Origin of the sequence: Celeribacter baekdonensis, assembly GCF_900102315.1 — a bacterium.
GTDB lineage: Bacteria > Pseudomonadota > Alphaproteobacteria > Rhodobacterales > Rhodobacteraceae > Celeribacter > Celeribacter baekdonensis.
Genome location: NZ_FNBL01000003.1, coordinates 337,118 through 393,815 on the forward strand (window position 1 = coordinate 337,118; position 56,698 = coordinate 393,815).

The following is a 56,698-nucleotide window of genomic DNA, read 5'->3' on the forward strand; positions in this document are numbered from 1 at the left end:
AAGAGGGTTCCATTGGCGACAGGGAGGCTTATGTGGAGGAGGGGATCAAAGAGTATGAGCGCTCGTTCCGGCCAAAGCTGTTGCTGCTCGTCTATATCCTGCCGCTGATTGCCTTTTGCGTGATCTTCTATGTGACCAATTTTATGTAAGGACGGCCCCGATGCGTTACGCCAAATGGACCCTGATCGCTCTGATCGTTTTGCTGGTGGGGGGATTTCTTCATTACACCCTGCCACAACATGACATTGTGCGGATCGTGAACACCTATGAGGAGCGTCAGGATATTTCCGGTTGGACGTCGATGTTCTGGCAAGCGCCCGACAATGGATCGACAACAACGCAAAACCGCGATGTGCAATTCATTCAGGCGGTGCGTCCGAACGGCAAATCCATCGTGTATCGCAATGAGGACACCGGCTGGGGCTGGCCGCCCTATTTCAAATTCGACACGGCAAATCTTTACACCGAAGCCAATGACGCGATTTCCAACAAGGACACCCCGGAATGGGTCTCCGTCACCCATTATGGCTGGCGGTCTCAGGTCTTGTCGCTGTTCCCGAATGCCATGGGGATCAAACCGGTGCCCGGTCCCGACGCGACCATCATCCCATGGGTCAATATCGTGATCCTGACCTTTCTTGCCGTGGTGCTGTTGTTGATCTGGCGGATGCTGGCGCAATTCCGCGAGCGCACGATTACCCCGCTGGTCGAGGATGTCGAAGACGCTTGGGATGTGATGGATGAGAAAAAGGACAATGCCGTTGATAAAGTCAAAGGCTGGTTTAAGAAACGCTAAAGAGAAAGGGGCCGGAAGGCCCAGCCCCTAACGGTAGATGTTGAAATTTGAAGCAGCCGCGCAATTCGCCTGTTCTGTTTATTTTGGAATGGCCAATATACCAATCGAACACAATGTGAGAGCAACATGGCCAAGAATAAGAAGAACATGAACCACAATCCAATTCACCACCTCTCAATGCTTAACCGGCGTGGAAAGGTGTCGCTTTTTGTTGGAGCTGGAGTCTCGGTGGCGTGCGGCCTTCCCGACTGGGAGACCCTTTTGGAAAGAACCACCCAAATTGCGTTTAATGGAAATGTCCCTCGCGCTGTCCACGCAACAAACCAACACGCCCCGATCATTAGGGCGCGAGTATTGCGAAGCCATCTTGGCGATCGGTTCACTATTGCAGTAGCAAACGCCCTATATAGCGAACCATTTCAAATCTCACCAACAGTTCAAGAAATCACAAAGTCAGGCATCCGGCGGATTTGCTGCTTTAACTATGACGATTTGCTCGAAGAGGCTTACGGTGCCAACGGCTTTACCACACACTCTGTAGTGGAGGGAGAAAAGTTTAACAACAATTTCCGCGGGACATGCATCTACCACCCACATGGTTTGCTTCCATACAGCGCTGCCCCAGAGAATATCAAAGATGCGAAAATTATTCTGGGCGAGCAGGAGTATAACTCGCTCTACTCCAACCCATATTCATGGTCGAATTTGATTCAGCTATCGCTGCTAACCAACTACACTTGTTTGTTCGTTGGCATGTCTATGCAAGATCCAAACATCCGAAGGCTCCTCGATGCCTTTGCATACTTGAATTTCACCCACACTCACTACGCGATTTTCAAATCCCCCAGATCAGGAAAATCCGGAAATGAGCGAGAAGCTGCAAGATTTGTTATGAAGGCTCTCGAACAGGACTTGGCCAGCTTGAAGGTCGCTCCAATTTGGGTTGGAAGCTATGATGAGATCCCCAAGGTGATCCGATCCATTAGAAATCTGAAAGAGAAAGACTAATCACAGAAAATCCCTTGGGTAGATGCGCCCCAAGCAAGCCCGAAGTCCGGCGAAGATATTTTCGAGACAATGTTCGCTTAGAAATCCCCGCAGATTCTCTCAAAGGAGCCGTTCAGGGTAATTCCTAAGGGGAAATTGGCCACTTTGGGTCAATCGAAGTTTTCATTTCAACATTTACTGTTAGGGGCTGGGCCAGATGGCCCCTTTTTCGTGTCTCGTTTTGATGTCGCGTTATTCGCCGTAGGGCACCCAGATGGTTTTGACGTCCGTGGCCTGCGCCAACCAATCGCGCGCCGCATAGGTTCGCGTCTGACCAAAGTTGACCCAAGTGCGTTTGAGGTTCCCGGCACTTTCCAACTCGATCGTTTTGGAAATGTCAGCACAGGAAAACGACCACACCGCCTCAATATCCATGTGACCCGCCATCGGCTTTGCCAACTCGGCATGCGATCCGGTGAGGATATTGACCACGCCCGCAGGCACATCGGAGGTGTCGAGCACCTGATAAAAATCAGTCGCGGCCAAGGGATAGGCTTCAGACGCCACCGCGACCACCCGGTTGCCCATGGCAATGGCGGGGGCGATGACGTCGATCAACCCGCCCAAAGGCCGGTCATCACAAAACGCACCGATCACGCCCACGGCCTCATTCATCGCCAGAGCCACACCGCGCATCGGCACGGGTTTCACCGCTCCGTCCAGTTTGTCGGCCCATGCGGCGAAGGTGAACAGCGTGTCGATGGCGTCCGCGACCTCCTCTTTGGCTTTGGTCTCTGTAGTGCCGGTCAAATCGCGAATGCGCTGAGCGAATTCATCTGCGCGGGCCGAGAGGTTTTCACCAATGAAATAAAGCACTTGTGCTCGATTGTGCGCTGTGGCCTTGGTCCAGCCTTTGGCAGACTGCGCCGCTTCCACCGCGTTGCGGATGTCTTTGCGCGAGGCCAGAGAGGTATGGCCCAAAAGCGCGCCCTTGGGCGAATAGATCGCTTGCGAATAGCCACTGTCAGGCCGCGCCTGCTTGCCGCCGATGTAGAGTTTCGCGGTGCGATCAAGGTTCAGAACCTCCACCGTGTCGGGCTTTGAATGCGCCATCGCGGGCTTGACGGTGGTGGTTTTGCCCTTGGGCTTGGTGTAGGCCATCAGACCCTCCCAACCGCCCTCACGACCAAACCCGCTTTCGCGCATGCCACCAAATCCGGCGGCGGCGTCAAACATGTTCGACCCGTTGACCCAAACCACGCCTGCGACCAGTTTTGGCGCAATATCAAGCGCCAGATTGACGTTCTCAGACCACAGCGAGGCGGCCAGACCAAAGCGGGTGTTGTTGGCAACCTGAACCGCTTCTTCGGGCGTGCGGAAGGTGGTGGAGACCAGGACGGGACCAAAGATTTCCTCCTGCATCAGCATCGCAGAGGGGTGCAATCCGCTGATCAAAGTCGGCGGGTAAAAACAGCCCTCGGGCGCGGGGCAGGGTTGATGGACCGTGCCTTCCATACCGCCTTTGGCAATCAGCGCCTCGATCCGTTCCAACTGTTTCGGGTCCACAATGGCACCCACGTCGATGCATTTGTCCAACGGGTTGCCAATGCGCAGTTTCGACATGCGATCAATCAGCCGGGCGTGGAAATCCTCCGCGATGCCCTCTTGCACCAAAAGCCGCGATCCGGCGCAGCACACCTGCCCCTGATTGAAGAAAATCGCATCGACCAGCCCTTCGATAGCGCTGTCAATGTCGGCGTCTTCAAAGACGATATAGGGAGATTTTCCGCCCAGCTCCAAGGTCAGCGATTTGCCAGATCCAGCCGTGGCTTGGCGGATGCGACGACCGACGGCGGTCGATCCGGTAAAGGCGATTTTGTCGATGTCTGGATGGGTGACGATCATCTCGCCCACGGCTCCGTCGCCGGTCACGATATTGACCACACCTTTGGGCACACCCGCCTCTTGGCAAATCTGCGCAAACAAAAGGGCGGTGAGCGAGGTATATTCGGCGGGTTTCAACACCACAGTGTTGCCCATGGCAATCGCGGGCGCGACCTTCCACGCCAGCATCAACAGCGGGAAGTTCCACGGGATGATTTGCCCACACACGCCAAGCGCCGCGCGCCCCGGCAATTCCTCGTCCATCAACTGCGCCATGCCTGCGTGGTAATAGAAATGCCGCGCCACCAAAGCCACGTCGATGTCACGGCTTTCGCGGATCGGTTTGCCATTATCCAGCGTCTCCAACACGGCAAACAGGCGCGCGTGTTTTTGGACCAGACGGGCCAAAGCATAAAGCACCTTGGCGCGGGCTTTGCCGCCGCGTTTTTCCCATTTGGCTTGGGCTTTTCGGGCGGCCGCCACGGCCATGTCCACCTCGCCCAAAGAGGCTTGGGTCAGATGCGCAAGCACCTCGCCCGTCGCCGGGTTTTTGGCCAAAAACACCTCACCGGGCGCTGTTGCAGGCGCGGTCATTTTGCCATCAATGAAATGGCCAAACCGATCGCTCCCCTCCACCAACCAGGCCAAAGCCTCCGCCGCCGATTCCGGCGCTGTGCCATAATCCATGGTCTCGAAAATCTCTTTTACGGTCATCATTTTGATCCTTCTTGCGGGCGCTTAACCGATGGCATGGCGGTAGCCCGCCGAATAGTGACCTGTCACATGATGTTCCAACTGGCGCTCAATGTCGCCCAAAAGCGAGGAGGCGCCAAAGCGGAACAGATGCGGTGACAGCCAATGGTTGCCCAGCTCTTCTTTGATCAAGGACAGGTAGACCAAAGCGTCCTTGGCCTTGGAAATCCCGCCCGCCGGTTTGTAACCGACGCGGTAGCCGGTGCGCGCATGGTAATCACGGATCGCGCGGATCATCACGAGAGAGACGGGCAGGGTGGCATTGACGCTTTCCTTGCCGGTGGAGGTCTTGATGAAATCGGCCCCGGCCATCATGCAGACCTGCGACGCGCGCGCGACATTGCGCAAAGTGCCAAGCTCGCCGGTGGCCAAAATCGCTTTGACATGGGCCTCGCCACAGGTGGCGCGAAACTCGCGCATTTCGTCATACAAAGCCTGCCAGTTCCCGGTCAAAACATGGCGGCGCGAAATCACGATGTCGATCTCTTTCGCCCCCGCCTTGACGCTTTCCTCAATCTCTTTGACCCGCAGGTGATAGGGCGACAGACCCGCCGGAAAGCCGGTGGAGACGGCGGCGACCGGAATGCCGGTGCCGTCCAAAGCCGCCACAGCCGTTTCCACCATCTCGTGATAGACACAGACCGCGCCTGTGGTCAGCGCACCCATGCCAAGCGCATCCAGAATATCCGCACGCACCGGATGGGCCGCCTTGGCGCAAAGCCGTTTGACCCGGCCCGGCGTGTCATCGCCCGCCAAGGTGGTCAGGTCGATCATGGTGATGGCTTTCAAAAGCCACGCCGCTTGGTGATCCTTTTTGACACTGCGCCGCCCCGGCAGGGTGGCACAACGCCGTTCAATCGCCGAGGTGTTGGCCTGAACGCCCCGGATCACATCCAGATCCAGCGCCATGCCCGGATTGCGCGGTTCATGGATCTGCGGCAGATGCGTGCCTGAGGTGGCCACTTTGGTATCAGCTTTGGTCATTTCGGGTGTGCCCATGGAAAGCTCCGTCCTTGCTTGCCCGTACGCTGGCATGTGCAGAGAGATTTGGCAATCATTGACCAGTTGGTCAAATGGGCTGGGCCACGCCTTTTTGATGTTTCACCCGGTATTGCCGCGGCGTCATGCCGAAACGGGTGCGAAACAGTCGATGAAAATGGCTCATGTTTTGAATGCCGATCTCCTCAGAAATCTCAGAGAGCGAATCCGGCGTGCCGCGCAATTGCCGGGCGGCATAATCCATGCGCAGCCCGTTGACGAAATCCGAAGGCGTCATTCCCAAAGAGGCCTGCATCGTGCGCGCGACATGGGCATGGGCTTTGCCACATTGCGCCACAAGCCCGGAGGCGCCATCGCGAAACACCTCCGGTTTCTCCGCCGCGATCATGGCCTCATTGAGCCAAACCGGCATGGCGGCGCTTTGATCACGCGCTTCACTGGCCAGTTCTGCGATCAAGGGCAAAAGAAAGGCTTCGAGGTACAGCGCCGTGCGTGGGGCGGCATCCAGTGCCTTGGCCGCAGCCGAAAGACGCGACAAATGCCGCATGTCGCGGTGGATCACGATCGGGGCGGCACCGGGGCCGGGGAACACCTGTGCAACCTCTGGAAATCGCGCCAATAACTCTTTGATTCGGCGCTTTCGGATGATGACATTGACGATATGGCTTTCCTCGCCGACGCCTTGCAATCCATGCGGATGACCCGGCGACAAAAACACGATGTCACCTTCATTCAGCGCAAGTCTCGCCTCAGGCGTCACAAGGCGCGCCCGTCCATTGTGCAACCAGAACAGCTCGTAAAAATCTTGGTTGTGCAGCGCCTTTGGCCGCGCACGAGACAAAACTGAGCGTGAAAAATGAAATTCCTCGCCCTTGGCTAAAATGTCTTTGGCCCAAATATCTTTGGTCGCGGTCTCGATCAGGATCAGTTTCGCTGGCGTCATGTGAAAAACCTAACACAGGACCCTGTTTGGACCGCATGAAATTCCGCCACGTCATGAAAATTTCGCGATGCAATCGCGGTTTTGCTGCATTCGCGAGCATGGCGCTCTTCGGGTGACAGCGCGCCCTAAACCGGGTAAGGCCACGGGCAAGCATAGACCACCCTGAGGAATCGCCCAGATGACCGATATTCTTTTCGACCGTTCCGTGAAAATTGCCCCCTCCATTCTCGCGGCCGATTTCGCCAATTTTGGCCGTGAGATCGAAGCGGTCGAGGCCGAGGGTGCCGATTGGATTCATGTCGATGTGATGGACGGGCATTTTGTCCCGAACCTGACCTTTGGTCCGGCGATGTGCAAGGCGATCCGGCCGCATATCAAAACCGTGATGGACGTGCATTTGATGATCTCTCCGGTCGATCCCTATATCGACGCCTTTGCCGAAGCGGGTGCCGATATCATCACCGCCCATGTCGAAGCCGGCCCGCACATCCACCGCACGTTGCAAGCCATCCGTGGGGCCGGCGCAAAGGCAGGGCTGGCGCTCAATCCGGGCACCCCTGTTGAGGTGGTCGACTACCTGTTGGATATGGTCGATCTGGTCTGTGTGATGACGGTGAATCCGGGCTTCGGTGGCCAGAAATTCATTCACTCTCAGGTCGAAAAAGTGCGCAAACTGCGGGCGATGATTGGTGATCGCCCGATCCACATCGAGATCGACGGCGGTGTTGATCCGATCACAGCACCTTTGGTGGTGGCCGCAGGGGCGGATGCTCTTGTGGCGGGCTCTGCCGTGTTCAAAGGCGGCTCGGTGAACAATCCGGCGCCTTATGGCGACAACATCCGCGCCATCCGCGCCGCTGCGGCAAAAGTGCTTTAAAGCGTTGCGCCATAAACCTGAATCACGGGTTTATGGCGGAGCGCCCACACCATTGATATGTCTGGTAGCGTCACGCCTTTCCCCTGTCTCAGGTGAAAGGCGTGACGCTTTAAGCGCCAAGAGGGTTGTTAGCCCTCGATGGTCGCAGGCAAAAGGAATGTGATGTCATCGCGGGCGGACAGGTCCGCGATGTCTTCTTCGTAATGCTGCGTGACCGTGTCGATCACGCCCGCGTCCCAACCCGGCAAATCACAGGGTTCATCAAGCGCGTCTTCTTTGCCGTATTTGTCCAGAAATGCCAAAATCGTCCGCTCATATTGGGCGTCTGTTTCGGGCGGATGTCCGGCCAAAAACACCTGAAGCCGTTTCAGCCCCTCCGGTTGGATCAGATCGCGCAGGGCGGCGAAAGTGCCGCGCAATTTGGCGTCATTGGGCAGGCCTGCGATCTGACGCATCACCCGTGGCCAGATCAGCGGCGTGTCCTCTTCGCACCACAGCGTCAAGGGCACTTTGGGCAAGGCGCTGCGCAGGGCCTCTACCGTGTCGCGCCAGCGCAGGCTTTCCGGCTGGACGCTGCGCAAAAACGCACTCGTCGCCCCCCGCGCCTTGCCGGAATCCTGTAGGTTTTGGGCAAACACCGCCGGGTTGCGCAGGGCCATGCTGAGGCGCAGATCCGAGCTTTCAAACAGTTCGGCAATCGGGGCAATCTGTGTTCCAATGTCGGGGTACAGCCGATCCGCATGAAGGGCGCTGGCCAAGGGCGAGGCCCAGTTGGCGTCGGCCATGATCACCGCCTTGGCGGTGTTGCCCTGAAGAATTTCGTCCAAAAGCGCGATCTCTTCCGCTTCAATCGGTGGCAAGCCGTCCAGACGCTCCAAAAGCTCGGTTATCGCCCGTCGGTAGAGATGCGCTGGCGGCGTGCGAATGTCGCGTTCGGCAAAGCCTTGCGAATTTTGCCGCAGACCCTCGACGATCCGGGTGGTCCCGGCAAAATGAACGCCAATATGCAAATGAACCCGCCTGCGCACAGTGGTTTGATCGGTGGTTTGATCAGTGGTTTGATCGGTCTCGGTCAATGCACCGTCTCCCCTTTGTCCACGGTGAAAAAGAAATCCTCGTCGGGGTCTTTGGCGACGATTTCATCCGGGACGGTTTGGGGTCCGTTCAAAAAGACATTCGCGCCAAAATGCCGATGCATCCGCGCCAGTTTTTCCATCCGCCAACCGGTCAACTCCTGGTAAAACGCGGCGTAGTTTTCGGTGGCACGCAGCGCGTCGATTTTCTCGCGGTGCGCTTTGACACAGGCCTCGTGCTGGGCGCGAATGTCAGGGTCGGCCATCAGCCGGTCAAATTCCACCTGCAACCGCGGGATCATCCGCTGAATCGAAGTTTCTTGCTCGTAATTGTTGTTCATGCGGAACCAATAGGCCAACCCCTGATCGCGGTCCACATGGTTCACCCGGCCCCGGTCGCGTTTGACCAAAAAGCTTTCGGCCGAGCGCACGGCATAGTGGTTGAGCTGCACCACGTCATAGCCATAGGTCGCGGCATTCGAACGCCACGCGTTGCGAAACTCGTTTTTCGGCATTGGCTTGGCCGAGCCATTGTACCAACGGATTTTGTCCCAGATTTGCGGCTTGAGCCCTTTGGGCCGATGCACGCCAAGTTTTTTGAACAGGCCGACGTTTTTAAACAGGGTTTTAAAGCCCCAGGCCTGATGCGGTTTGTTGGCAAACTCCGGCGCACAGCGGTCAAATTGCGCCAAGAGAAATGCGTCTTCATAGTCATGCACATCGGCATTGCCAAACAGCCGCCATGTGCAAGAAATCAGATTGGCATCGGGCACCACGTCAAACAGCGCATTCATCGTGCCATCCCCGACTTTGATGTTGATGAACTCATCCACATCCATCGAAATCGCCCAATCCGCACCCGTCACAACCTCTTCGTTTTCGGCACTTTGCAAGGCGTGGTGTTGTGGCTTGAGGCCCGTGTCGTGGAACTTATTGTCACGGTGTTGGACATAACCCTTGGCCTGCAACAGCTCCAAAAACGTGTCGGTGCCATCCGTGCAATCATTGGTGTAGACCAAAAAACCCTCAACCCCGATGGCGCGGTGATAGGCGATCCATTCCAAAATGAACGGGCCTTCGTTTTTCATACAGGTGACAATGGTCACCGAATTGTCGCCGCGTGGCGGTTTGGCCACCTTTTCTTCGGGCATCAAAATCGGTTTGTGACCCCATTCCGAGGCGGCCATGTCAATGAGCGCCTGCGCATGAATGAGCGAGGCTTTCGGCACGATCCGCGACACGGTGGGCGCGACGTGGCGCAGCGCCATATAGCGGTAAAACCCGTAGCGCGTCGTCGGTTCGACGCCGCCCACCCGGATCAGCCGAAACACCGCCCCCTCGGGCAGTTTGGCCGGGGCCACACACCAGCGCCCCCGGCGCTTTTTCTCATCGAACTGGATACAGATGTGATCGGCAAACTGCACCGTGTCGCCATCGCGCACCCGCCACGGATAACATTGCTGGCCGATCAGTTGCACAACGCCATGTTCGGCCTCTTGCGCCAGATCGAACACCGAGCCCTCGGGCGCGGGCGGGATCAGGTCATAGACCTCGATATTGGCCACGGCGCGCGCCTCATGCAAATACAGGTGGCGCAAAATCTCATAGACCAAGACATCCGCCAAAGGCGCGCTCCACGGATCGGCCTCGGGCACCTCCATCCGATCCTTGCCGGGCGCGCCGGGGGTGACGTAAGGATGGGTCTCAGAGGGCAAATGGGCATGGCCCAGCGGCACATCACAATCCACCAAAATCACCACCATATCGGGGCTGATCTTGGCCAGCCCCTTGGCCAAAGCCTCGGCAAACGCAGTGTCTGAGCCGGGACGCGCCCGGTCCAATATCACCGCGCCATTCATGCCCTGATGCACCGCGTGATAGCGCAGCCATTCCAAAACCACCTCCGCGCTCTCGCCATTGCGCGTGGACAGCGCCACGTTGCGTCCGGCCATATGCGCGGGCTCGGGGGCCATCGGGATGATGTCGCAAAGCGCACCTTGGAAATAGGCGCGGATGCCTTCGCTTGGCACGGTCCCGGTGATCCAGGGCGCATCGCCGACGGATTTCAATTCGGCATCCAGCAACAGGTTTTGTGCCACCGCCTCGCTCATCTGAGTGCTGCGGCTGAAAAACAATTCGGCCTTGCCACTTTCAAGACCAATGGCCGCCAAAAGCGTGGCGGGGCCAAGTGTGCTGTGGGTCAGGGTGCGTGTGATGAGTTGGGTCATGGGGGAGGAGGGGCTCATGCCTTGGATCAGGCCTCTGGTGTCAGGGCTTTGAGCCGCGCCAGATGCGCGGCCAATTGCGTTGGGCCGGGCGGGGTTGAGCCGCCCATGAGGGTCAGTTGCCACATCAATTCCACCACATCGCGTTGCGACATCAAGGTTTTGAGCCGCGCGCGATGGGCGGCAACACAGGCCTGATGCAACGGTTCAAACGCGGCCATCTCAGATCGCAGCTTATGGGCCGCAGGCCGCATGGCTGTGATGCGTGTATCGGGAGTGATGTTAAAATTCCGTTCCGCCCAATAGCCCGCGCCGACCGGCTTTTGCATATGATTGGGCAGGCCGCGTGCGGATTTGAGCACGAATTCTTCGATCGACCGCACGGAGTAATGATTAAGCCAGGCGCGTTCTTTTTCATGCGGCACGCCGAACAGGTTGATCCGGGCTTGGGCCGCGGCAAAGGCAGTGGGCAGGGCGGCGCCGCTCGCGGACACCCAGTTTGGCAGATCTTGGTCCTTGGGGTTCTTCGGACGATGCACGCCCAAGTCACGAAAGGCTTTGGGCCGGTGCAGCGTTTTAAAAAAATGCGCCAGGGGCAAGGTGATGCCGTCAGGCGCAGCCATGGTAAAGCGCTCGGGCACCGGCACATCATCCCATGTGCCAAACCCGTTGTTGCCAAACAGATGCCAGCGCAGCGGCATCGCGTCTGCCGTCTCTGGCATCAATTTCGCGACAGACCCCGCGTCTTGTATCACCAGATACTCATCGACATCAAAAAACAGCGCCAGATCGGCGCTCCGGTAGCGTTTGTGTTTGGACAGGAGTTTCATTGCCTGCCATTGCACCGATTTCTCCCCCTTTGGGTCAAAGGGCACATGGGTGATGAGACCCGCCGCGTCCAAGGCATCAAGCATCTGAGCGCTGCCATCGGTGCAGTCATGTGAGGCAATGAGAAAATGGGTAAAACCGGCGGCTTTATGATGGGCGAGCCAATCCAGAAGCCAAGGCCCCTCGTCGCGCAGACATGTGATCGCGAGTGTGTTCACCCTTAACCTACCCGTAGCTGCGGCGCATGGTCCGCGCATAACTCTTGTGCGACTCTGTCATTCGACACGGTGACGGAGCCTGATGTCCAAACTGTGCCAGATGCCTGCCAAGTTCGACCGTTTCGGCCCTGTTTTTCTGGCCTTTGTGGTCTCATATGGTCCCGGCCAAGTCAAGCGCGCGGGAGCAAAGGTCTTGGGTCCGTGTCGGTCCAGAGCTGTGTTTCGCACTCAGAGTGCGCATTTGTGTCGCAATCGGTTGAAGTGGTGCGGCGGTGCCGCAGTTGTTTCCCCATTCGAAACAATGCGGTTTTCAACTGTATTTTAGGATGCTTCTGCGATATGCGTCACAGTCGATAGTCTTTTGCTCTGGAAGGGAAAAATGGCACAGTTACCAGTGATCGGTGCGTTGTGGATGGAAGGTCCGCTGAGTTACCTCGAACAGCTTTGTTTGAAATCCTTTGTCGATGCAGGGCATAAGGTCGTTCTTTATCATTACGGGCCGCTTGAAAACGTCCCAGAGGGGATCGAGCTTGGCGATGCCAATGATTTCCTGCCGCAGACGAATTTCCTGCAACATGAACGCACCGGCTCGCCTGCGCTGCATTCCGATCTCTTCCGCTATAAAATGTTGGAAAAAAGCGACAATGTGATCTGGGCTGACACAGACGCCTATTGCATGCGCCCGTTTGAGACCAAGACCGGGCATTATTTCGGCTGGGAAAGTGACAAGCACATCAACGGTGGTGTGCTGGGTCTGCCGAAAGACAGCGATGCGTTGAAGGCGCTGTTGGAATTCACCTCCGACGAGTTTTCGATCCCAAGTTATTACGGCGAGAAATACCAAGCCGAGTTGGAACAGAAAAAGGCCGAGGGCACTCCGGTTCACGCCTCCGAACAGCCTTGGGGCGTGTGGGGGCCACATGCGGTCAGCCATTTCTTGCACCAAACCGGCGAAGAAAAATATGCTTTCCCACAGGAGGTGCTCTATCCGTTCACCTTCAAAGACCGCCGGATCATGTTGAAGCGCGACGTTGATGTGTCGCCCTATGTGACCGACAAAACCACCTCTGTGCACCTCTATGGCCGCCGGATGCGGATGCGTTTGATCGAGAAAGAGGGCGGCGCGCCGCACCCGAAATCCTTCCTCGCCTCGCTGTTGCGCAAACATGACATTGATCCGGCCAAAGCGCCGATCATGACCCGTCACAAACCGCAGGTCGATGACGGTGCGGCCAAAGACACCGCCGCCAAAGACAACAAGGCGAAACCGTCCGACCCCGCGCAGGGTTTGGTCATTGGTGACCCGGCCTTTATGGCGCGGATCGGTCTTGAGGCCCTCAAAGGTGACAAATCCTTCGGCCAAGTCGCCAAAGAATTTAAGGTCGACAACAAACTGGTCCGCGCCTGCCGCGACCGCATTCGCGACCATGCCAGCGACCTGTTTGTTCCGGTCGACGTGGGCGGTGTTTCCGCCTCCGATCTGATGGCGAATTACATCCATCGCCGGCATTTCCTGCAAACCGCGAACCTGTCGGCCTTTACCCCGCCGGGATCGAAGTTTTTGTTTATGAAGACCTCAAAAGCGGCTTGTTCGACGGTGATGGCCACCTTGATCCGGCAAATGGCACGCGCTCGGGGCGACGAGGGAAACGGCGTGATGGAAACGCTGAATTCGGTCCATTCCCCGCCCGCCAATCTGGTGATGAGCGGTTTGAAAGCCCTGAATGAACAGATGATCATGGACGCTTTGGCGGACCCGGATGTGTTCAAATTCACCGTGATCCGCGACCCGATCAGCCGCACCGTGTCGGCCTGGGCCGATAAGATTGACGGCAATGAAAAAGAAAAAGGCCGCCTGATGCGCTATCTTGGCCGTGACGAGAACAGCAATATCACGCTCAAACAATTCATCGCGCTTTTGGCCGAGGATGAGGGCGCGCGTGATCTGGACCGGCATTGGCGGCTTCAGCGCAAAGAGACCAGCTATGATTTGATCGACTATGATTACATCGGGCTGGTGGAAGAGATGGATGCGGCGATGGAGAAAATCGTTGGCACCTGTTTTGGTACAGAAGCTGCGGGGGAGATCGTCGACACAAGGCGCACCCTTGGCCACAAAACCAAATCCTCTGAGCTGATCAAGACCCTGTCTGCGAAGGATTTGAAAAATCTCGAAAAGGCCTTTGGCCCCGATTTCGAAATGTATGAAGAGGTCAAAGCCCGGCTGAGCCAATCCGCCGCCGCGTGATCAAATTCGTCAGAAACTGTCAAAACGGATCGGGGATCAATACCCGATCCGTTTTGCGATTTTGGTCAACAGCGTTGGTGCCACGGCCACGATGATCACAATCCGCACGAGGTGATGGATCGAAATATAGGCGACCTCCGCATTCATCGCCAAAGCCACCAAGGACATTTCGGTCAAGCCCCCCGGCGCATAGGCCAAAAGCACCTGTTCCACGCTTTGCCCGAACACGCTGTGAAACAGCATGGCCACCGTCAGCGACAGTGCCATCATCAAAAGCGTGCCCCCCAAAGTGAGCAACAGCGTTTCGGCGACAAGCCGCCCGCCTGCGCCTTTGAACCGCGCGCCCATGGACGAGCCAAGGATCACCTGCGCCGCCACAATGATCAGGGCCGGGGGCGAGGAATGGGTCAGCCCGGAAATATGCGCGGCCGCTGACAGCACCAGCGGCCCCAAAAGTCCGGGCGCGGGCAGCCGCAATTTCTCGCCCATCCATGCGCCCAAAACCGCACAGCCGATCAGGATCAATGCGCTCAAAGCCGTCATCGACGTGGCCGGATCTGAGGCCAAGGACACGCCGCGCACCTCATAGCCCAGGATCACCCGAAACCACAGCGCGATGATCGAGATCGACACGACGATCCGCCCGGCATGGGCCAGAATGATCCGCTTTTCATCGCCCCCGAGCGCGCCGCCAATCACCGTCATCTCGTTGAGGCCGCCGGGCATGGCGGAGAAAAACGCGGTGATCGGGTCAAGCCGCCCGACCTTGATATAAAATGGGACAACAAGCGCCGCAGCCATCGCCAGATAGACCGCAAGCCCCGCCAGGGAGAGGCCCCAACGCGCCAGATGGTGAAAGGTCTCGGGGGTGAAGCTTGACCCAAGCATGACGCCGATCACCGGGATCACGATCGGACGCAAGGCATTTGGCGCCTCAAGTGGCGCGCCCGCCATCACACAGGTGAAAATCACCAACATCGGCCCAAGCATCCACGGCAAGGGCAAATGTGCCAGGTAAAACCCGGTGCCGCCCGCCGCACCGAGGCACAGGGTCAGCACGATCAGCGCAAGACGTTTGGGGTCGGGGCGTATGGGGGATGGGGGTATGGGAGATGGGCGTTGGGGCAAGGTAGCAACCTAGGCTCTATTCGGTTAGGGGCACCATACTGTGCTCAGGGCGTGGAGCAAGGCGGGCTACACGGTTTTTGCGCACATGGGTTCTGCGTGATCTGCGATTTTTGGCGCAGAGGCGCGAAAAAGAAAAAGAGGGGCAGGGGGCTGTTACAAATCTTTTGCCAGAGCGTCACAAAGCGGTTTCAGACTCTGTGCTTTATCCCCGCAACGAAATGAGGGGATCAGAATGCTCGAAGTCAAAGGCCTGACAAAGCGGTTTGGTGGCAACATCGCCGTGGACAACGTCAGCTTTACCGTGGACCGCCCGATGATGATCGGTATCATTGGCCGCTCCGGTGCGGGCAAATCGACCTTTTTGCGCATGATGAACCGGCTGACCGAGGCGTCTGAGGGTGTATTGGCCTTTGAGGGGCGCAATGTGTTGCCGCTTGTGGGGAAGGCCAAGCGCGAGTGGCAATCGACCTGCGCGATGATTTTCCAACAGTTCAACCTTGTGCCGCGCATGGATGTGGTTTCGAACGTGCTGCATGGCACGTTGGGCCGCCGCTCGACCTTGGCGACGATGTTCAACCTCTATCCCGAAAGCGACATCCACCAAGCCATCGACATTCTCGACCGTCTGGGCATCGCCCAACACGCCGAGAAACGCGCCGAGGCGCTGTCGGGTGGTCAACAACAACGGGTCGCGATTGCGCGCGCGTTGATGCAAGACCCGAAAGTGATCTTGGCCGATGAACCCATCGCCTCGCTCGATCCGATGAATGCGCAAACCGTGATGGAAGCGCTCAGGCGCATCCATGACGAAGACGGGCGCATGGTCATCGCCAACCTGCACACGCTCGATACTGCGCGGCGCTATTGCGACCGCATCATCGGGATGCGTGACGGGCGCGTCGTGTTTGACGGAACCCCCGCACAGCTCACAACCGGTGTGGCGCGCGACATTTATGGCGCGGGCGCGGATTTTTCCGAGGCTGCCACATCCACCGAAATTCGCGATCACCACGACATTGAAGCGGCCGAAATCCGCAATGCCGAAGTCGCGATCTAACCGCTTTCATCCCCGCCCGCCTTTCACCGAACCTTTGGCGGGCAATACAACCTGGAGAAACAGATGAAACACCTGCTTGCTGCTGTTCTTGCGACCACCGCCCTTGTTGGCGCGGCGCATGCTCAAGAGATCAAAGAATTCAACATCGGCCTTTTGGGTGGCGAAAACGCCCAAGACCGTTTGAATTCCAACGAATGCCTGCGCGCCTATGCCGAAGAGGCCCTTGGCGTTCCGGTCAAACTTTTTGCCCCCGCCGATTATAACGGCGTGATGCAGGGCCTTTTGGGCGGCACCATCGACATGGCTTGGCTCGGCGCGTCCTCCTACGCTGGCATCTACATCCAAGACCCTGAGGCTGTTGAGCCCGTGCTCATCAAAATCAACATGGATGGGTCCTACGGCTACCACTCCATCGGTTTCGCACGCAAAGACTCCGGCATCACCTCGCTTGACGATATGGCTGGCAAGAGCTTTGGTTTCGGTGATCCGAACTCCACCTCCGGCTACCTGATCCCCTCCATCGAGATCCCGCAGTACAAAGATGGTATCACCATGGAGTCCGGCGACTATTTCGGTGAGGTCAAATTCACCGGCGGTCACGAACAGACCATCGTTGCCGTCAACAATGGCGACATCGACGCTGGCGTGACCTGGGCCGATGGCCAAGGCGCATGGGAAGATGGGTACAACTCCGGTGCGTTCCGCAAGGCGGTTGACGCGGGTCTTGTGGACATGAACGATTTTGTGGAAATCTGGCGTTCCAAACCGATCCCTGAGGGTCCGGTTGTGCTGCGCAAATCTTTGCCGGCTGATGCCAAAGCCACCATGACCGCGCTGGTCGAAAATATGATCAACACCGACGCCGATTGCACCTACGGCATGGCCGCAGGCGAAACTCTGGGCTTCCAGCCGATCACCCATGCCGCCTACGAATCCATCGTGGCCGCACGTCTGTCGAAAGCCAACTGAGATCATTTGATCTGATCTAGACCCCGCGCTTTGGTGCGGGGTCTTTTTACAAGGACCTCCCACATGGCCGATCTCTCCGCTGCGCCCCTGGACGCGACGCGCGCTCATTATCTTGCGCTGACCCGTCAACGCCGTCTTTATGGCGGGATCATGCTTTTGGTCTTTGTCCTGCTGATGGCCTCCGGTTTTGGCATCGCCAATGACCGCAACGCCGGTGGATTTTTGCCCGGCTTGCCGCATATTTTCGACTTTCCTGCCGGGGTGATATCCGAAGCTTGGACCAAACGCGCCAACTTGCCGGATCATTTGAGAAACGCCCTCCCGGCGCTGGTGGAGACCATCAATATCGCCGCTGTCGCCACATTGTTTGGCGCGTTTTTTGCCATTCTCTTGTCGATGTTCGCCACGCGCGGTCTCGCGCCTTGGCCGCGTCTGATTCCGGTGTTTCGCCGGATAATGGACCTGATGCGCGCCGTGCCGGAGATTGTCATCGCGCTTGTGTTGATTTTCGTTTTGGGCGGCGGGCCGGTGCCTGCGGCCATCGCGATTGCCTTTCACACCGTCGGGGCGCTGGGCAAGCTGTTCTCCGAGGTCAATGAAAATGCCGATCAAAAGCCGCTTGAAGGTCTCGCCTCTGTCGGCGCGATCTGGCCGCAGCGGATGCTTTTGGGCCTTGTCCCACAGGTCGCGCCCAACTGGTTTTCCTACGCCCTTCTGCGTTTTGAGATCAACATTCGTGCCTCCGCGATCCTTGGCTTTGTCGGTGCGGGCGGCATTGGGTATGAGCTTAAAAACGCGATTTCCTGGGGGCAGGGCAAGTTCGACGAAGCGGCTGCGGTCTTTATCCTGTTGTTCCTGACCATCGTGTTTTTCGATCAACTTTCGTCTTATGTGCGCAACCGTCTGACCTATGGATCTGACAAAGGAGCCGGCAAATGAGCTTTGTGTCCCCCTCTGACGATCCGCGACATATGCACAACCGCGCCGCCGCGATGATCGCCCGCAAACGGCTTTTGACCTTTGTCGCGCCGCTTTTTGTCTTGGGCTATTTCGTCTATATTTTCTTCGCCTTCGACATCATGGGACTGGCTGAGCGCGCCCGGCTTGATAATGCGGTGACGCTGGTTTCGGACACTTATAGCTACAAAACCGTGGTCGAGCGCAACAACCGGACTGGCGAAATCGGGGTCGCGGTGGAGGGCGAGCGCAAGGGCACCTATGACGCCAGCAACTATCCCGGTTGGGTCACGGTCGGCGAGGACGCCGCCTTGATCACACTTGATGATGGTGGCACGATTGAGATCGTGGGTGACATTGTGCGCTATGACGTGCCGGGGTTTGGCGTTGTTGAGGCGACTCAAAACCGCACCGATGGCGTGAAGCTCAATCTTGATACCGCGGATTTGCCGGACTGGATTTCCTATTCCAAAACCCGCGTGACCATCACCACAGATGCGGCGCGCCTGTCCCTGACCAAAGCCCGCACCGAGGTCTTTGTCTATGACTTCGGCTGGGAGCTGTTCTGGGTCACGTTGGATAGCCCTTATTCGGGTCACTCGCTGATGGAGGTCCTCACCGGGCCGCAACTCGACCCGACCCGTCCGAACATCGCAGGCGCATGGCATGACTTTTGGAACAACGCCATTTGGCGTCATGGCGAGACCGCATGGGCGCTGTTCGAAACTATCTTGATGGCCTTTCTCGGCACCTTTGGCGCGGCTATCGTTGCGCTGCCCCTCGCTTTCATGGCGGCCAAAAACTTTGCGCCCTTTATGGCGGTGCGGATGCTGGCGCGGCGGCTGTTTGACTTTCTGCGTGGCGTCGATGGCTTGATCTGGACCATCCTTTTGTCCCGCGCCTTTGGCCCCGGTCCGATGACGGGCGCTTTGGCGATGCTGTTCACCGACACCGGCTCTTTCGGCAAACTGTTTTCCGAAGCTTTGGAAAACGTTGACAGCAAACAGATCGAAGGCATTGCCTCCACAGGTGCCAAACCCATGCAGCGCTACCGTTTCGGCGTGATCCCGCAAATCGTTCCCGTGCTCTTGTCACAAGTGCTCTATTTCCTCGAATCCAACACCCGTTCGGCCACCATCATTGGCGCGATCACCGGAGGGGGTATCGGGCTTTTGCTGACCCAAGCCATGATCACCCAAAAGGATTGGGAAGAGGTCACCTATTACATCATTCTCATCATCTTGATGGTGATGGGGATGGACACGATCTCAAGCTGGCTGCGGCGCAAATTGATCAAGGGCGACTGAGTATTTGATCTGCAATGAAGACAGCACTTGCAGTCTTTATCGCGATTAAAATACTCCCGCCGGAGGCATCCGCGATTTCAACGAGGTAAACCATGCCAAAACTCAGCGCCACCGCCCCCTTTGTCCATGACGGAGCCGAGGTGACCCGTTCGACCTTTGGTGCCTATTGCGAGGTTGGAAAAGGCGCGCGGGTGTCGAATTCGGAGTTCATGGATTACGCCTATTGCGATCAATATGCCGACATCGCCAACACCACTTTGGGCAAGTTTGCCAATATCGCCGCCTTCACCAGAATCGGCCCCACCGATCACCCCTATAAAAACGCCTCGCTGCATCATTTTCTCTACCGCTCGTCTTACTATTGGGAGGATGTCGAGGATGATCCGGCCTTCTTTGCCGCGCGCTCTGCCCGGCGCTCGACCATCGGTCACGACACATGGATCGGCCATGGCGCGATCATCAAACCCGAGGTGAGCATCGGCAACGGTGCCATCGTGGCCTCGGGTGCTGTGGTGACCAAAGATGTCGCGCCCTATATGATTGTCGCGGGTGTGCCCGCCACGCCGCTGCGCGCGCGCTACCCGGACGGGATCGCCGAGCGGATGGAGGCCTTGGCGTGGTGGGATTGGAGCCATGCGGCGCTGAAGCGCGCGCTTGCCGATTTCCGGGCGTTGCCTGCCGAGGCGTTTCTTGAGAAATACGAATAGACGGAGGGGTAGGCGGACAGGCGCGCGGATTTATTCCGCCGCCATCCGCATATCCCGACCAGAACGTGCCAGGCGTTCTCCGACCCGCCCCGACAGATAGGCGATGCGACCGTTTGAGATTGTGGCTTCGATCTCGCGGGTCTGTTCATCCATGATCACGAAATCGGCGCGTTTGCCAAATTCAAGATTGCCGCGATCAGACAGGTTCATGATCTCGGCGGGCTTGGTCGAAATCATCGCCCAGGCCGCGGGCAGGGGCAGCACCCCCTTGTCCACCAAGAGCCAAGCCGCTGCCGCCAAAGCCGGGTAGTGATAATCCGAGACCAGCGCGTCACACAGGCCGCGTTCGATCAGGCGTTGGGCCGAGATGTTGCCCGACTGCGACCCGCCACGCGCCACATTGGGCGCGCCCATCAGGACCGGGTCATTCATCGCCTTGGCTGCCGCCGCCGCCTTTTCCGAGATCGGAAATTCGGCGACATGCGCGCCCAAAAGGCGGAATTCTTCGCGGGTTTCCGCGTCCGGGTCATCGTGGCTGCCATAGGTGACGCCCAGCACATCAAAGGCCTCGGCCAGCGCGCAGAGGTGGCGCGGCACTTCGGATTTGCGATCCTTGGCCTCGCGCAAAACCTTGATGAATTCTTCCGAACTGCGCCCGCTGCGTTTGGCCCATGTGGCAAATTCCATCGGGTCTTTCTTGGCGACTTCAATCGCTTCGGGCAGGTGATTGTTGAAAATCACATAATCGACGCCGAACCGGCGGATCGCGGCCAAAAGCCTGTCCCGACTGTCGATCATATGGGTTTCACAGCGGATTTGCAGGCGAATATCAATCAGGGCCGTCGGGGCAAAGGCCTGCCATTCACTCAGCAAATCTTCGGCATAATCCGGTCCGCGCAATCCGCCTTCCCAGCTCCAACACTGGGCAAACCACGCCGTGGTGACCCCATGCGCCGCCGCATCGCGTGCGGCAGAGGACAGGCCCGAGCGGATCGGGAAGGGGGCGCGTGGACGCGGCGCGATGTGGCGTTCAAACGCATCGCCATGCAAATCAATGATCCCCGGAAGAATCAGATACCCCGACAGATCAACCTCGGGAAAGGCGCCGCGCGAAATCCGGCCCTGTTCCACACAGAGCGAACGGCGTTGCAATATGCCGTCACGAAGAAGGGTTGCGCCCGTAAAGCGCAGCGGGGGAAGGATCGCCATAACTCACACCTGCCACTTAAGACGTTTCTAATAATTCAGGAACAAATACAGAGGCTTTGTATCGACTGCGTGACGTTTGGATCAGTCCGGTGTGACAGTTAGCGTCACCCGATCTCCGGCAAACCATGTCAGGCCACGCTCGACGGGGATGCCGTCGAGCGTGGAGTTCAGGCTGACGGTGTGCAATAGCGGGTCCCCTTCGCGCAGGCCCAAATGCAGCGCCTGAGTGGTGGTGGTTCTTTCAGCACTGACGCGGGTTTCGGCCCGCACATAATCTTCGATCCCAACGGCTTTGAGCCCCTCGGTCACCGAGGCGGTTTGGGCCATTTGGCTGTCCAACCCAACAAGGCGGGTGATCGGGAAAATCGAAATGAAATGCGCGACGGGCGTGTCGCCTGACAGGGATAAGCCCTCATAAATCAAAACGTTTTCTCCGGGGGAAAGTGCCAAAACACTGGCCTCAGTGGCATCACAGGGGCGGGTTTCAAGGCGCAACACCCGGCGATTGGGCAGCCGCCCCGTGGCGCGGATATTCTGGTGAAACCGTACCCGTTTGCCCAAGGGATAGTCCACCGGCGCGCTTTGCACAAACACCCCCGCACCGCGCCTTGAGCGTACGATGCCGCGTTCGCCCAGATCGGACAGGGCATGACGCACCGTATGGCGATTGACGCCAAAACGAGCGGACAATTCCGCCTCGGTCGGCAGTTTATCCCCCGGCTTATAGTGGCCGCGCGCGATCTCTTCGCTCAGGGTTTCGGCGATGGATTTCCACACGGGTGTGCGGGGCATCGTGCGGGGCATGGCGTGTCTCCGTCATAATAATTTCACGAATTAGGGCTTGCCGAATGGGCGCGGATCGGGGATGATTTGTCTAGTTGTATAGGATAACAGACAAATCCGCAAGGTGTCTAGATGAACAAAATGAACCCCGCCTCCAGTCAAGATGAGGCACCAGGTCCCGCCGCACGAAAGGCCTGGATGAGTGTTTTGGCAAAGTCCAATCCCAAAGATTTGAACGCAGGTCTCGCGGCTTTTGGCGCGCTTCCGACGTTTGACTGGCTGCGTCGTCCCGAGATCGGCGGCGTGATGGTGCGCGGGCGTATGGGCGGTACGGGCACGGCGTTTAATCTGGGTGAAATGACAGCAACACGCTGTTCGCTGCGCCTTGAGAGCGGCGAGGTCGGCCATGCCTATGTGCAAGGCCGCGACACGCGACATGCCGAACAGGCGGCGATTGTGGATGCGATGATGCAGGGGCCGAATGCGGCGGCGGTGCAGGCAGCGGTGTTGACGCCGCTGAGTGAGGCGTTTGCCACACAGCGGCTCAAGCGGGCCGAAAAAGCAGCCGCCACAAAGGTTGATTTCTTTACGATGGTGCGGGGAGAAGATTGATGGATATGCAAAGCCTCTCTGGTGGTTTCGCCACCCCGCCACAGGACTCGTCACGCGCCTTTCGCGCCGCCCTTGAAACTCTGGCCCGTCCCGGAACGATCCATGACATTTCGGGGGCCAAGGCGCCTGCGCCGGTGTCAGAGGCGGCGGCAACCCTGATCCTTACGCTTTGTGACCCGGAAACGCCGCTCTATTTGGCCGGAGCGCATGACACGCCCGACATCCGCGATTGGGTCGCCTTTCACATCGGCGCGCCGCTGGTTGGTCCCGAACAGGCGATGTTCGCGCTTGGCGCATGGGAGGCGCTGTCCCCGATCACAGTCTTCCCCATCGGCACCCCGGAATATCCAGATCGCTCGACCACGCTGATCGTGGAAATGGATACACTGAACCAAGACGGGATGCGCCTGAGCGGGCCGGGGATCAAAGACAGCGCCATGCTGGCTTTGCCCGATCTTGCGCCGTTTCAAATGAACGCCGGGTTGTTCCCACTGGGCCTTGATTTCTATTTCACCGCTGGAACCCGGCTTGCGGGACTGCCGCGCACGACCAATGTGTCTGACCTGATGGAGGCGAACTGATGTATGTGGCTGTCAAAGGCGGCGAGCGGGCGATTGACAACGCCCATGCTTGGCTGGCCGAGGAGCGCCGGGGGGACACGTCGGTTGCGGAACTGTCGGTGCCGCAAATTCGCGAACAATTGGCGCTGGCGGTCAACCGGGTGATGACCGAAGGCTCGCTCTATGATCCCGATCTGGCCGCTCTGGCAATCAAACAATCGCGCGGCGATTTGATCGAGGCGATTTTCCTCATTCGTGCCTATCGCACCACCCTGCCGCGCATCGGCCATTCGCGCCCGGTTGAAACCGAAACCATGCTCTGTGATCGCCGGATTTCCGCGACGTTCAAAGACGTGCCGGGCGGGCAGGTGCTTGGGCCGACCTTCGATTACACCCACCGTTTGCTGGATTTCAAACTGGCGGCGGACGGCGAAGCGATGGCGGCACAGACCGCCGCGCCACGCATAGAACCGACACCGCATGTGACCGAGTTTCTCAACAAAGAGGGGCTGATCCAGACCGAGGCCCGTTCGGAGGACACGCCGCCGGATTTGACCCGCGAGCCGATGGAACTGCCCGCCAACCGCGCGCTGCGGCTTCAGGCACTGGCGCGGGGCGACGAAGGGTTCGTGCTCTCCATGGCCTATTCGACCCAGCGCGGCTATGGCAACAGCCACGCCTTTGTCGGCGAATTGCGCATCGGCAAGGTCGCGGTGGAACTGGATATTCCCGAACTTGGCTTTGCCATTGAGATCGGTGAGGTCGAGTTGACCGAATGCGAAACGGTGAACAAATTCGCCGGCTCAAAAGTCGAGCCGCCGCAGTTCACCCGCGGCTATGGCCTGACCTTTGGTCAAACCGAACGCAAAGCGATTTCCATGGCTTTGGTCGATCGGGCGTTGCGATCCAAAGAGCTTGGCGTCGAGATGTCGAACTCTCCGGCGCATGACGAAGAATTCGTGCTGTATCATTGTGACAACATTCAGGCGACCGGATTCTTGGAGCATATCAAATTACCACATTATGTGGATTTCCAATCCGAGATGGAACTGGTCCGCAAAATGCGCGCGGAAATCTTTGCAGCCCAGCACAAGGAGGCGGCAGAATGAAGTCAGTCAAAACCGCCGCCATCGTCAAACCCATCAAAGCCTGTGCTGCTGTGGCTACCGGAATCTCCGGGCATAGAGTTCTGGGACTTTGGCGTGTGGCTCGCGTTATGAAAGATCAGCCCGATGATGCCAAAGACCAAACCGGTCAACAGTACGAAAAGGTTCGGATGCGCGTAAATTTGCTCGCACATGAACGGGCTGAGAATTTTCGGGTCCTGACAGACAAGTTGGTCCTGAAGATCGCTCATAAAATATACCTTGAACAGAAATACATGCAGCACGCGGCATCGCGTTTGGGGGTCGATTATGTCTGACTATAACTTCGCCTATCTCGACGAGCAAACCAAACGGATGATCCGGCGCGCGATCCTCAAAGGCATTGCGATCCCCGGCTATCAGGTGCCGTTTGCCTCCCGCGAAATGCCGATGCCTTATGGCTGGGGCACAGGCGGGGTGCAGGTGACGGCGGCCTGTTTGACGCCGGAGGACACGTTGAAAGTGATCGACCAAGGCGCCGATGACACCACCAACGCCGTGTCGATCCGCAAGTTCTTTGAAAAGACCGCCGAGATTGCCGTGACCGAGAAAACCGGCGATGCGACGGTGATCCAAACCCGCCACCGCATCCCGGAGGAACCTTTGGGCGAGGGGCAGATTTTGGTCTATCAAGTGCCAATCCCCGAGCCTTTGCGGTTTTTGGAGCCGCGCGAGACCGAGACACGCAAAATGCACGCGCTTGAGGAATACGGTCTGATGCATGTGAAGCTCTACGAAGACATCGCGCGCCACGGCCATATCGCCACCTCCTATGCCTATCCGGTCAAGGTCGAAGGGCGCTATGTGATGGACCCGTCGCCGATCCCGAAATTCGACAATCCGAAAATGGAGATGGCGGCGATCCAACTGTTTGGCGCGGGCCGCGAACAACGCATCTACGCGGTGCCGCCCTACACCAAAGTCGTCTCGCTCGATTTCGAAGATCACCCGTTTGATCCCTCCAAGGCCGATCACCCCTGTGATCTCTGCGGCGCGGAACACACCTATTTGGATGAGGTGATCATTGATGACGCGGGCGGGCGGATGTTCGTGTGTTCCGACACTGATTATTGCGCCGGACGGCAGGCCAAGGGCCACCGTGGGCGTCTCAGCCCGACCGAGGAGGCCGCACAATGAGCGCGCAAATCACCCCGCCTTTGCCCATCCCGCTTTTGCCCGTCCCGCTTTTGTCTGTCAAAGACATCCACAAAACCTACGGCGGGCGGATCGGTTGTACCGATGTGTCATTTGATCTCTACCCCGGCGAAGTCATGGGAATCGTGGGCGAATCCGGCTCCGGCAAATCGACGCTGTTGAATTGTATGGCGGGGCATATCCCGACCGACAGCGGGCAGGTTCTGTTTGACACCCGTGATCGTGGCTTGATCGACACGCTGACGATGTCCGAACCCGAACGCCGGATGCTGGCGCGCACCGATTGGGCCTTTGTCCACCAACACGCCCGCGATGGGTTGCGCATGTCCGTATCCGCGGGCGGCAATGTTGGCGAGCGGTTGATGGCCGTCGGCGCGCGTCACTATGGCGATATTCGGGCGCAGGCCGTCGATTGGTTGGGTCGGGTCGAGATTGATGAGGATCGGATGGATGACCGCCCCTCGGCCTTTTCCGGCGGGATGCAACAGCGGCTGCAAATCGCCCGCAATCTGGTCACGGGTCCCCGCCTTGTGTTCATGGACGAACCCACGGGCGGCCTGGACGTTTCCGTTCAGGCGCGGCTTTTGGATTTGTTGCGCGGATTGGTGCGCGAAATGGGCCTGTCTGCGATTATCGTCACCCATGACCTTGCGGTGGTGCGGCTTTTGGCCGACCGTCTGATGGTGATGAAATCAGGACATGTGGTGGAAACCGGGCTGACGGATCAGGTTTTGGACGATCCGCAACACGCCTACACGCAACTGCTCGTGTCCTCCGTGCTTCAGGTCTGACACCATGCTTTATGCCTACCGCCTTGTGACCTCCGGCTTGGAACAGATGCCGATTCAAAGCGACCTCAAAGAGGCGCTTTGGATTGACCTTCTGAACCCGTTGGAGGCGCAGGTGCAGGCGCTGGCGGCCCTTGGTGTGACGGTGCCGACGCTCGCGGATATGGAAGAAATCGAAGTTTCCAATCGGCTGTACCGCGAAGGCGATACCGAAGTGTTGACCGTGGTTTTGCCGGGGCTCAACAAGATGAAGGAGCCGAGTTTCGGCCCGGTCGCCTTTTTGATCACGCCCGAGCGTTTGGTCACCGTGCGCTATCACACGCCGCGTCCGTTCGAAACCTTTGCCGCCCACGCGGGCCAATCGAGTGCGGGCTGTTCCGGGCGCAGACGGGTGTTTTTGGGACTGGTCGAAGAGATCGTGGCGCGTCTGGCGGATTTGCTCGAAGGTGTTGGCAAAGCCTTGGATCAGCAATCCCATATCGCCTTTCGCGACCCGCCGCCGCGTGGCGAGGAGCTTGCCTCGGCACTGCGTATTTTGGGGCGACAAAGCGAGCAGGTGGCAAAAGTCCGACATGCGCTTTTGACGGTCGAGCGGGCGCTGTCGAGTTTTGGACTTGGGCTTGATGAGCGCGGTGACAAGGCGGAGCGCGAGATTTTGAAAGCTCTGGTGCGCGACTGTCAGGCGCTTGCGGTGCATGGCGATTTCTTGTCGGCACGGGTGTCGCAACTGACCGATGTGAACTTTGGCCTGATCAATCTGGAGCAAAGCAACACCAGCCGCATTTTCTCTGTGGTGGCGGTGTTGTTCATGCCGCCCACCTTGGTCGCCTCCGTCTATGGCATGAACTTCCCGAACCTGCCGGGGATTGAAAATCCCTACGGCTATTACATCGCGACGGTGCTGATGATCGGTTCGGGGCTTGGCACTTATCTTTTATGTAAATGGAAAAAATGGCTGTAACCTTATGATCCATCTAGAAAATGTTTCCAAATCTTTCACGCTGCACAATCAAGGCGCGGCGGTGATCCCGGTGATGGCGGGGGCGACATTTGACGTGGCCCCCGGCGAATGCGTGGCGCTGATCGGCAATTCAGGCGCGGGGAAATCCACGCTGATGCGGATGATTTACGGCAATTATCTTAGCCAATCCGGGCGGATCATGGTGGGCGATGTCGATGTCGCAACCGCCGAGCCGCGCGAAATCATCGCGCTCAGACGCGCCACCTTGGGCTATGTGTCGCAGTTCCTGCGCGTCGTGCCGCGGGTGCCGACGGTTGAGGTCGTGGCCGAACCGTTGCTCTCGGTGGGCACGCCGAAAGAGGTGGCTTTTGAGCGCGCACGCGACCTTTTGGCCCGGCTCAACATTCCCGAAACGCTCTGGTCGCTGTCGCCCACGACGTTTTCGGGCGGCGAACAACAGCGCGTCAACATTGCGCGCGGCTTTGCCCATACCTATCCGGCGATGTTGCTGGATGAACCGACGGCCTCATTGGATGCGACCAACCGCGAAACCGTTTTGACCCTGATCGAAGAGGCCAAAGCCCGCGGTGCCGCCATTATCGGGATTTTCCACGACGCACCCGCGCGCGCACGGGTGGCGGATCGCGAGATTGATGTCTCCGATTTTACCCCCGCGAAGGTGGTGTGACATGGTCGGTCGCCTTCATGCCGTGGTCGGGCCCTCTGGGGCGGGCAAAGATACGTTGATTGACGCGGCACGCGCGGTGCGGCGTGATCTGGCGGTGGCGCGCCGGGTGATCACCCGTCCCACCTCTGCCGGGGGCGAGGATTTCGAAGGTGTCAGCGTCGAGGAATTTGACCGCCGTCTGGAGGCCGGAGAATTCGCGCTGCATTGGGAGGCGCATGGCCTGAAATATGGCGTGCCGATCGAGATTGAAATCGCGCTCAATGAGGGGCGCGATGTGGTGTTCAACGGCTCACGCGCGATCCTGCCCGAAGCCTATGCGCTTTATCCCAACATGGGTGTTTTGCTGATCACCGCCTCGCCCGAGGTGCTGGCCGAACGCCTGGCCGCGCGGGGGCGCGAAAGCCGGGCCGAGATCGAAAAACGGCTGGCCCGCGCCGAATATGACATTGCGCCGGGCCTGCCCGTGCGTCGGGTCAACAATGACGGCGCACTTGACGAGTCGGTCGCGGCCTTTCTTGCCGCCCTTCAGCCGGAAAGAGTGTAACGGTGGATCAGGTGAAACCGGCCATCTTCTGCCTCGCCAAACAGGCAAAGATCGCGGATCACAAAGGGTGTGGGCAGCAGCGGGGCGATCACCGGGGCGAGGGCGGCTTTGGTGGCGGCGGCCTCATCATCGGTCAGCTTGCCGGACAGGGTGAGGTGGAATTTGAACTCTTCCATCACATAGGGATAGCCCCACTCGGCCAACAATGCCTCTTGCCGGGGCGTCAGGCCCGCCGCGCGGCGGCGCGCCAATTCGGCCTCGCCAGCGGGCGCGCGGTGGGCATCCAAGGCGCTCACGACATCCCCGGCGAGACGTTCCAAAGGCGTGAGATCGCCCGTGGGCGTCAGGGCCAGAAACCGACCGATTTGGTTGAGGCGCAGCCCGTCCAAAACGACCGGCGCATGGGTGCGGCCAAAGGCCTCAAGATCGGTGATCAACGCCTCCAACGGGCCCGTGAGGCGAAACGGTGGCTTCAGCGTGCCGTGAAACCCGTATTTGCGCGGGGTCTCGGTGATTTGTGTCACGGGGCAGGGCAGGCCGGACAAATCGGGCGGCGCGACCTCTGCGCCCAAAACCGGGTCCCAGCCCAACCAGGCCGCAGCGAAATCGGCCAAGGCCCCCGGTTCGGGCGCGTAATAGACCGCGTATCTTTTAAAATCACCCACGCCAAAATCACCCACGCCAAAATCCCTCATGCCAAAATTCCCCATGCCAAAATCCCCCATGGCGCAGTCCTTAGATCCTTTGTGTCACACCTCTGTGACATTGATCGGGCAAACCCTGCGTCTCTCAATAGGACGACACGATGACTGATTTTACGCTGACCAATGCCCGAATTGTACTTGAAACCGAGGTTATCCAAGGCACCCTGCGCGTGGAAGGGGGCAAAATCGCCGATGTGAGCACGGGCGGAAGCTCTGTGCCCGGCGCCGTTGATGTGGCGGGGGATTTGATCATTCCGGGGTTGATCGAGTTGCACACCGACAACCTTGAACGCCATATCGAACCGCGTCCCAAAGTCGATTGGCCGCATAAGGCGGCGATCATCGCCCATGACGCCGAACTGGCCTCGGTTGGCATCACCACGGTGTTTGATGCAATGCGGGTGGGCTCTATCATTCGGGCCGGGGATGCGGGGGGCTATGCCAAATACGCCCGCTCCCTGTCACGCGAATTGATGATGCTGCGCAATCAAAACGCTTTGAAAATCAGCCACTTTTTGCATCTGCGCGCCGAGGTGTGTTCGGAGACGCTTGAGGCGGAAATGGCTGAATTTGGTCCCGAGGATCGCATCGGTCTTGTGTCTTTGATGGACCACACGCCGGGACAACGGCAGTTTCGCGATATTTCCAAGCTCAAAGACTATGTGCAGAAAAAGCGCGGCATGTCCGACGCGCAATTCGAAGAGCATGTCAGCCATCTTTTGGAGCTGCGCGACACCTATGGCGCGCGTCACGAAGAGGTCGCCGTGGCCGAGGCAAACCGATACGGTGCGGTTTTGGCGTCGCATGATGACACCACGGCGGATCATGTTGAGGTCTCGCGTCAGCATGGCGTGCGGGTGGCGGAATTCCCGACCACGGTGGAGGCCGCACAGGCCTGTAAATTGCACGGTATCGCGGTGATGATGGGCGCGCCGAACCTCATTCGCGGCGGATCGCATTCCGGCAATGTTGCCGCCCATGATTTGGCCGAACGCGGGCTGTTGGATGTGGTGTCCTCCGACTATGTGCCCTCGGCGCTGATGTCCTCGGCGATCCTTTTGGCGGACCTGTGGGACGACATCCCGCGCGCGATTGCCACGGTGACAACCAATCCGGCAAACGCCGTGGGTCTGATGGACCGTGGCCGCATCGCGGAGGGGCTTCACGCCGATCTGGTCCGCATCGCCCGCATCGAAGGCACCCCGGTCATTCGCGGCGTCTGGTCGCATGGGCGTCAGGTGGGATAACGTCGCGCCTATCTTTGGGAGTGCCAAATGCATGTGTCTAAAGTGACCTGTAGCCGGGCATTTGGGACTCCCTGCCGATGTCAGAGCGATACGTCGGCGTGGCTTCATCCCCGGCGGATGTGGTAAACGCCATAGATCAAACAGGACATGAAAATGAGTCCGGCGCTTGGAATGGCAACGTTGGCTTTTAAGTTTTCAACAATGAAGTCGGATGAAAACGCGCGCCCTGTCTCGAGATCGAAACGGGACAGGATGGCGAACATGACGGTTGAAAACACCACATGTCCGCTGGCGGCAACGACGCTTTCAAGCGGGTGAAACCAGAATCCGCCTAAAGCGTTTCGGGTTTAAGTCGTGTCTCAACTTAAATCCGAAACGCTTTAAGCAGACCAGACAGAGGCCCGACATAAAAACACCCAGTGAGACAGAGTGACTGAGGCTGCTCTTTAGCAGCAGTCCTGCGACAACGGCGCAAAGCAACACGACACTGTCGGTTTTAAGGGACAAAAGGAGAGGACGCCGGAACCGATCTGTGTGTTGGGACTGTCGCGGTCATGATCACCCATACGCTTTTTGATACCAAGGCTGGGCCGCATTTGACAAGCCGTATCGGCCGCGTGGATCGCAAAGACGGGCGATCTGCGCATGGGCCATGCGAAAATGGGCCATGCGAAAGCAGAGAGGACATGCCGCACCGCCTGAGGGCGGTCTTGTGTGCGTGATCGAGGTGGAAATGGCTGGGATGGTAGGATTCGAACCTACGGTACACTGTACCAAAAACAGTTGCCTTACCACTTGGCTACATCCCAACGTGGGGGGCTAATTAGTCGCTTGCTGGGAAGTGTGCAAGCCCTTTTCGTGAAATTCTTTGGCTTGGAATGAAAGAATTTGCCGGAGGCCCTAACTGCGGTTTCCGAAAGAGCCTCTCCCCGGATTTTATCGAGGCGGAGAGAGGATATGCGGGGCGTTAGGGGCGGGCGCGCAGTTTTGCTTTGCCCCTCATTGGTCAAAGTCCGCAAGCGTCACCACAGCGTCGCCTGAGCGGTCCATACGGGCAAACCATTGCGCGCCATTGCCGACAAATTCGTCGCGCGTGACCACGCCGTCGCCATTCATGTCATTGTAGCGCCGGGTCATGGCGTCTTGAACGGCGTCAATACCGACCGCCATTTGGCCTTTGCCCTGACCTTGGCCCATGCCCTTACCTTGGCCTTGGCCCTGACCCATAGCTTGGCCTTGTCCCGGAACACTCCCGTATGCCTCAAGATGCATTTCACGGTCTGCGGCGCGGGTTTCGTCAAACATGGCATATTCTTGGTCGTTCAATGTGCCATCTTCATCGGCGTCAAACATGTAAAACAAATCGCCACGGCGTTCTTGCACCTCGGCAAGCGTCACTTGGCCATTTTCATCCAAATCCCAGTTGGCCATGAACTCCGCGCCAAACCCCTGTGCCAATGTGAGGCTGGGCAGGGCGGCGAGGGGGAGGGCGGCAAGCAGGGCAAGCGACAGGGGGAAGCGTTTCATGATGTGATCCTTTCACATTCCGCGTGTTGAATGCTTTTAATACGCGGGGCCTGTGCCACTCCGTCGTGCCAAACTGTCGCAGGGGAGGCCAAATAAAAGGACCCGCACACCCCTTTCAGGGGGCGGGCCCATCATGATTTCAGGTTTAAAGCGTCACGCCTTTCACCTGAGATAGGGGAAAGGCGGAACGCTTTAGGCAGAGACCTGTTCGCGCAACACGGCAGCGGTCAAAGACGCCATCAGATAAATGCCCGAAAACAGCAGCATCGACAAAAGTGTGCTTTCGAATTTGCGCGGATAGGTGGGTTCGTCCGGGGCGATGGGACGTGAGGACAGGGACAGGTAGCGCACCTGACGGTTGGCCTCGATCCGCGCCATTTCGAGCGATTGAATGGCCTGTTGCGCCATCGCCTGACGGGTGGCAAGATCCACCTCCGCCATCCGCAATTCTGCCGACACACGCGCCAAGGAGCCGGATTCGCCGGTGGCCTGTGTCAACTGCGAGCGTAACTGGGCAATCAGCGTTTCAAGGCGGCCAATGTCGCCACGGGTGCCATCGACGCGGGCCTGGTTCGGACGCGGGTTGTCCAAAAGCTGTTGCAGTTGCAGTTTCTTTTCCTGAAGCTGGGTTTCAAAGCCAGACACCTGACCCATGATCGCCGCCGTTTCGGCATCGGGCGAGATAATGCCAAGCTGTTCTTGCAGAAGAACAACTTTTTCTTGCGCGGCCTGCATTTTGGCTTCGGCGTCATCAAGACTTTCACGCGCGCCTTTCATTTGGTCTTCGCGCATCCGCTGGGTCAGATGATCCACGCTTTCCTCGGCATATTCGACCAACATGTCACTGAACAATTGAGAAATCTCTGGTGTCGCCGCGACCACCTCCATTTTCAAAAGCCCTTCGGTCGGGTCATAGCCGATGCTGACGCGATCCTGATAGACTTTATAGGCTTGTTCATTGGTCGGATTTTGCGGCAGGCGTTGGATCGGGTCAATCGCGTCAGAGGAAAAATGCGCCTTAAACCCGGCGTCCGCATCCAGACGCAACATGGCGTCGCGGCTTTCAAGAAACTCCTGAACCGCGATCGAATCCTGAGCGCCACCCAGCCCAGACGCGCCCATAAGGCCGCCCAAACCGCCAGACCCCCCGGCAGAATCCGCCTGTTGGATCAAAAACGCCGATTGCGTGGCATACATGGGCGTTGCGATTGTATAGAAATAAATCCCGGCCAGGATCGTTGGAATGCCAACAAAAACGGCCAAACGCGCGATCAAAAGCACCATTTTGCGCCGACGTCGCCGCGCGATGTCGCGTTGAATGGTGGAAATCTCGTCTTCTCGGCTCAGCCGCTCCAAAATATCTTTGGACGGCGGCTTGGGGGTGTCGATGGTTTTCGGAAGTTTCGCCCCCTCCGTGGTGGTCAATTCCCGTGAGGGTGGTTTGCCCTCGGTCGTCACCAGATCCAACATCGCGGCACGTTGGAACGGATCAATCCCCTGTTTGCGCAACTGTCGCACGGCGTCGAAATCAGAGGTGGCCGCGATGCCGTGTTTTTGCGCCACGCGCCGCGCCATCCGCAATTGACGCCCGGTCAGGCCTTCGCGACGAATGGTGTCAATTTCGGCGTCAATGCTGGCCTCATCTGCGGGGGTGACATCGCCGGTCAGCGCAGTGTTGGTGTCGTTGTCTTGGCCAAGGGCGCGGGCTACGCCGCCTTTGATCCGTCCCCCACGCCCCGTGGCGGAGGGGGCCGCGTTTTGGCTTTCGGTTACGGGCGTTTTTTGCGGTGCTTTTTGTGCCGCAGCGGACCCGGCAAAAGGCGCATCGCCAAAGCCATCGGCACTGGCGTCATTGTCAAACAATTTGTCGTCATCAAAGGCCTTAACCGCCGCTTCTTTTGACGGGGCTTGGCCTGTGGCATCGGCGATAGGGGTTTCTCCCCCTTGCCCGGCGGGTGTTGCGGCGCGCGGCGCGCGGCGCACCCGGAATTTTTGAGCTTTAACCTTCGTAGTCATAGAGCGCCTTGGCCTCTTCCAATGTGTCGAACATGTAAAGCTTGCCGTTTCTCAAAACAGCCGCCGAACGACAGAATTTCTCAAGCGTGGCGGCCTGATGCGACACCACGATGATGGTGGCATGTTCAAGCCGCTCGCGTAAAATGCTCCCTGCTTTGCGGTTGAAATTCACATCCGCCGTCGACGGCATACCTTCGTCGATCAGGTAGATGTCAAAATCAAGCGCCAGCAAAAGCGCAAAAGACAGGCGGGATCGCATCCCCGCCGAATAAGTTGCCACCGGCATATCAAAATATTCTTTGAGCTCACAGAGCCAACGGCAGAAGGCCTCGACATAATCGGGATCGAGATCGTAAAGCTCGGCAATAAAGCGTACATTTTCGCGCGCGGTGTGTTTGCCGATCAGCCCGCCCATGAACCCAAGCGGAAAAGACACGCGACAGCCACGGCGAATTTCGCCCTCGTCGGGTTTTTCCAAACCACTCATCATATTGATGATCGTGGTCTTGCCGGTGCCGTTCGGGGCAAGGATGCCAAGGCTGTTGCCAAGTTCCACGCGAAAAGACGCGCGATCAAGGATCACCTTGCGCTGCGTCCCAGTCCAAAAGGACTTACTCACATTGTCGAACTCGAGCATAGATACGCGCCCTGATACTGCCTGCACACCACCCTTAACGGGTTTTTGTTAATGGAGCCGTCTTAATTGGCTATTTTGTTGAAATTATGCCGAGACGTCTGCGATAAATCCATCTCAGACTGCTCAAGTGTGTCAAAAATGAGGCCAAACCAGCATATAGCCTCTGTGGTTTGGCCTCATTTTAGAAACGATTTCGTAATTTTGGCGCGTTTTACGCCGATTGTTTCTGAACGCGGCACAGTTTGCCAGCGATAATGGAGATGATCGCAGCGGCGAATGAGAACAGCGCACCCATCTTGGCGGCGGCCTGAACCGGGGTCGATCCAAGCATCGTATCGGCATCAAAGGCGACCGAGGCGATAAACAGCGACACGGTAAAGCCAATGGCCGCGACACAGCCGATCACCAAAAGATCAATCGTGCGCATCCCGGCCGGAAGGCCCAGACGCAACACATGCGCCGCCAGCGCGCCCATGATCAGAATGCCCACAGGTTTGCCGATCAACAGCCCAGCCAAAACCAGCCATGTCGGATCGCCGATGGCATTGAATTCAACACCGGCATTGAGCAGGCCGAAGAAAAACAGAATGATTTCAACCGGGGTTTTCAGCTTGTGTTCGATATCGTTCAGCAGATCGGACAGGTGTTGTTCGGCATCGGCAAACAGGCCAAAGGCGCGGTCGGCATGAGGGATGGTCGGGACAATTGGCAAGAGACCCAAAGCCGGGTGAATGCCCGCACGCATGAAGCCGTACCACGAGATGCAGGCGGCAATCAGATAGGGCCAATAGGACAGGGACTGGCGCACCCAGGTCGAGGTTGGGCGGACTTCTTTGCCGGCGTCAAGTTTGCGCGGCAACCAGTTGGCCAGCACGAACACAAGCACAGCCGCAGCGACTGAGAGCAACAGCCATTGCACGGCCAGTTCGCCGGTCGGATAGAAGATCGCCAAGATCACAAGACCCGCCGCATCATCCGCGATGGCCAAAAGCAACAGAAAGCGCACGGCAGGGTGGCCCGCGCCAAAGACGATCCGGCCGACGAGATAGGAAAACGCGATATCGGTGGCGGTGGGCACGGCCCAGCCGTTTTTGACCGCATCATAAGTGTCCGAGCCCAAGACCATCGCCAGTCCAAGATAGACCGCAATCGGCCCCAACATGCCGCCCAGGGTGGCAATCAGGGGCGTGGCCGCCTTTTTGCCGCGCAAAGAGCCGTTTTTGAGGATCACGGCCTCCCAGACCTCTTTTGCGGCAATGGCAAAGAAGAAGGCCATGAGCACGTCGTTGAACAGGTAATGCAGGGTCAGGGTGCGGTGAACATGTCCGGCCTCGTCCATATGCGGATGGCCGATAAAGAAATTTTCCGCCAGAGGGTACTCGACGAAGGCGTGGTAGGACTGCGCATCCGTGTTTGCCCAGATCAATGCAAGAATTGCGCCGATGATCAGCAAAAGCGAATAGTTCGTGACGAAATTCCAGACCTTGTACATATGTGCCCTCCGATCCCTGTACCCAAGCGTGCTTGGGGAATAATCCAAGCAAGGGGGTAGGGCAAGCATGCAAACCCCTGTTGCCGTCGAACAGGGGTCAGTTTTCATGGCGATTTCCAAGAGTTGATCAGAAAATAGTCTCGAAACTGGTCCAGCTTATTCCGGCCAGGACCGCCCCGATGAGGGCAAAGCCAATATAGGCGGCAAAGACGCGAGGTTTGACCAGTGCCCAGACGGCCACCGCCGCCGGGATGCAGGAAATGCCCCCTGCCACCATGAAAGCCATCGCCGCGCCGGCGGACATGCCCTGAGACAAAAGCCCGGACATCAGGGGCACGGCGGCGTAGCCATTGAGATAGGCGGGTGCGCCGATGGCGGCTCCGATCAGGATCGGGCGCAGACCCGTGCCGCCCATCACCGAGGCGATCATCTCTGCGGGCAAGTACCGGATCATCACCGCCTCAAGCACATAGGCAACCAACATCCATTTGCCGAGAAACATCAGGTTTTCACGAAAATTGCCGCGGAAACTCTCGATGCGCTTGGACTCGGTCCAGACCTTCCAATTTGGCGCGCCTCGCAACGCGGCCGACGCACACCGAGACGGCGCGGCGCGCGGTTTCAAAGGGTCCGCGAACAGCGCGGTGCCGCCCATGAGTTTGACCCCAAAGCCACCCATGAGGCCAATACAGACCGCGGCGAGGGTTTTGGCGATGGCAAAATCGACGCCCAACCCGTTGGCCGTGACAATGAACATGGCCGGGTCCATCAATGGCGAGGCCAACCAAAAGGCCATGACGGCAGAGAGCGGCACGCCAACGGCCAAGGCCCCGGCAATAAAGGGAATGACCTGACAGGAGCAGAACGGCGACACACCACCGACAATCGCGGCCACCACGATCATGCGCAACTCGCGGCCTTCGAAAGCCTTGGACAGCAATGTCTCTGCACCTGAGGCTTTGACATAGGCGGTGGCGAGAATGGCAAACAGCAAAAACGGTGCCGCCGCCCAAAGCGCCTCTGCTGTAAAGCGGATCGTGTCCCACAGCGCCGGCGTGTCGAACAGGGCCACGGCCACAAGGACCAAGCCCGCGAGCAACAGGGCCTTGTCGGTCTTTTTCCACAGCATCGGGAGTTTCGGCGGGGTTTGCGTGAGATCAGTCATGACACTGGTCCTTCATGGCAATGGGCCTCTGGGGTACAGGTGTCTGCGTCGCAATCGGCACAGCATTCGGACAGAAGGGCGGACAAAAGCCCCTCCAACTCATCGTAATCGGCGGCGATGCACACAATAGAGCGCCCGTGGCGCTCTTGTGTCACAAGCTTTGTGGCCGCGAGGATTTTCATGTGATGGGTCAGGGTCGCGCCGGTGATCCCGGTGCGCTCCCCCAGCGTGCCGATGGTCAATCCCTTTGGACCCGCCCGCACCAAAGCGCGCAACACCGTGAGGCGTTGTTCGGAGCCAAGGGCAGCAAAGGTGCTTGCCGCTTCGGCTATGGAAATGTCGTCAGAATGGGGGGCGCTCATGGCGGGGTTTCCTATGCGTATCTGCGATTCATTTTTATAATTCTAGAAATATAAAAATGAGTCAAGTGGTCAAACCCAAACCGATGCGCTAAAATAACCGCATGAGCCTGACCCAAGAGATACGCGCCTGTCGCCTCTGTGCCGATCGGTTTACCGCCACGGCAACTGCCCACACACCGCGCCCTGTGGTGTGGTTTCGCCCCTCTGCGCGCATTTTGATCGCTGGACAGGCACCGGGCGCGCGGGTCCATGACAGCGGGCGGCCCTTTACCGACCCGTCGGGGGACCGGTTGCGCGCATGGCTTGGGCTGGATGAGGAAACGTTTTATGACCGCGACCGCATCGCCATCGTGCCGATGGGGTTTTGTTTCCCCGGTTATGACGCCAAAGGCGCGGATATTCCGCCGCCCAAACTGTGCCGCGAGACATGGCACGATCAGGTGATGACGGCACTGGGCGAAGTGGATCTGATCTTGCCCGTGGGGCTTCATGCGATCCGCTATCATCTTGGGGTGAAAACTGCGTTGACAGAGACAGTGCGCAATTGGCGCGACTGGCGCGATCATGCGCCGCGCGTCTTTCCCTTGCCTCATCCGTCCTGGCGCAATACGGGTTGGCTAAAGAAAAACCCGTGGTTTGAGGCCGAACTTTTGCCCGAGCTGCGCGTCTGCCTTCGGGCCAGCCTCAAGGACCTGCCATGACCGAACACACTGCCTCCGCACAGACCCCCATTGACCGTGCCCATGCCGCGATGCAAGCCGCCCCCGACGACGACACCGCCCGTTTGCGGTTTTTTGAACGGGTCGCGGATGGCGAATGGTTTTTGCTTTTGGACGAAGAACATGACGGCGAAGGTCCGATCACGCCCAAAGTGTTTCCGGTCGAAGAGGACCAATTTGTTCTGGCTTTTGACCGCGAACAGCGCCTTGCGGAGTTCGCTGGCGGCGCACCCTATGCGGCGATGTCCGGGCGGGTGTTGACCGAAATGTTGGCGGGATCTGGCTTTGGCTTGGGGTTGAACCTGTCTGTGGCCCCCTCCGAAATGCTCTTGCCGGGGGCGGCGGTCGATTGGCTGCAGGCCACTCTGGGCAATGCCCCCGCCGAGACCCATGGCAAAGCCGAAGAGATTTTTCCGCCGCATGGCTTGCCAGAGGTTTTGGTCACGGCGCTGGACGCCAAACTGGCGATTGCGGGTGGATTGGCGCGGTTGGTCTACCTGTCAGGCGTGACATACGAGGACGGCGTGCGCTCGCATCTCTTGGCCTTCGTTGATCAAATTCCTGGTTCAGAAGATGTCTTGGCGCGACTTGTGTCCGAGGCGTTGATTTTTTCGGGCGTTGAGGCCGGGGCGCTGGATGTGGCGTTTTTCAAATCTTCCGATCCGCTCTGCGCCGCCTTTGCCCGCTTTGGTCTGCGCTTTGATTTGCTAGAACCCGAACCCTTGCAATCCGGCCCCGCCGCGCCCGGCATGGACCCGAGTGCCCCGCCGAAACTGCGGTGATGTGAGTATTTAAAACGCCACGCCTTTAACCTGAGACAGGGGAAAGGCGTGGCGATGCTGAACATATCAATGGTGTGGGCGTTCCGCCATAAACCCGTGATTCAGGTTTATGGCGGAACGCTTTAGGTCACGGTAAAGGGGGGGCTGGGTGGCTCAGTACCCGGCCGCGCGATCGACCAGATGCACAAACGGTTCACCCGCCTCGCCACGGCGGATGTTTTCGGCGATCACCTCTGAGGCAGTTTGCGCGCGGGTTTCAGCGGCGATATGCGGCGTGACGGTGACGTTGGGGTGGGCCCAATAGGGGTGGTCTTGCGGCAGGGGTTCGGTGCGGAACACGTCCAAAGTGGCGTGACCGATCTGGCCTGCGTCCAAGGCGGTCAGCAGGGCATCATCGTCGATCAAACTGCCACGTCCGGGATTCACGATGCGCGCGCCCTTGGGCAAAAGCGCCAGTGTTTCTGCGTTCAGAGTGTTCTCCGTCTGTGCCGTGTTGGGCAGCAACAGCACGACGATTTCGCCCGTCTTCAACGCCATTTTGAGACCGTCGGGGCCGCTGACACAGGTCAGTCCCGCGATCTGTTTCGGACGCCGCGACCATCCGGTGACGTGAAAGCCAAGGGCGGCCAGCGCTCGCGCGCAGCTCTGTCCAAGTTCGCCCAAGCCCAGCACCGTGACAGGACGATCGCGCGCCAAAGGTGGGGTGATGTGATCCCACGCGCCATTGAGGCCGTGAATGTGGCGGTCCATCCCAAGATGATAGCGCATCACATGCCCGACCACGTAGTCGCGCATCCCCTGCGCGAGGCCAGGGTCGACCATCCGGCAGAGCGGTTGGGTGAGCGTGGAGTTGGGGGCGATTTTTTCGACGCCAGCCCAGAGGCTTAGAACCGCTTTGGTGCGGGTGTAGGGGGTGAAATCACGGAGCGTGTCGTTCGGAGCATAGATGATGTAATCGACCGCATCCGGGCGGGCGCTGCGCGTCAGATCGGCGTCAATCCCCGCCTCTTTGAGCACCTGCTGCAGCACCGTTTCATAGGCGGGCCACGTCCGGTCCGGGGCGGAAAACAACAGGGTGAGCGTCATCTTTTGCCCCTTGGGCGATGGATATGCGCCGATTGGACGATGCCGAACGCGGCCAAAAGCACCAACATCGCCGAGCCGCCATAGGACACGAGTGGCAAGGGCACGCCGACCACGGGGGCAAGCCCCATCACCATCGACATATTGACCGCGAAAAACAGGAAAAACGTCGCTGAGACGCCGATGGTCACCAGCGCACCAAACCGATCTTTGTTGTTCATCGCCGAGACAAGGCAAAACAGGACAATCCCGGCATAGAGTGCCAAAAGGGAGATGCCGCCGATAAAGCCGAACTCTTCGGCCAAGGTGGTAAAGATAAAGTCGGTGTGTTTTTCAGGCAGGAAATTCAACCGGCTCTGCGTGCCCTGCATAAACCCGCGCCCGGTCCAACCACCTGATCCCAAAGCAATTTTCGATTGAGTGATGTGATAGCCCGCCCCCAAAGGATCGGTGGAGGGATCGAGAAACGTATCGATGCGGGCAAATTGGTAATCTTTCAAAAGCTGCCAAGAGGTGCCGCGCGAGGCGAACACAGCGCTGACAAGCCCAACCGCAATGCCCGCGACCGCTGCGAAATACCACCAACTGACGCCGGCGGCGAACATCACGATGGCCCCACCCGCGATCAACAGGATCGAAGTGCCAAGATCGGGCTGATTGAGCACCAAAGCCGTGGGCACAAGGATCAACACGACAGGGATCAAAACCCACAAAGGTTTGGAGACCTTGTCAATGTCGAGCCAATCGTAATAGGCGGCCAACAGCATCACCAGCGAGATTTTCATCAATTCGGAGGGTTGAAGCTTGATCGGGCCAAGATCAATCCATCGCTGTGCGCCCATGCCAACATGGCCGAAAAATTCGACGAAAATCAACAGCATAAAGGAGGCGATATAGGCCAGACCGGCGATGTTGCGCCAAAACCAGATCGGCACCATGCCGATCATCAACATCGCCACCATGCCAAGGGCAAAGCGTTTCATCTGTGGCTCGGCCCAGGGTTGAAACGACCCTCCCGCATTGGAATAGAGCATCAAAAACCCGACCGAGGCGGCGGCGGACAGCAACAGGACCAGCGCCCAGTTGACATAAAGGACTTTTGACAGACCGGTTGGGATGGTTTTGAGGGTGCTTTCAAGATAGCTCATGCACGGCCTCTTGTGGACTCGTCGCCATCGAGGTCGCGCAGGGGCATGGCCTTGAACCGTTCGCGGATGGTGCCACGTTGCGAGCTTGGATAGGCGGCCAAAGGTGGCACCGCACCATGGAGGGCATAGAGCATCAAATCGCGGGCAATCGGGGCCGCGACAGAGGAGCCCCCGCCGCCATGTTCGACCACCACCGAGACAGCATAGCGCGGCGCATTATAGGGTGCGAAGGCGACAAACAGCGCGTGATCGCGTTCGATCCATGGCACGTTATTGTTGTTCACCACGGCGGAGCGGACCTGTGCCGTGCCGGTTTTCCCCGCCATTTTGGTGGTGTCGTCTTCGATGCGCGCAGAAAAGGCGGTGCCACGATTTGAGTTGATCACCTCAAACATGCCCTGACGCACCGAGCGCAACATGTTCTCATTGAGCCCCAAAGGCGCGCCGCCGAGGATGTTTTGCTCGACCCCGTCGATGGATTTGATCATCCGGGGCAAGATCTCGCGGTTGGTCGCCAAACGCGCGGTCATTACGGCAAGCTGCATGGGCGTCGCCAGTACAAATCCCTGGCCAATGGCGGCGTTCAAACTGTCCCCCACCACCCATTCGGCACCACGGTTTTCAAGTTTCCATTGCTTATCGGGCATGAGACCGGAATTGATCCCCGGCAGCGGCAGATCATAGCGCAGGCCAAGTCCAAGTTTGCGGCCCATCTCGGCGATGTTTTCAATGCCTGCACGCTGGGCCATCTCGTAATAATAGACGTCACATGAATGGCGCAGGGAGCCGACCATATTCACATTGCCGTGCCCTGCGCGTTTCCAACAGTGAAAGCGCCGCCCGCCAATCTCAGTGTAACCCATGCAGCGGACCGTGTCTTCGGGCGTGACAACGCCCGCCTCAAGCGCAGCTAGGGCGGTGACCATTTTAAAGGTTGATCCCGGCGGGTAGGCCCCCTGAACCGATTTGGACGGCAAGGGGCGGTGATCGTTTTCCAACAGTTCATTATAGGCGACCGAAGAAATCCCGCGCACGAACAGGTTTGGATCAAAGGCCGGGGTCGATCCGGCGGCCAAAATATCGCCGGTTTCCACATCCATGATCACGGCAGAGGCGCTTTCCCCCGCAAGCCGGGCTTGGGTGAAATTCTGCATATTGTTATCCAGGGTGAGTTGCAGGTTCACCCCCGGCTCACCTTCGTGGCGGTCCAATTCGCGAATGATCCGGCCATAGGCGTTTTGTTCCACCCGCAGCGATCCGGCCTTGCCACGCAAAACATCCTCAAGACGGCTTTCCGCGCCGGATTTGCCAATCTGGAATTTTGGGATGCGGTAAAGCGGGTCGATATTGTCCATTTTCGACAGGTCATAATCGGACACGGGACCGACATAGCCGACCAAATGGGCGAAATCATCGTGCAGCGGATAATGGCGTGACAGGCCGACCTCTGGCGTCACCCCCGGAAGGGCCGGGCCATTGGCGGAGACGGATGAAAACGCTTCCCAACTCAAACGGTCGGCGATGGTCACGGGGGCAGAGGGGCCGGCTTTTTTCAACTCGGCGCGCACCCGCTCTTGTTCCTCAAGCGGCAGGCCGATCAAGCGCTCCAATTCCACCAAGACCTGATCCAATTCGCTGGCGTCCTCTTTGCGGATCACAATGCGAAAGGTCTGTTCGTTTTCGGCAATCACTGCGCCGTTCCGATCATAGATCAATCCGCGTGCAGGGGGCAAAAGCCGGAATTTGACGCGGTTTTCTTCGGCCAAAAGCCGGAATTCATCGGCCTGATCGACCTGCATATAGCGCATTCTGAGGCCAAGAATGCCCATGAAGGCCAATTGGCTGCCGCCCAAAAACAACGCCCGACGCGAGATTTTGCGGGCAGACTGCGCGGTGTCTGCGGGGGAACGTCTCATCGCACATACCTCATCTCATCGGCCTCAGACGGGGTGATCTTGGTCACATTCATCATCGTGACGGACACCAAAACCACAATCGGATAGGCGATCAGCGTTGAAATTTGGCCCAAAATTGTCAGCATGAGAGGCGCTTGATCGACCATGAAGACCGCCAGGACGAGACGGTACAAAAGCGCCATGGCCAGCATCACCCCGGCCACCATCGCCCATTCGACGGCAAAGGGCATGTCGCGCGATGTCGGTTCACGCCGACGCAGAAATTCAAGGCCGATCACAGACAGCGCGGTCCATAGTCCGGGTGGGCGCATAAAGATGAAATCCGCCATAAGCAGGATCGCGGCGAACAAAAAGACCGGAACATAATCCGGACGTCTGAGCACCCATGCGAAGGCAAACGCCAACAAAAGATCCGGTCCCGGCCAATGGCCGTATCCGACTTTAAGAGGCAGAAGATAAAAGAAAAACGCAAGCATGGAGAGGGCGAGAAACCCGGCTCTGTAGCTCCACCGTCGTGTGGTGCGCGGGTCAACCATCGGGATTGGCCTCCGCGTCCTGTGGCAGGGTCGTCAATGGCGCGTCCGGCAGGATCAACCCACCCGGATCGCTGATCTGTTCGCTCTCGTGGGTTCTGAGCACCCGCAGGTAATCCAGACGTTCGTAATCCGCCGCCAAAATCACCCGCAGACGCCGATCCGGGCCCATCGCAACCTGTCCGATCAGCAGATCGGTGGGAAACACGCCGCCATCGCCCGAAGACACGACGCGGTCGCCGGGACGGACAAGTTCGGGGCTTTCGATGAAATCCAAAGGTGGGCGGCTGCTGTTGTCGCCAGACAGGATGGCGCGTTGGCCCGAGGGTTGGATCGTGGCGGGCAGGCGCGAATTGCTGTCGGTCAGCAGGATCACCCTTGAGGTGTTGGTGCCAACGCCCGAAATCCGTCCAACCAGCCCGATCCCGTCCATCGTGGCCCAACCATCGCGGATGCCATCGCGCGACCCGACGTTCAAAAGCACGGATTGCCGAAAGGGCGAACCCGAATCCGCCATCACCACGCCGGTGACATAGGTGTATTTCGGGTCGATCCGCACTTTGTTGAGGTCCAAAAGCTTGGCGTTCTTCTGTTCCAACTGGAGCGCCGCCTCTTTCCACGCCTGCATTTGACGCAGCTCCCGGCGGAGTTCCTGGTTCTGGTCATAGATGCGTTGATAGCTTTGGAAATTCTCGATCATCCCAACGGTTTTGGTCACGGGAACCAAAGCCCATTCGAAAGAAGGCACAAATTTATCAATGAGTTGCGCGCGCATACGCTCAACGCGCGGACTGTCAATCCGCCAGAGGATGAACAGCCCGGCAAGGCACAGCAACAGAATCCCGATCAGCAAACGCCGGATCGGGCGGACATAGTCCTCTGAATTGCCTCTGTCTTTGGCCACGGTTCGCTCCCCACGTCTTCGTCACGGGTCAGCCGGGAAAAAGGATCTGCACGCGGCAGGGCTTAGCTGTCGTAATCAATAACGTGCCGGAGTTGTTTCTCAAATTCCAGCGCTTTACCAGTCCCCAGTGCGACACAATTTAGGGGTTCGTCTGCGACCGAGATCGCCAAACCGGTCTGTTCGCGCAGCGCCAGATCCAAATCGCCCAACAAGGCACCACCGCCGGTCAGCATCACGCCACGGTCGACAATATCGGCGGCAAGATCGGGCGGGGTGGTTTCGAGCGCGGCCATCACGGCCTCGCAAATCTGTTGCACCGGTTCGGCCAAAGCCTCGGCGACCATCGCTTGGTTGATTTCGATCTCTTTCGGCACACCGTTGAGCAAATCCCGCCCCCGGATGACCAAAACCGAGCCACGCCCATCGTCGGGCATCCGCGCGGTGCCGATCGAGGTTTTGATCCGCTCGGCGGTGCCTTCGCCGATCAAAAGGTTCTGTTGGCGGCGCAGATAGGCGATGATGGCGTCATCCATCCGGTCACCGCCGACGCGCACAGAACGCGCATAAACGATGTCACCAAGGGACAGGACGGCCACTTCGGTGGTGCCGCCGCCAATGTCGACCACCATGTTGCCGGTCGGGTCGGTGATTGGCATCCCCGCGCCAATGGCGGCGGCAATCGGTTCGGCAATCAAACCGGCGCGGCGCGCGCCTGCGGACAAAACAGATTGACGGATCGCACGTTTTTCAACGGGGGTGGCGCCATGGGGCACGCAGACGATGATCTTGGGCTTGGAGAAAGTGGTGCGTTTGTGGACTTTGCGGATGAAATGTTTGATCATTTCTTCGGCGGTGTCAAAATCCGCGATCACCCCGTCACGCATGGGGCGAATGGCCTCAATGGAACCGGGTGTCTTGCCAAGCATGTGCTTGGCGTCTTCGCCCACGGCCAAAACCTGTTTGCGGCCATCTTTGACGTGATAGGCGACCACGGAGGGTTCATTCAAAATGATCCCCTTGCCTTTCACATAGACCAGCGTGTTCGCTGTCCCCAAATCGATTGCCATGTCTGAGGAGAAAATCCCGCCAAATCCCGCCATAGTGTCCCTGATGCCCCGTCGTCGTTCAAAAGGAGAGAATCCCCCATGTCGGAGGACTTATAGAACCGTCATAGGCTTTGTAAAAGGGCGTGGTTGCCAGGTGGTGGCGAAGACTCGCCACAGCCGACATAGAGAGGCCCGCCACGCCTCACAGGCGACAGACAGAAATGTTGGTTTTGTCTCAGTTCAATTATTTTTGAAGCATAATTCGGGGTATATGTGCCCGATATGTGCATGTTGACGTCGCGCCGTATTTTTGCGGACGCCGCGCCAGTCTTCGTTACGGGCGGAGCAAAACCTTGCCTTTACGGCCCGGAATCAGGGCGGCTTTGACCGCGTCTTGGATTTCGCTCAGCGGGAAAACCGCCTCTGTGTCGAGGGTCAATTTGCCCTGAGCGGCCAATGACACCAGCTCAACAACGAGAGTGCGACGCTTTTCCGGGTCCATCATTTCGATGACTTTCGCGCCCCAAAAGCCCCTCCCATCCGAGCAAGTCGGTGAGATCTTCGGCCAGATCGCCGCCGACGGAGTCGATGGCCGCGCGTGCCGATAAGCGCCATGGCTTTGGCTTTCCAGTCTGCGTCATTGGAGGAGCAGGGAAGGTTTGGTGCGGGAGTGATCAGAGACCATGGCGCAAACGCGTGCCGGGTATGAAAAGGGGCGCGCCGAAGCACGCCCCAAAGGATCAAGCCATGTGTAGGTGCATTACCCGGCGTCGGTGTATTTCACCGTTTTGACATCCGCATCGGGTGCGGATTTTTCGCGGCGGACCAACAGGCGGTTGAGCGCGTTGACATAGGCTTTGGCCGAGGCCACCACCGTGTCGGTGTCCGCCGATTGCCCGGTGACGATTTTGCCATCTTCCTCCAAACGCACGGACACGGTCGCCTGCGCGTCCGTTCCCTCGGTCACGGCATGCACCTGATAGAGTTGCAGCCGCGCGGTGGTCGGAAACAGCTCTTTGATCGCCTTGAACGTGGCATCGACCGGGCCGTCACCTTCGCAGGTTTTCTGATGCTCGACGCCGTCGATTTCCAAAATCAGATCGGCGGATTGCGGTGCTTGCGTGCCACAGATCACGCGCAGGAATTTCACCTTGATCCGTTCGTTTTGCTCGGCCGCACCAGAGTCGCGCAAGAGCGCGATCAGGTCGTCATCAAACACTTCTTTCTTACGATCGGCGAGGTCTTTGAACCGCACGAACACGTCTTTGAGTTGGTTGTCGGCCAGCGTAAACCCCATCTCATCGAGCTTGGCGCGCAGTGCCGCGCGGCCCGAATGTTTGCCCAAAGGCAGCGACGTGCCCGCCAGACCCACGTCCTGCGGGCGCATGATTTCAAAGGTTTCTTTGTTTTTCAGCATCCCGTCCTGATGGATGCCGCTCTCATGGGCAAAGGCGTTTTTGCCGACGATGGCCTTGTTATATTGCACAGGAAAACCAGACACCTGCGACACGCGGCGCGAGATGTTCATGATCTTGGTGGTGTCGATCCTGGTGCTGTAGGGCATGACGTCGTTGCGCACTTTCAATGCCATGACGACCTCTTCGAGCGCGGTGTTGCCCGCACGTTCGCCCAGACCGTTGATGGTACATTCGATCTGACGCGCCCCGGCCTCCACGGCGGCCAAAGCGTTGGCGGTCGCCATGCCCAGATCGTTGTGGCAATGGGTGGCAAAGATGATTTCATCCGCGCCCGGCACACGCTCCAACAGCATTTTGATGATGTCCGAGCTTTCGCGCGGAATGGTATAGCCGACGGTGTCGGGAATGTTGATCGTGGTCGCCCCCGCTTTGATTGCGATTTCTACGACGCGGCAGAGGTACTCATGCTCGGTGCGGATCGCATCCATTGGGGACCATTGCACATCGTCGGTCAGATTGCGGGCATGGGTCACGGTGTCGTGGATTTTATTGGCCATCTCGTCCATGGACAGCGCGGTGATGTCGCGGTGCAACGGCGAGGTGCCGATAAAGGTATGAATGCGACCGCGTGGCGCGTGTTTCACCGCCTCCCAGCAGCGATCAATGTCATTCGTGCTGGCGCGCGCCAAGCCACAGATCACCGAATTTTTCGCGTTCAGTGCAATGTCGCGCACCGCCTCAAAGTCGCCCTCAGAGGCAATCGGGAACCCGGCTTCGATGATGTCGACGCCCATTTCATCAAGCAGGCCAGCAATCTCGATCTTCTCATTGTGGCTCATGGTGGCGCCCGGGCTTTGTTCGCCGTCGCGCAGGGTGGTGTCAAAAATCAGGACGTGATCCTGTTTGGAAGTCTGGGTCATTTTGAAATCTTTCTTATAGTCCTCAACGCGTTTTGCGAAAAACCTGGCTCACAGATTTTTGGAAAACGCAGTTCAACATTGCAATGTTGCAGGCCTTTTACACTTAATCCGTGTCTCAAATGAATGGCAAAAGGCTTTAGCTGCGTGATCCGGCGCATTTGGTCACCTCTGAGCCTCGCGCCGAAGGCACGCTCAGAGGCAGCTAAGAAGAAGGAGGTCACGACGAAGGCCCGCGCAAAGGCGCAGGGGCTGGGCAGCGATCGCTGAAAGGATATGTGCCTGGTTCGTCATGGGGGCGACTATACGCGCGGTTGCGGCGTTGAAAACCCCCAAAATTGGCTTTTTGCCAAAGGCCGCCAGAACAGGCGAGGGCAACGCATGACAGTGCTTGGCGGATTTGGCTTTTTATTGTATTCAAATTTTTGAATACTAATGCATACAAATCCAGATTGCGCAAAGACTCAGATCAAGTCGGTTCTGTTTAATCGGTGGTACACTGAGTCAAAGACCGGACCCGCGCCCGGATCAAAGTGTTGCGGGAAAACACAAAGGGGAGAATATTATGGCGCATATCGTTGTGCTCGGAGCAGGCCTTGGGGGGACCATTCAGGCCTATGAATTGAAAGAAACTGTGGGGCCAAATGATAGCATCACGGTGATTTCCAACAAAAGCTATTTCCAATTTACGCCCTCAAACCCTTGGGCGGGTGTGGGCTGGCGCAAAAAGAAAGACCTGATCATCGAGCTTGAGCCGGTGATGAGAAAGCGCGGCATCGCGTTTATCTGTGATGGCGCTAAAAAGCTGATCCCGCAAGAAAATAAGATCATTTTGGACAGCGGCAAAGAGGTCACTTACGACTACCTTGTCTTGGCCACCGGTCCTGATCTGGCCTTTGACGAGATCGAGGGCTTTGGCCCCGAAGGCTTCACCCATTCCGTCTGTCATGTCGAACATGCCGAAGTGTCGGGCGACGGTTGGGATGCGTTTTGTGCCAATCCCGGTCCGATTGTCGTCGGCGCGGTTCAGGGGGCGTCCTGCTTTGGGCCAGCCTATGAATATGCCATGACCATCGACACCGATCTGCGCCGCCGCAAGGTCCGCGATCAGGTGCCGATGACCTTTGTCACGCCCGAACCCTACATTGGTCACCTTGGCCTTGGCGGGGTGGGCGACACCAAAGGCATGCTCGAATCCATCATGCGCGAACGCTCAATCCGTTGGATCACCAATGCCAAGGTGAACCGGTTTGAAGAGGGCAAAGTGTTCGTCACCGAACATGACGAGGACGGCAAACCGAAGAAAGAGCATGAATTGTCCTTCAGCTATTCGATGCTTTTACCCGCCTTCCGCGGCATCCCGGCGCTGATGGGGATCGACGGGTTGGTCAACCCGCGCGGCTTTGTTATCGTTGATGAATTTCAGCGCAACCCGACCTTTCCGAACATCTTCGGCATCGGCGTGTGCATCGCGATTGCACCGAAAGAACCGACCGCCGTGCCGACTGGCGTACCAAAAACCGGGTTCATGATCGAATCCATGGTCACCGCCACCGCGCATAACATCCCGCTGGTGATGGCAGGCAAAGAGCCGCAAAAACTCGCGACATGGAACGCGTTGTGCTTGGCCGATTTTGGCGATGGCGGCGCGGCGTTTTTGGCGATGCCGCAAAACCCACCGCGCAACGTCAACTGGGCGGCGTCTGGCAAATGGGTGCATTGGGCCAAGCTGGGCTTTGAATGGTATTTCATGCGCAAAGTCCGCAAAGGCGTCTCAGAGCCGTTCTATGAGCGGATGGTGATGAAAATGCTGAAAGTGAACAAGCTCAAGAACTGATGTTTGCCTTCTCTTAAGGCTGGCCCCTTCCGATCCGCATCGGGAGGGGTTTTCTTTTGGCCAAATCGCGCCATCTTTAACGCATGTTTAAAAATGCACTCATCCTGGGGGCCGCGGGCGGGATTGGCGGCGCGTTGGTCGCAACACTCACCGCACAGGGCACTCCGGTCACCGCCCTCGCGCGCAGCCGCGATGGGTTTGATGTCACTGATCCGGCCTCTGTTGCGGATCATCTTGGGGCTCTCAAAGGCCCGTTTGACCTGATCATACTCGCAACCGGAAAACTCGATGGGGCAGGGCAACCGCCCGAGAAATCTCTGAAAGCGCTCAGTGCCGAGGCCATGGTGGATCAATTCGCCACCAATGCCATCGGTCCGGCATTGGTGCTGCGCGAGCTGCCGCGGCTTTTGCCAAAGGACGCGCCCTCGACAGTGGCCGTCTTGACCGCACGGGTCGGCTCGATTTCCGACAATCATCTGGGCGGTTGGTACAGTTACCGTGCGGCGAAAGCGGCGGCGAACCAAGTGATCCGCACTGCCGCGATCGAGATTGCGCGCAGCCATAAACAGGCCTGTTTGATCGCCTATCACCCCGGCACCGTGGCCTCCGATTTCACCAAAGACTATGCACGTGATAAGCTCCCGCCCGAGGCGGCAGCGGCACATTGCCTTTGCCTAATGTCCCGCCTGAGTGCGGCTCAAACGGGACGGTTTTATGACTGGAAGGGCGACGAAGTGCCTTGGTGAGTTACTCAGACGCAGGCGTTTCAGCCGGGGTGTCCTCGGTGTCAGGCGTCGTGGCAGGCGTGTCCTCAGACACCAAAGCGCCATCGACCCAATCGCCCGAAACGGTGCGACCATCGGCATAGGTGATCGTGCCGCGCCCGTTGGATTTTCCGGCCACAAACAGCCCCTCATAGACATCGCCATTGGCATAGGTCGCCACACCGCGCCCCTGAATTTCACCGCCCGCCCATTCGCCGGTATAGGTAAACCCTGAGGGCATGGTGATCGTGCCCATGCCTTCGCGTTTGCCCGCAACGTAATCGCCCTCATAGATCGTGCCATCGGCATAGGTGGCGCGGCCTTTGCCCTGGCGCTGACCCTCGACCCAATCACCCTCATACACAAAGCCATCGACATAGGTCATTTTGCCCGTGCCGTGGTTTTGCGCGTTCTTGAATGTGCCCTCATAGACAAGCCCATTGGCATAGCGCGCCACACCGTCGCCGTCGATCACGCCATATTGCCACTGACCTTCATAGGTCGTGCCATTGGGATAGGTGATTTTGCCGGTGCCATGCGACAGGTCATCGAGGAAATCGCCAACGTAAACAGAGCCATCCGGGTAGGTCACCTGACCCTTGCCCTCAATGCGCCCGTCGATCCATTGGCCGGTGTAAAGATAACCGTCCGAGCCGGTGAACACGCCCTGGCCGTGGCGTTTGTCATCGTCGAAATCACCCTCATAGACATCGCCATTGGCATAGGTCACGCGGCCTTTGCCCTGACGTTTGCCACCAACCAGATCGCCAACGTAAACATCGCCGTTGGGCTGGGTGATCGTGCCGGTGCCATTGCATTGGTTTTCAACCCAGTCGCAATCCAGGATCAGCCCGTCTTGGGTGGTCAAAACGCCTTTGCCATGGCGGGTGTCGCGCGACATTTCGCCCTCATAGGTGGCGCCTTCGGGATAGGCGATTTTGCCCCGGCCTTCTTTGGCTCCATTGACCCAACCGCCCTCGTAGACATAGCCGGAGGGGCTTTCCATCCGGCCCTGACCATGCAGCTTTGCGACCAAAAATCCGCCCTCGTATTTCACGCCATTGGCATAGACCGCAACGCCCGATCCCGTGGCCTCGCCATTGACCCAATCGCCCTCATAGGTGCCGCCATCGGCATAGGTGATTTTGCCAAACCCGTGTGGTTTGCCTTTCTCGAACGCGCCCTCATAGACCGATCCGTCGGTGAACCGCGCGATGCCTTGGCCTTTGATTTCGCCCTTCACCCATTCGCCGGTGTACTCATAGCCATTGGGCAGGCGATAGGTGCCAACGCCATCTTGTTGGCCATCGGTAAAGGTGCCCTCATAGACACCGCCCTCGTCAAATTGGTGGGTGACCACTTTGCCATTGTCCTGGGCGAGAGCCGTCATGGGACTCCATAGGGGCATCCATGCCACCAAAGCCATCAGACTTGTCAGGCCCATCCGGGGGCGCGCGAAACGCTTGCGTGTCACTATGTTGTCCTCATCCCAGTCATGCTGGTCCGTCATATGGGTGGTGGTCCATGGGCCGATCGCCGCACAGCCCTGCGCGCCAAGCCGTTTACTTCAACTCTCGCCGCGCGGTCACGCGCAGCCTAAGGATAAGCGCTGGCCTCTTCAAATGTTTTTGCCCCAATCGGCTTTCCCTTGCCGGTCTTTCTGCTAAACCCAAGGTCAAGGCCAGCGGGTCCGGCCCAAAGGCATGGCCCAACGGCACGCAGAGACAGGATCCGTGAGTATGACCGAGACATTCCGCCTGAGCATGGCGCAACTCAACCCCACCGTGGGCGCGATCGCCGCCAATGCCGACAAAGTGCGCACAGCTTATGCCGAGGCGAAAGCCGCCAAGGCGGATATGATCGCCTTTCCCGAGTTGTTCCTGATCGGCTATCAGCCGCAGGATTTGGTGATGAAACCGATCCTTGTGAACACTGCCATGGCGATGATGGAAGAGCTCGCCGCGCTCACGCTCGATGGTCCGGCCATCGGTCTTGGCGCGCCTTATGCCTATGGTGATGCGCTTTATAATGGCTATTGGATTTTGGCCGAGGGTCGCGTCAAACAGGTTTTGCGCAAACATCACCTGCCGAATTTCAATGTGTTTGACGAAAAACGCCTGTTTGCCGAGGGTCCGATTGAGGGGCCTTACGCGATCAACCTGTTGCGCATCGGCTCGCCGATTTGCGAAGACGCGTGGCATGAAGATGTGGCGGAGGCGCAGGTCGAAAGTGGGGCGCAAATCCTGTTGGTGCCCAATGGTTCGCCCTATTTTCGCAACAAATTCGATATTCGCCTGACCCATATGGTGTCTCGTGTCACCGAAAACGATGTGCCGCTGGTCTATCTCAATATGGTCGGCGGGCAGGACGATCAGGTGTTCGATGGGGGCTCTTTCGTGCTCAATCGCCACGGCCGCCCGGCGCATATCCTGCCGGTGTTTGACGAATGTCTCCGCCATGTCGATTTCACCCTGACCGACGGAAAATGGGTCGCCGAAGAGGGCGAGATTGCCCATCATCCCGACGCGTGGGACCAAGATTACCGGGTCATGGTTGAGGCGCTGCGCGATTACCTTGGCAAGACCGGGTTTAAAAAGGTGATTTTGGGCCTGTCTGGCGGGATTGACAGCGCGATTGTTGCCACCATCGCCACGGATGCCATCGGCGCCGAAAACGTCCATTGCGTGATGCTGCCGTCCGAATACACCTCGCAAGGCTCGCTTGAGGATGCCAAAGACATCGCCACGCGGCTGGGCTGTCGCTATGATTTAGTGCCAATCAAAGCCGGGCGGGACGCGATCACCGACACGCTTGCGCCGATCTTTGGCGATCTGCCGTTTGACACCACCGAAGAGAACATTCAATCGCGTCTGCGTGGGCTTTTGCTCATGGCGATGTCCAACAAGTTTGGATCTATGTTGTTGACCACAGGCAATAAATCCGAAGTCGCCGTGGGCTATTGCACGATTTATGGCGACATGAATGGCGGCTATAATCCAATCAAAGACCTGTATAAAACCCGGGTGTTTGAGCAATGCCGTTGGCGCAATGCCAATCACCGGCCTTGGATGAAAGGCCCCGAAGGCGAGGTCATCCCGGTGGCGATCATCGACAAACCGCCCTCAGCCGAGTTGCGCCCCGATCAGCGCGATGACGACAGCCTGCCGCCCTATGAGATCCTGGACGCCATCCTTGAAGGGCTGGTGGATCACGAGGAATCGGTGGCCGATCTGGTGGCCAAGGGCTTTGCGCGCGAGACGGTGAAACGGGTCGAGCACCTGCTCTATATTTCCGAGTATAAACGCTTTCAATCCGCCCCCGGTCCGCGCCTGACGCTCAAGGCGTTTTGGCTTGATCGGCGCTATCCGATTGCCAATGGCTGGCGTGATCCGAGTTAAACCGTTTCGACGAAAACCTGAGACAGGTTTGAATGGAAACGTCGTGCCACATATCAAGGGTGCGCGCGGCGGGGCCAAAACCCGTGAAGAAGGATTTTTGCCCCGCCGCTTTAAGGTGGATTAAGCCTTTACGCCCACCGCCTCAACGCCTATGACCGCGACTTTCTGATTGAGGAGCGCGTCATGGATCTCACCGTTGGTCTCGATTTTGGCACGTCCAACTCCGCCGTGGGCGTGGCGGTGAATGGGCAGCCGTGGCTGGTCGAACTTGAGCCCGGTGAAAAGACTCTGCCGACGGCGGTGTTTTTTGATCCGAAAGGCGGGATGCGGCTTGGCTCTGCCGCCAACCGTGCGCTGATTGACGGCGAAGAGGGGCGTTATATGCGGGCGCTCAAATCCGTGCTGGGCACGCCTTTGCTGCGCGAAACCCGGCCCATTGGCGGCAAACGACAGAGCCTTTTGGATGTGATCGCGCTGTTCCTGCGTGACTTGCGGTTGCGCACCGAAGATCAACTCCGGAACCCGGTCACGGGCGTCGTTTCGGGCCGTCCGGTGCATTTTCATTCCCGCGATGCCGCGATGGACGCACAGGCCGAACGCGACCTGCGCGAGGCCTATACCATGGCCGGATTTTCCGACATTCGCTTTCTGCCCGAACCCGAAGCGGCGGCGCTTTCTGCGCGCGATCTGGCGGCGGGAGAGATCGGTTTGGTGGTGGACATCGGCGGCGGCACGTCCGATTTCACCCTGTTTCGCAAAGCGAATGGCCGCGCCGAGGTTCTTGCGTCTCACGGTATCCGACTGGGCGGCACGCATTTTGACCGTGCGCTCAGCCTGCGCCACGCCATGCCTTTGCTCGGCGCCGGCACCGAAGTGCGTCGCGCCTTGGCGGAGGGGCGTTTGCCCGTGCCCGCGAGCCTGTTCAACGATCTGGCGAGTTGGCAGAAAATCCCGTTTCTCTACACCCGCGACACCCTGTCTCTGGCCCGCGATCTGGCGCGTCACGCGGTTGAGCCGCAAAAACTGGCGCGCCTGATTGAGGTGCTTGAGGCGGAGCTCGGCCATGACATCGCCTTTGCCGTGGAAGCGGCCAAGATCGTGGCCAATGGCGGTAAGGAGGCGGCGGTGAACCTGTCGCTGGTGGAAAAGGGCCTGTCCGCGCCCTTGACGCCTGCCGATTTGGCGGCTTGTTTGGCGGGCAATCGCGCCGAATTGTCAGAGGCGATCCGTGACACGCTGGCGCTGGCGGGGCTTTCGCCGGAGGCGATTGGCGCGGTGGTTTATGTCGGTGGGTCGAGTTTGATGGATGTGGTGGCGCGCGCGACCGAAGAGGTGCTGCCACAGGCGCGCGCCTTGCGTGGCGACGCTTTCACCGCCGTGATCGACGGGCTGGCTTTGGCCTCATCCGAGGCACGGGAAGGCGTTTAAACCGCGCCTAAAGCGTCACGCCATAAACCCATGATTCAGGTTTATGGCGGAACGCTTTAGACCTCAACCAACACACAGCCGGGCAAAAGCCGCGCCACATCCTGCGCCGAACAGAGCTGCGTGCCCGCCGTCAGCACCGCAGCCGAGGCCGCAGCCGTGCCAAAACAGAGCGCCTCCTGAAATGTGTCGCCCCGCGTCAAGGCCATGGAAAACGCGCCGACAAAACTGTCGCCCGCCCCCACGGCAGAGACAACATCCGCCGGATCAATGGCGCGCGAGGCGTGCCAGCGGCCCGTCGCATTGGCCAAGGTCGACCCGTCCGATCCGCGCGCCACGATGACATTTTCGGCCACGCCGCGCTCGACCAGGGTCTGCGCGAAATCGGCGGTGTCTGCGCGGGTTGGCAACGCGCGCCCGGCGAGGTCTTCGGCCTCCACATCATCCATCCGCAACACATAGGGATTGGCCGGATGTTTGACCAATTCATGCAAGGGCGCCCCCGAGGTGTCGACAAAAAGCTGAATGCCATGGGCCGAGAGGCGCCGGGAGAGGCGCGCGGTATAATCAATCGGCACGCCGGGAGGTTGCGAGCCGGACAGCACAACGATCCCGCCAACGGTGGCCGCCGATGCGATGGCGTTGAGCGATTCGTCCACCATGTCGTGGTTCCAATAGGGGCCGGGCATGACAAAGCGGTATTGTTCGCCGGTGGATTGGTCGGTGATCGCCATGGATTGCCGGGTCGCGCCGCCGGAGACCGAAAAGGCGGTAAAGCGCACGCCTTCTTCGGCCAAAAGCCGCAACAAAAGCGCACCTGTATCGCCACCAACGGCAGTAAACGCCGTGCTTTCCCCGCCCAAAAACCGGATCGCGCGCGACACATTGATGCCGCCGCCACCGGGGTCCGCCTCAGGTGTTGAACAGCGCAATTTGGGGCCGGGGGTCACAGAGGCGGCACTGGTGGACAGGTCCACAGTTGGGTTGAGTGTGATCGTGAGGATCTGTGCCATCTGCGTCTCCAATGCTGGGTGAGTCACATTTTACATCACTCTATGCGTGGTAGCGTTAACATCTTTGATGCAGGTCACGAACAACGATTTTTCTTCAATTTTTCCGCAAGCTGCGCGCAACAATTAAGCGGAAAGTAATCTGTGGGCGTCAGAAAGCGGCAAGGCGTGCGATGCATGTTTTGATTTTTAGTTTTAAGGAGATGCAAATGGTTCCTGCGGCAACTGACCCGCGCTGGCAGCGCGT

General features: G+C 58.4%; 53 protein-coding genes and 1 tRNA gene (2 of these 54 cut by a window edge). 26 read left to right on the top strand and 28 right to left on the bottom strand.

The genetic code is table 11. The features are described from left to right. The 3 genes from BLT54_RS08185 to BLT54_RS08195 form a co-directional block, all read left to right on the top strand. A protein-coding gene (locus tag BLT54_RS08185) for a hypothetical protein (protein ID WP_074643338.1) crosses the window boundary here: on the top strand, positions 1-149 show its 3' portion. The gene continues 118 nt to the left of window position 1, outside the view; only the last 149 of its 267 coding nucleotides appear in the window; its start codon lies beyond the left edge, outside the window; the stop codon is at positions 147-149. Between the two features lie 11 nt (positions 150-160). Next, positions 161-796 carry a DUF1523 family protein gene (locus BLT54_RS08190; RefSeq protein ID WP_074643341.1) on the top strand — a complete coding sequence of 212 codons (636 nt, stop codon included), beginning with the start codon at positions 161-163 and terminating at the stop codon, positions 794-796. Positions 797-922: 126 nt separating this feature from the next. Beyond that, positions 923-1,804 (top strand): SIR2 family protein, encoded by an 882-nt coding sequence (locus BLT54_RS08195; protein WP_074643345.1) that lies wholly within the window; start codon positions 923-925, stop codon positions 1,802-1,804. Between the two features lie 231 nt (positions 1,805-2,035). Here BLT54_RS08195 and BLT54_RS08200 read toward each other — a convergent pair whose 3' ends face one another. The 3 genes from BLT54_RS08200 to BLT54_RS08210 all read right to left on the bottom strand — a co-directional run bounded on the left by BLT54_RS08200 (position 2,036) and on the right by BLT54_RS08210 (position 6,362). Beyond that, a complete protein-coding gene (locus BLT54_RS08200) occupies positions 2,036-4,381 on the bottom strand; it encodes an aldehyde dehydrogenase family protein (RefSeq protein WP_074643591.1) in 2,346 nt (781 codons plus the stop codon). Positions 4,382-4,405: 24 nt separating this feature from the next. Beyond that, positions 4,406-5,419 carry a deoxyribose-phosphate aldolase gene (gene deoC, locus BLT54_RS08205; RefSeq protein WP_176832849.1) on the bottom strand — a complete coding sequence of 338 codons (1,014 nt, stop codon included), beginning with the start codon at positions 5,417-5,419 and terminating at the stop codon, positions 4,406-4,408. Positions 5,420-5,489: 70 nt separating this feature from the next. Further along, entirely contained in the window at positions 5,490-6,362 is an 873-nt protein-coding gene (locus tag BLT54_RS08210; RefSeq protein WP_074643348.1) for a helix-turn-helix domain-containing protein, read from the bottom strand. A gap of 178 nt (positions 6,363-6,540) precedes the next feature. Between BLT54_RS08210 and rpe the strand changes: the two genes are divergently transcribed. Then, positions 6,541-7,239, top strand: a complete 699-nt coding sequence (gene rpe, locus BLT54_RS08215; RefSeq protein ID WP_009572234.1) for a ribulose-phosphate 3-epimerase — start codon at positions 6,541-6,543, stop codon at positions 7,237-7,239. Between the two features lie 128 nt (positions 7,240-7,367). On the opposite strand, the gene BLT54_RS08220 is transcribed toward rpe, so the two are convergent. Genes BLT54_RS08220 through BLT54_RS08230 form a run of 3 tightly spaced genes read right to left on the bottom strand, consistent with a single transcriptional unit; the run spans position 7,368 to position 11,583 of the window. Beyond that, positions 7,368-8,315, bottom strand: a complete 948-nt coding sequence (locus BLT54_RS08220) for a hypothetical protein (RefSeq protein WP_074643352.1) — start codon at positions 8,313-8,315, stop codon at positions 7,368-7,370. After that, on the bottom strand, positions 8,312-10,540 hold the full coding sequence (locus tag BLT54_RS08225) for a glycosyltransferase family 2 protein (RefSeq protein WP_074643356.1): 2,229 nt from the start codon (positions 10,538-10,540) through the stop codon (positions 8,312-8,314). Before BLT54_RS08225 ends, BLT54_RS08220 begins: the two co-directional genes overlap by 4 nt. Before the next feature lie 26 nt (positions 10,541-10,566). Continuing rightward, on the bottom strand, positions 10,567-11,583 hold the full coding sequence (locus BLT54_RS08230) for a glycosyltransferase family 2 protein (RefSeq protein ID WP_176832850.1): 1,017 nt from the start codon (positions 11,581-11,583) through the stop codon (positions 10,567-10,569). 379 nt (positions 11,584-11,962) lie between these two features. On the opposite strand from BLT54_RS08230, the gene BLT54_RS22530 reads away from it, so the two are divergent. Then, positions 11,963-13,831, top strand: coding sequence for a sulfotransferase family 2 domain-containing protein (locus BLT54_RS22530; RefSeq protein WP_074643359.1), 1,869 nt, complete (start codon positions 11,963-11,965; stop codon positions 13,829-13,831). A 36-nt stretch (positions 13,832-13,867) separates the two neighbouring features. On the opposite strand, the gene BLT54_RS08240 is transcribed toward BLT54_RS22530, so the two are convergent. Further along, positions 13,868-14,959 carry an AbrB family transcriptional regulator gene (locus BLT54_RS08240; protein WP_218129376.1) on the bottom strand — a complete coding sequence of 364 codons (1,092 nt, stop codon included), beginning with the start codon at positions 14,957-14,959 and terminating at the stop codon, positions 13,868-13,870. 232 nt (positions 14,960-15,191) lie between these two features. Between BLT54_RS08240 and phnC the strand changes: the two genes are divergently transcribed. The 5 genes from phnC (at position 15,192) to BLT54_RS08265 (ending at position 19,956) form a co-directional block, all read left to right on the top strand. Next, positions 15,192-16,016 (top strand): phosphonate ABC transporter ATP-binding protein, encoded by an 825-nt coding sequence (gene phnC, locus BLT54_RS08245; RefSeq protein ID WP_074643363.1) that lies wholly within the window; start codon positions 15,192-15,194, stop codon positions 16,014-16,016. A 63-nt stretch (positions 16,017-16,079) separates the two neighbouring features. Continuing rightward, the gene (phnD, locus tag BLT54_RS08250) at positions 16,080-16,985 is read left to right on the top strand and encodes a phosphonate ABC transporter substrate-binding protein (protein ID WP_074643366.1); all 906 of its coding nucleotides are present in this window, start codon (positions 16,080-16,082) and stop codon (positions 16,983-16,985) included. A 63-nt stretch (positions 16,986-17,048) separates the two neighbouring features. After that, positions 17,049-17,924 carry a phosphonate ABC transporter, permease protein PhnE gene (gene phnE, locus BLT54_RS08255; protein ID WP_074643369.1) on the top strand — a complete coding sequence of 292 codons (876 nt, stop codon included), beginning with the start codon at positions 17,049-17,051 and terminating at the stop codon, positions 17,922-17,924. Beyond that, positions 17,921-19,249, top strand: coding sequence for a phosphonate ABC transporter, permease protein PhnE (gene phnE, locus BLT54_RS08260; protein WP_245707980.1), 1,329 nt, complete (start codon positions 17,921-17,923; stop codon positions 19,247-19,249). The genes phnE (BLT54_RS08255) and phnE (BLT54_RS08260) overlap by 4 nt, the downstream gene beginning before the upstream one ends. A gap of 92 nt (positions 19,250-19,341) precedes the next feature. After that, on the top strand, positions 19,342-19,956 hold the full coding sequence (locus BLT54_RS08265; RefSeq protein WP_074643371.1) for an LbetaH domain-containing protein: 615 nt from the start codon (positions 19,342-19,344) through the stop codon (positions 19,954-19,956). Between the two features lie 30 nt (positions 19,957-19,986). Here BLT54_RS08265 and BLT54_RS08270 read toward each other — a convergent pair whose 3' ends face one another. Both BLT54_RS08270 and phnF read right to left on the bottom strand, forming a co-directional pair. Beyond that, positions 19,987-21,165 carry an alpha-D-ribose 1-methylphosphonate 5-triphosphate diphosphatase gene (locus BLT54_RS08270; RefSeq protein WP_074643374.1) on the bottom strand — a complete coding sequence of 393 codons (1,179 nt, stop codon included), beginning with the start codon at positions 21,163-21,165 and terminating at the stop codon, positions 19,987-19,989. Between the two features lie 81 nt (positions 21,166-21,246). After that, a complete protein-coding gene (phnF, locus tag BLT54_RS08275; RefSeq protein ID WP_083351755.1) occupies positions 21,247-21,969 on the bottom strand; it encodes a phosphonate metabolism transcriptional regulator PhnF in 723 nt (240 codons plus the stop codon). A gap of 111 nt (positions 21,970-22,080) precedes the next feature. Here phnF and phnG point away from each other — a divergent pair, with 111 nt between their 5' ends. From phnG to BLT54_RS08290, 3 genes are read left to right on the top strand one after another with little or no spacing between them, the layout of a single operon-like run. Next, positions 22,081-22,560, top strand: coding sequence for a phosphonate C-P lyase system protein PhnG (gene phnG / locus BLT54_RS08280; protein WP_083351756.1), 480 nt, complete (start codon positions 22,081-22,083; stop codon positions 22,558-22,560). Beyond that, on the top strand, positions 22,560-23,141 hold the full coding sequence (gene phnH, locus BLT54_RS08285) for a phosphonate C-P lyase system protein PhnH (RefSeq protein WP_074643377.1): 582 nt from the start codon (positions 22,560-22,562) through the stop codon (positions 23,139-23,141). Before phnG ends, phnH begins: the two co-directional genes overlap by 1 nt. After that, on the top strand, positions 23,141-24,229 hold the full coding sequence (locus BLT54_RS08290) for a carbon-phosphorus lyase complex subunit (protein ID WP_074643379.1): 1,089 nt from the start codon (positions 23,141-23,143) through the stop codon (positions 24,227-24,229). The genes phnH and BLT54_RS08290 overlap by 1 nt, the downstream gene beginning before the upstream one ends. Positions 24,230-24,231: 2 nt before the next feature. Here the strand turns inward: BLT54_RS08290 and BLT54_RS22155 are convergent, their stop codons facing one another. Next, a complete protein-coding gene (locus BLT54_RS22155) occupies positions 24,232-24,477 on the bottom strand; it encodes a hypothetical protein (protein ID WP_143026779.1) in 246 nt (81 codons plus the stop codon). Between the two features lie 58 nt (positions 24,478-24,535). On the opposite strand from BLT54_RS22155, the gene BLT54_RS08300 reads away from it, so the two are divergent. The 5 genes from BLT54_RS08300 to phnN are packed head-to-tail and all read left to right on the top strand — an operon-like array spanning position 24,536 to position 28,401. Further along, positions 24,536-25,402 (top strand): alpha-D-ribose 1-methylphosphonate 5-phosphate C-P-lyase PhnJ, encoded by an 867-nt coding sequence (locus BLT54_RS08300; protein WP_074643384.1) that lies wholly within the window; start codon positions 24,536-24,538, stop codon positions 25,400-25,402. Then, positions 25,399-26,211, top strand: coding sequence for a phosphonate C-P lyase system protein PhnK (phnK, locus tag BLT54_RS08305; RefSeq protein ID WP_074643387.1), 813 nt, complete (start codon positions 25,399-25,401; stop codon positions 26,209-26,211). Before BLT54_RS08300 ends, phnK begins: the two co-directional genes overlap by 4 nt. Before the next feature lie 4 nt (positions 26,212-26,215). Then, the gene (locus tag BLT54_RS08310) at positions 26,216-27,169 is read left to right on the top strand and encodes a magnesium transporter CorA family protein (protein WP_074643390.1); all 954 of its coding nucleotides are present in this window, start codon (positions 26,216-26,218) and stop codon (positions 27,167-27,169) included. A gap of 4 nt (positions 27,170-27,173) precedes the next feature. Continuing rightward, complete coding sequence (phnL, locus tag BLT54_RS08315; RefSeq protein ID WP_074643393.1) at positions 27,174-27,857, top strand: phosphonate C-P lyase system protein PhnL; 684 nt, start codon at positions 27,174-27,176, stop codon at positions 27,855-27,857. A gap of 1 nt (position 27,858) precedes the next feature. Further along, complete coding sequence (phnN, locus tag BLT54_RS08320; RefSeq protein ID WP_074643395.1) at positions 27,859-28,401, top strand: phosphonate metabolism protein/1,5-bisphosphokinase (PRPP-forming) PhnN; 543 nt, start codon at positions 27,859-27,861, stop codon at positions 28,399-28,401. Here phnN and BLT54_RS08325 read toward each other — a convergent pair. Further along, the gene (locus tag BLT54_RS08325; protein ID WP_143026784.1) at positions 28,383-29,066 is read right to left on the bottom strand and encodes a DUF1045 domain-containing protein; all 684 of its coding nucleotides are present in this window, start codon (positions 29,064-29,066) and stop codon (positions 28,383-28,385) included. The two genes, phnN and BLT54_RS08325, sit on opposite strands and share 19 nt — an antisense overlap. Positions 29,067-29,206: 140 nt before the next feature. On the opposite strand from BLT54_RS08325, the gene BLT54_RS08330 reads away from it, so the two are divergent. Further along, on the top strand, positions 29,207-30,352 hold the full coding sequence (locus BLT54_RS08330) for an alpha-D-ribose 1-methylphosphonate 5-triphosphate diphosphatase (protein ID WP_074643398.1): 1,146 nt from the start codon (positions 29,207-29,209) through the stop codon (positions 30,350-30,352). Between the two features lie 734 nt (positions 30,353-31,086). On the opposite strand, the gene BLT54_RS08335 is transcribed toward BLT54_RS08330, so the two are convergent. The 7 genes from BLT54_RS08335 to BLT54_RS08365 all read right to left on the bottom strand — a co-directional run bounded on the left by BLT54_RS08335 (position 31,087) and on the right by BLT54_RS08365 (position 37,551). Next, positions 31,087-31,161 (bottom strand) — tRNA-Gln (locus tag BLT54_RS08335). Between the two features lie 190 nt (positions 31,162-31,351). Next, a complete protein-coding gene (locus BLT54_RS08340; protein ID WP_074643401.1) occupies positions 31,352-31,879 on the bottom strand; it encodes a hypothetical protein in 528 nt (175 codons plus the stop codon). Between the two features lie 192 nt (positions 31,880-32,071). Continuing rightward, on the bottom strand, positions 32,072-33,895 hold the full coding sequence (locus BLT54_RS08345) for a KpsE/RkpR family capsule polysaccharide export protein (RefSeq protein WP_074643404.1): 1,824 nt from the start codon (positions 33,893-33,895) through the stop codon (positions 32,072-32,074). Next, a complete protein-coding gene (locus BLT54_RS08350) occupies positions 33,879-34,532 on the bottom strand; it encodes an ABC transporter ATP-binding protein (protein ID WP_009573890.1) in 654 nt (217 codons plus the stop codon). Before BLT54_RS08350 ends, BLT54_RS08345 begins: the two co-directional genes overlap by 17 nt. 211 nt (positions 34,533-34,743) lie before the next feature. Further along, entirely contained in the window at positions 34,744-36,024 is a 1,281-nt protein-coding gene (locus tag BLT54_RS08355) for a Na+/H+ antiporter NhaA (RefSeq protein ID WP_074643406.1), read from the bottom strand. A 127-nt stretch (positions 36,025-36,151) separates the two neighbouring features. Then, complete coding sequence (locus tag BLT54_RS08360) at positions 36,152-37,189, bottom strand: permease (RefSeq protein WP_074643409.1); 1,038 nt, start codon at positions 37,187-37,189, stop codon at positions 36,152-36,154. Next, on the bottom strand, positions 37,186-37,551 hold the full coding sequence (locus BLT54_RS08365; protein ID WP_074643412.1) for an ArsR/SmtB family transcription factor: 366 nt from the start codon (positions 37,549-37,551) through the stop codon (positions 37,186-37,188). Before BLT54_RS08365 ends, BLT54_RS08360 begins: the two co-directional genes overlap by 4 nt. 101 nt (positions 37,552-37,652) lie before the next feature. Here BLT54_RS08365 and BLT54_RS08370 point away from each other — a divergent pair, with 101 nt between their 5' ends. Both BLT54_RS08370 and BLT54_RS08375 read left to right on the top strand, forming a co-directional pair. Next, the gene (locus tag BLT54_RS08370) at positions 37,653-38,252 is read left to right on the top strand and encodes a uracil-DNA glycosylase family protein (RefSeq protein ID WP_074643414.1); all 600 of its coding nucleotides are present in this window, start codon (positions 37,653-37,655) and stop codon (positions 38,250-38,252) included. Beyond that, a complete protein-coding gene (locus tag BLT54_RS08375; RefSeq protein WP_074643417.1) occupies positions 38,249-39,052 on the top strand; it encodes a hypothetical protein in 804 nt (267 codons plus the stop codon). The genes BLT54_RS08370 and BLT54_RS08375 overlap by 4 nt, the downstream gene beginning before the upstream one ends. A 153-nt stretch (positions 39,053-39,205) precedes the next feature. On the opposite strand, the gene BLT54_RS08380 is transcribed toward BLT54_RS08375, so the two are convergent. The 8 genes from BLT54_RS08380 to BLT54_RS08410 form a co-directional block, all read right to left on the bottom strand. Further along, entirely contained in the window at positions 39,206-40,138 is a 933-nt protein-coding gene (locus BLT54_RS08380; protein ID WP_074643420.1) for a 2-hydroxyacid dehydrogenase, read from the bottom strand. Further along, the gene (rodA, locus tag BLT54_RS08385) at positions 40,135-41,283 is read right to left on the bottom strand and encodes a rod shape-determining protein RodA (RefSeq protein WP_074643423.1); all 1,149 of its coding nucleotides are present in this window, start codon (positions 41,281-41,283) and stop codon (positions 40,135-40,137) included. The genes BLT54_RS08380 and rodA overlap by 4 nt, the downstream gene beginning before the upstream one ends. Beyond that, positions 41,280-43,199: a penicillin-binding protein 2 gene (gene mrdA / locus BLT54_RS08390; RefSeq protein ID WP_074643426.1), complete on the bottom strand. Its 1,920-nt coding sequence runs from the start codon at positions 43,197-43,199 to the stop codon at positions 41,280-41,282. Before mrdA ends, rodA begins: the two co-directional genes overlap by 4 nt. After that, positions 43,196-43,735, bottom strand: coding sequence for a rod shape-determining protein MreD (locus BLT54_RS08395; RefSeq protein ID WP_074643429.1), 540 nt, complete (start codon positions 43,733-43,735; stop codon positions 43,196-43,198). The genes mrdA and BLT54_RS08395 overlap by 4 nt, the downstream gene beginning before the upstream one ends. Continuing rightward, positions 43,728-44,636: a rod shape-determining protein MreC gene (gene mreC, locus BLT54_RS08400; RefSeq protein ID WP_074643431.1), complete on the bottom strand. Its 909-nt coding sequence runs from the start codon at positions 44,634-44,636 to the stop codon at positions 43,728-43,730. The genes BLT54_RS08395 and mreC overlap by 8 nt, the downstream gene beginning before the upstream one ends. Positions 44,637-44,698: 62 nt before the next feature. Then, complete coding sequence (locus BLT54_RS08405) at positions 44,699-45,736, bottom strand: rod shape-determining protein (RefSeq protein ID WP_009573877.1); 1,038 nt, start codon at positions 45,734-45,736, stop codon at positions 44,699-44,701. Between the two features lie 280 nt (positions 45,737-46,016). After that, on the bottom strand, positions 46,017-46,187 hold the full coding sequence (locus BLT54_RS22535; protein WP_176832851.1) for a hypothetical protein: 171 nt from the start codon (positions 46,185-46,187) through the stop codon (positions 46,017-46,019). 255 nt (positions 46,188-46,442) lie between these two features. Beyond that, on the bottom strand, positions 46,443-48,020 hold the full coding sequence (locus BLT54_RS08410) for a 2-isopropylmalate synthase (protein ID WP_074643434.1): 1,578 nt from the start codon (positions 48,018-48,020) through the stop codon (positions 46,443-46,445). A 562-nt stretch (positions 48,021-48,582) separates the two neighbouring features. Here BLT54_RS08410 and BLT54_RS08415 point away from each other — a divergent pair. Beyond that, entirely contained in the window at positions 48,583-49,854 is a 1,272-nt protein-coding gene (locus BLT54_RS08415; protein ID WP_074643437.1) for an NAD(P)/FAD-dependent oxidoreductase, read from the top strand. Between the two features lie 83 nt (positions 49,855-49,937). Next, entirely contained in the window at positions 49,938-50,600 is a 663-nt protein-coding gene (locus BLT54_RS08420; RefSeq protein ID WP_074643440.1) for an SDR family NAD(P)-dependent oxidoreductase, read from the top strand. A gap of 1 nt (position 50,601) precedes the next feature. On the opposite strand, the gene BLT54_RS08425 is transcribed toward BLT54_RS08420, so the two are convergent. Next, positions 50,602-52,044 (bottom strand): MORN repeat-containing protein, encoded by a 1,443-nt coding sequence (locus BLT54_RS08425; RefSeq protein ID WP_425429329.1) that lies wholly within the window; start codon positions 52,042-52,044, stop codon positions 50,602-50,604. Between the two features lie 313 nt (positions 52,045-52,357). On the opposite strand from BLT54_RS08425, the gene BLT54_RS08430 reads away from it, so the two are divergent. Together BLT54_RS08430 and BLT54_RS08435 are read left to right on the top strand one after the other, a co-directional pair. Then, the gene (locus tag BLT54_RS08430) at positions 52,358-54,016 is read left to right on the top strand and encodes an NAD+ synthase (RefSeq protein ID WP_074643443.1); all 1,659 of its coding nucleotides are present in this window, start codon (positions 52,358-52,360) and stop codon (positions 54,014-54,016) included. Positions 54,017-54,199: 183 nt separating this feature from the next. Further along, entirely contained in the window at positions 54,200-55,444 is a 1,245-nt protein-coding gene (locus BLT54_RS08435; RefSeq protein ID WP_074643446.1) for an Hsp70 family protein, read from the top strand. A 56-nt stretch (positions 55,445-55,500) separates the two neighbouring features. On the opposite strand, the gene BLT54_RS08440 is transcribed toward BLT54_RS08435, so the two are convergent. Continuing rightward, a complete protein-coding gene (locus BLT54_RS08440) occupies positions 55,501-56,454 on the bottom strand; it encodes a 1-phosphofructokinase family hexose kinase (protein WP_074643449.1) in 954 nt (317 codons plus the stop codon). A gap of 206 nt (positions 56,455-56,660) precedes the next feature. Here BLT54_RS08440 and BLT54_RS08445 point away from each other — a divergent pair, with 206 nt between their 5' ends. Further along, positions 56,661-56,698 carry the start of a hypothetical protein gene (locus tag BLT54_RS08445; RefSeq protein ID WP_009573868.1) on the top strand. Its footprint extends 172 nt past the window's final position, so only the first 38 of its 210 coding nucleotides appear in the window; its start codon is at positions 56,661-56,663; its stop codon lies off the right edge, out of view.

Excerpts from the sequence above, each read along its gene's own strand:
- BLT54_RS08190 (WP_074643341.1), top strand. The coding sequence starts at position 161 with ATGCGTTACGCCAAATGGACCCTGATCGCTCTGATCGTTTTGCTGGTG.
- BLT54_RS08195 (WP_074643345.1), top strand. The coding sequence starts at position 923 with ATGGCCAAGAATAAGAAGAACATGAACCACAATCCAATTCACCACCTC.
- BLT54_RS08200 (WP_074643591.1), bottom strand. The coding sequence starts at position 4,381 with ATGACCGTAAAAGAGATTTTCGAGACCATGGATTATGGCACAGCGCCG.
- deoC (WP_176832849.1), bottom strand. The coding sequence starts at position 5,419 with ATGGGCACACCCGAAATGACCAAAGCTGATACCAAAGTGGCCACCTCA.
- BLT54_RS08210 (WP_074643348.1), bottom strand. The coding sequence starts at position 6,362 with ATGACGCCAGCGAAACTGATCCTGATCGAGACCGCGACCAAAGATATT.
- rpe (WP_009572234.1), top strand. The coding sequence starts at position 6,541 with ATGACCGATATTCTTTTCGACCGTTCCGTGAAAATTGCCCCCTCCATT.
- BLT54_RS08225 (WP_074643356.1), bottom strand. The coding sequence starts at position 10,540 with ATGACCCAACTCATCACACGCACCCTGACCCACAGCACACTTGGCCCC.
- BLT54_RS22530 (WP_074643359.1), top strand. The coding sequence starts at position 11,963 with ATGGCACAGTTACCAGTGATCGGTGCGTTGTGGATGGAAGGTCCGCTG.
- phnC (WP_074643363.1), top strand. The coding sequence starts at position 15,192 with ATGCTCGAAGTCAAAGGCCTGACAAAGCGGTTTGGTGGCAACATCGCC.
- phnD (WP_074643366.1), top strand. The coding sequence starts at position 16,080 with ATGAAACACCTGCTTGCTGCTGTTCTTGCGACCACCGCCCTTGTTGGC.
- phnE (WP_074643369.1), top strand. The coding sequence starts at position 17,049 with ATGGCCGATCTCTCCGCTGCGCCCCTGGACGCGACGCGCGCTCATTAT.
- phnE (WP_245707980.1), top strand. The coding sequence starts at position 17,921 with ATGAGCTTTGTGTCCCCCTCTGACGATCCGCGACATATGCACAACCGC.
- BLT54_RS08265 (WP_074643371.1), top strand. The coding sequence starts at position 19,342 with ATGCCAAAACTCAGCGCCACCGCCCCCTTTGTCCATGACGGAGCCGAG.
- BLT54_RS08270 (WP_074643374.1), bottom strand. The coding sequence starts at position 21,165 with ATGGCGATCCTTCCCCCGCTGCGCTTTACGGGCGCAACCCTTCTTCGT.
- phnF (WP_083351755.1), bottom strand. The coding sequence starts at position 21,969 with ATGCCCCGCACGATGCCCCGCACACCCGTGTGGAAATCCATCGCCGAA.
- phnG (WP_083351756.1), top strand. The coding sequence starts at position 22,081 with ATGAACAAAATGAACCCCGCCTCCAGTCAAGATGAGGCACCAGGTCCC.
- phnH (WP_074643377.1), top strand. The coding sequence starts at position 22,560 with ATGGATATGCAAAGCCTCTCTGGTGGTTTCGCCACCCCGCCACAGGAC.
- BLT54_RS08290 (WP_074643379.1), top strand. The coding sequence starts at position 23,141 with ATGTATGTGGCTGTCAAAGGCGGCGAGCGGGCGATTGACAACGCCCAT.
- BLT54_RS22155 (WP_143026779.1), bottom strand. The coding sequence starts at position 24,477 with ATGAGCGATCTTCAGGACCAACTTGTCTGTCAGGACCCGAAAATTCTC.
- BLT54_RS08300 (WP_074643384.1), top strand. The coding sequence starts at position 24,536 with ATGTCTGACTATAACTTCGCCTATCTCGACGAGCAAACCAAACGGATG.
- phnK (WP_074643387.1), top strand. The coding sequence starts at position 25,399 with ATGAGCGCGCAAATCACCCCGCCTTTGCCCATCCCGCTTTTGCCCGTC.
- BLT54_RS08310 (WP_074643390.1), top strand. The coding sequence starts at position 26,216 with ATGCTTTATGCCTACCGCCTTGTGACCTCCGGCTTGGAACAGATGCCG.
- phnL (WP_074643393.1), top strand. The coding sequence starts at position 27,174 with ATGATCCATCTAGAAAATGTTTCCAAATCTTTCACGCTGCACAATCAA.
- phnN (WP_074643395.1), top strand. The coding sequence starts at position 27,859 with ATGGTCGGTCGCCTTCATGCCGTGGTCGGGCCCTCTGGGGCGGGCAAA.
- BLT54_RS08330 (WP_074643398.1), top strand. The coding sequence starts at position 29,207 with ATGACTGATTTTACGCTGACCAATGCCCGAATTGTACTTGAAACCGAG.
- BLT54_RS08340 (WP_074643401.1), bottom strand. The coding sequence starts at position 31,879 with ATGAAACGCTTCCCCCTGTCGCTTGCCCTGCTTGCCGCCCTCCCCCTC.
- BLT54_RS08345 (WP_074643404.1), bottom strand. The coding sequence starts at position 33,895 with ATGACTACGAAGGTTAAAGCTCAAAAATTCCGGGTGCGCCGCGCGCCG.
- BLT54_RS08350 (WP_009573890.1), bottom strand. The coding sequence starts at position 34,532 with ATGCTCGAGTTCGACAATGTGAGTAAGTCCTTTTGGACTGGGACGCAG.
- BLT54_RS08355 (WP_074643406.1), bottom strand. The coding sequence starts at position 36,024 with ATGTACAAGGTCTGGAATTTCGTCACGAACTATTCGCTTTTGCTGATC.
- BLT54_RS08360 (WP_074643409.1), bottom strand. The coding sequence starts at position 37,189 with ATGACTGATCTCACGCAAACCCCGCCGAAACTCCCGATGCTGTGGAAA.
- BLT54_RS08365 (WP_074643412.1), bottom strand. The coding sequence starts at position 37,551 with ATGAGCGCCCCCCATTCTGACGACATTTCCATAGCCGAAGCGGCAAGC.
- BLT54_RS08370 (WP_074643414.1), top strand. The coding sequence starts at position 37,653 with ATGAGCCTGACCCAAGAGATACGCGCCTGTCGCCTCTGTGCCGATCGG.
- BLT54_RS08375 (WP_074643417.1), top strand. The coding sequence starts at position 38,249 with ATGACCGAACACACTGCCTCCGCACAGACCCCCATTGACCGTGCCCAT.
- BLT54_RS08380 (WP_074643420.1), bottom strand. The coding sequence starts at position 40,138 with ATGACGCTCACCCTGTTGTTTTCCGCCCCGGACCGGACGTGGCCCGCC.
- rodA (WP_074643423.1), bottom strand. The coding sequence starts at position 41,283 with ATGAGCTATCTTGAAAGCACCCTCAAAACCATCCCAACCGGTCTGTCA.
- mrdA (WP_074643426.1), bottom strand. The coding sequence starts at position 43,199 with ATGAGACGTTCCCCCGCAGACACCGCGCAGTCTGCCCGCAAAATCTCG.
- BLT54_RS08395 (WP_074643429.1), bottom strand. The coding sequence starts at position 43,735 with ATGGTTGACCCGCGCACCACACGACGGTGGAGCTACAGAGCCGGGTTT.
- BLT54_RS08405 (WP_009573877.1), bottom strand. The coding sequence starts at position 45,736 with ATGGCGGGATTTGGCGGGATTTTCTCCTCAGACATGGCAATCGATTTG.
- BLT54_RS22535 (WP_176832851.1), bottom strand. The coding sequence starts at position 46,187 with ATGATGGACCCGGAAAAGCGTCGCACTCTCGTTGTTGAGCTGGTGTCA.
- BLT54_RS08410 (WP_074643434.1), bottom strand. The coding sequence starts at position 48,020 with ATGACCCAGACTTCCAAACAGGATCACGTCCTGATTTTTGACACCACC.
- BLT54_RS08415 (WP_074643437.1), top strand. The coding sequence starts at position 48,583 with ATGGCGCATATCGTTGTGCTCGGAGCAGGCCTTGGGGGGACCATTCAG.
- BLT54_RS08420 (WP_074643440.1), top strand. The coding sequence starts at position 49,938 with ATGTTTAAAAATGCACTCATCCTGGGGGCCGCGGGCGGGATTGGCGGC.
- BLT54_RS08425 (WP_425429329.1), bottom strand. The coding sequence starts at position 52,044 with ATGGCTTTGGTGGCATGGATGCCCCTATGGAGTCCCATGACGGCTCTC.
- BLT54_RS08430 (WP_074643443.1), top strand. The coding sequence starts at position 52,358 with ATGACCGAGACATTCCGCCTGAGCATGGCGCAACTCAACCCCACCGTG.
- BLT54_RS08435 (WP_074643446.1), top strand. The coding sequence starts at position 54,200 with ATGGATCTCACCGTTGGTCTCGATTTTGGCACGTCCAACTCCGCCGTG.
- BLT54_RS08440 (WP_074643449.1), bottom strand. The coding sequence starts at position 56,454 with ATGGCACAGATCCTCACGATCACACTCAACCCAACTGTGGACCTGTCC.